Origin of the sequence: Fodinibacter luteus (assembly GCF_039541575.1) — a bacterium.
Lineage (GTDB): Bacteria > Actinomycetota > Actinomycetes > Actinomycetales > Dermatophilaceae > Fodinibacter > Fodinibacter luteus.
The window spans coordinates 111,415-167,923 of record NZ_BAABGM010000014.1; the positions used below are offsets into that span (position 1 = coordinate 111,415).

At 73.1% G+C, this 56,509-nt stretch carries 50 protein-coding genes and 1 tRNA gene (2 of these 51 running past the window's edge); 16 read left to right on the top strand and 35 right to left on the bottom strand.

The window, feature by feature from the left end:
* From ABD899_RS11590 to ABD899_RS11600, 3 genes are all read right to left on the bottom strand, one after another.
* Positions 1–511: the start of a DUF4153 domain-containing protein gene (locus ABD899_RS11590; RefSeq protein ID WP_345205996.1), read on the bottom strand. 2,102 nt of this gene lie to the left of the window's left edge; only the first 511 of its 2,613 coding nucleotides appear in the window; its start codon is at positions 509–511; the stop codon falls past the left edge of the window.
* Positions 508–1,212, bottom strand: coding sequence for a response regulator (locus ABD899_RS11595; protein ID WP_345205999.1), 705 nt, complete (start codon positions 1,210–1,212; stop codon positions 508–510). Before ABD899_RS11595 ends, ABD899_RS11590 begins: the two co-directional genes overlap by 4 nt.
* A 70-nt stretch (positions 1,213–1,282) precedes the next feature.
* Positions 1,283–2,236, bottom strand: a complete 954-nt coding sequence (locus ABD899_RS11600; RefSeq protein ID WP_345206001.1) for a GlxA family transcriptional regulator — start codon at positions 2,234–2,236, stop codon at positions 1,283–1,285.
* A gap of 94 nt (positions 2,237–2,330) precedes the next feature.
* Between ABD899_RS11600 and ABD899_RS11605 the strand changes: the two genes are divergently transcribed.
* Complete coding sequence (locus ABD899_RS11605; protein ID WP_345206004.1) at positions 2,331–2,540, top strand: hypothetical protein; 210 nt, start codon at positions 2,331–2,333, stop codon at positions 2,538–2,540.
* 74 nt (positions 2,541–2,614) lie between these two features.
* On the opposite strand, the gene ABD899_RS11610 is transcribed toward ABD899_RS11605, so the two are convergent.
* The 12 genes from ABD899_RS11610 to ABD899_RS11665 form a co-directional block, all read right to left on the bottom strand.
* A complete protein-coding gene (locus tag ABD899_RS11610; protein ID WP_345206006.1) occupies positions 2,615–3,325 on the bottom strand; it encodes an SRPBCC family protein in 711 nt (236 codons plus the stop codon).
* 6 nt (positions 3,326–3,331) lie between these two features.
* Positions 3,332–4,210 carry an FAD binding domain-containing protein gene (locus ABD899_RS11615; protein ID WP_345206009.1) on the bottom strand — a complete coding sequence of 293 codons (879 nt, stop codon included), beginning with the start codon at positions 4,208–4,210 and terminating at the stop codon, positions 3,332–3,334.
* Positions 4,207–6,681 (bottom strand): xanthine dehydrogenase family protein molybdopterin-binding subunit, encoded by a 2,475-nt coding sequence (locus tag ABD899_RS11620; RefSeq protein ID WP_345206011.1) that lies wholly within the window; start codon positions 6,679–6,681, stop codon positions 4,207–4,209. The genes ABD899_RS11615 and ABD899_RS11620 overlap by 4 nt, the downstream gene beginning before the upstream one ends.
* Positions 6,678–7,169: a (2Fe-2S)-binding protein gene (locus ABD899_RS11625; protein ID WP_345206013.1), complete on the bottom strand. Its 492-nt coding sequence runs from the start codon at positions 7,167–7,169 to the stop codon at positions 6,678–6,680. The genes ABD899_RS11620 and ABD899_RS11625 overlap by 4 nt, the downstream gene beginning before the upstream one ends.
* A 138-nt stretch (positions 7,170–7,307) precedes the next feature.
* Positions 7,308–8,468, bottom strand: coding sequence for an XdhC family protein (locus ABD899_RS11630; RefSeq protein WP_345206016.1), 1,161 nt, complete (start codon positions 8,466–8,468; stop codon positions 7,308–7,310).
* The gene (locus tag ABD899_RS11635; protein WP_345206017.1) at positions 8,461–9,573 is read right to left on the bottom strand and encodes a vWA domain-containing protein; all 1,113 of its coding nucleotides are present in this window, start codon (positions 9,571–9,573) and stop codon (positions 8,461–8,463) included. Before ABD899_RS11635 ends, ABD899_RS11630 begins: the two co-directional genes overlap by 8 nt.
* Complete coding sequence (locus ABD899_RS11640) at positions 9,570–10,460, bottom strand: AAA family ATPase (RefSeq protein WP_345206020.1); 891 nt, start codon at positions 10,458–10,460, stop codon at positions 9,570–9,572. Before ABD899_RS11640 ends, ABD899_RS11635 begins: the two co-directional genes overlap by 4 nt.
* Positions 10,461–10,571: 111 nt before the next feature.
* Complete coding sequence (locus ABD899_RS11645) at positions 10,572–10,931, bottom strand: DUF202 domain-containing protein (RefSeq protein WP_345206021.1); 360 nt, start codon at positions 10,929–10,931, stop codon at positions 10,572–10,574.
* The gene (locus ABD899_RS11650; RefSeq protein WP_345206023.1) at positions 10,924–11,295 is read right to left on the bottom strand and encodes a YidH family protein; all 372 of its coding nucleotides are present in this window, start codon (positions 11,293–11,295) and stop codon (positions 10,924–10,926) included. Before ABD899_RS11650 ends, ABD899_RS11645 begins: the two co-directional genes overlap by 8 nt.
* Before the next feature lie 7 nt (positions 11,296–11,302).
* Complete coding sequence (locus tag ABD899_RS11655) at positions 11,303–11,902, bottom strand: nucleotidyltransferase family protein (protein WP_345206026.1); 600 nt, start codon at positions 11,900–11,902, stop codon at positions 11,303–11,305.
* Positions 11,899–12,474 (bottom strand): TetR/AcrR family transcriptional regulator, encoded by a 576-nt coding sequence (locus tag ABD899_RS11660; protein ID WP_345206028.1) that lies wholly within the window; start codon positions 12,472–12,474, stop codon positions 11,899–11,901. The genes ABD899_RS11655 and ABD899_RS11660 overlap by 4 nt, the downstream gene beginning before the upstream one ends.
* 61 nt (positions 12,475–12,535) lie before the next feature.
* The gene (locus ABD899_RS11665) at positions 12,536–18,049 is read right to left on the bottom strand and encodes an ATP-binding protein (RefSeq protein ID WP_345206031.1); all 5,514 of its coding nucleotides are present in this window, start codon (positions 18,047–18,049) and stop codon (positions 12,536–12,538) included.
* Between the two features lie 173 nt (positions 18,050–18,222).
* On the opposite strand from ABD899_RS11665, the gene ABD899_RS11670 reads away from it, so the two are divergent.
* Positions 18,223–19,140, top strand: coding sequence for a YhjD/YihY/BrkB family envelope integrity protein (locus tag ABD899_RS11670; RefSeq protein WP_345206033.1), 918 nt, complete (start codon positions 18,223–18,225; stop codon positions 19,138–19,140).
* A 7-nt stretch (positions 19,141–19,147) separates the two neighbouring features.
* Here the strand turns inward: ABD899_RS11670 and ABD899_RS11675 are convergent, their stop codons facing one another.
* From ABD899_RS11675 to ABD899_RS11685, 3 genes are all read right to left on the bottom strand, one after another.
* Positions 19,148–20,407, bottom strand: coding sequence for an AI-2E family transporter (locus ABD899_RS11675; RefSeq protein WP_345206034.1), 1,260 nt, complete (start codon positions 20,405–20,407; stop codon positions 19,148–19,150).
* Positions 20,408–20,505: 98 nt separating this feature from the next.
* Positions 20,506–21,885: a wax ester/triacylglycerol synthase domain-containing protein gene (locus tag ABD899_RS11680; RefSeq protein ID WP_345206037.1), complete on the bottom strand. Its 1,380-nt coding sequence runs from the start codon at positions 21,883–21,885 to the stop codon at positions 20,506–20,508.
* A 210-nt stretch (positions 21,886–22,095) separates the two neighbouring features.
* Entirely contained in the window at positions 22,096–22,257 is a 162-nt protein-coding gene (locus ABD899_RS11685; RefSeq protein WP_345206039.1) for a hypothetical protein, read from the bottom strand.
* Positions 22,258–22,541: 284 nt separating this feature from the next.
* Between ABD899_RS11685 and ABD899_RS11690 the strand changes: the two genes are divergently transcribed.
* On the top strand, positions 22,542–23,219 hold the full coding sequence (locus ABD899_RS11690) for a Crp/Fnr family transcriptional regulator (RefSeq protein ID WP_345206042.1): 678 nt from the start codon (positions 22,542–22,544) through the stop codon (positions 23,217–23,219).
* Here the strand turns inward: ABD899_RS11690 and lepB are convergent.
* The 4 genes from lepB to ABD899_RS11710 form a co-directional block, all read right to left on the bottom strand.
* Positions 23,176–23,631, bottom strand: coding sequence for a signal peptidase I (gene lepB / locus ABD899_RS11695; protein ID WP_345206045.1), 456 nt, complete (start codon positions 23,629–23,631; stop codon positions 23,176–23,178). The two genes, ABD899_RS11690 and lepB, sit on opposite strands and share 44 nt — an antisense overlap.
* Positions 23,632–23,640: 9 nt before the next feature.
* Entirely contained in the window at positions 23,641–24,240 is a 600-nt protein-coding gene (locus ABD899_RS11700) for a DUF6448 family protein (RefSeq protein ID WP_345206047.1), read from the bottom strand.
* A 229-nt stretch (positions 24,241–24,469) separates the two neighbouring features.
* A complete protein-coding gene (locus ABD899_RS11705) occupies positions 24,470–24,961 on the bottom strand; it encodes a SixA phosphatase family protein (protein ID WP_345206050.1) in 492 nt (163 codons plus the stop codon).
* A gap of 93 nt (positions 24,962–25,054) precedes the next feature.
* Positions 25,055–25,615, bottom strand: coding sequence for a GrpB family protein (locus ABD899_RS11710; protein WP_345206053.1), 561 nt, complete (start codon positions 25,613–25,615; stop codon positions 25,055–25,057).
* A 337-nt stretch (positions 25,616–25,952) separates the two neighbouring features.
* On the opposite strand from ABD899_RS11710, the gene ABD899_RS11715 reads away from it, so the two are divergent.
* From ABD899_RS11715 to ABD899_RS11725, 3 genes are read left to right on the top strand one after another with little or no spacing between them, the layout of a single operon-like run.
* A complete protein-coding gene (locus ABD899_RS11715; protein ID WP_345206055.1) occupies positions 25,953–26,342 on the top strand; it encodes a hypothetical protein in 390 nt (129 codons plus the stop codon).
* 20 nt (positions 26,343–26,362) lie between these two features.
* A complete protein-coding gene (locus ABD899_RS11720) occupies positions 26,363–28,210 on the top strand; it encodes a sensor histidine kinase (RefSeq protein ID WP_345206057.1) in 1,848 nt (615 codons plus the stop codon).
* Positions 28,207–28,839 carry a response regulator gene (locus ABD899_RS11725; protein WP_345206060.1) on the top strand — a complete coding sequence of 211 codons (633 nt, stop codon included), beginning with the start codon at positions 28,207–28,209 and terminating at the stop codon, positions 28,837–28,839. Before ABD899_RS11720 ends, ABD899_RS11725 begins: the two co-directional genes overlap by 4 nt.
* A 438-nt stretch (positions 28,840–29,277) precedes the next feature.
* Here the strand turns inward: ABD899_RS11725 and ABD899_RS11730 are convergent.
* Positions 29,278–29,358 (bottom strand) — tRNA-Tyr (locus ABD899_RS11730).
* A gap of 60 nt (positions 29,359–29,418) precedes the next feature.
* Between ABD899_RS11730 and ABD899_RS11735 the strand changes: the two genes are divergently transcribed.
* Both ABD899_RS11735 and ABD899_RS11740 read left to right on the top strand, forming a co-directional pair.
* A complete protein-coding gene (locus tag ABD899_RS11735) occupies positions 29,419–29,913 on the top strand; it encodes a YajQ family cyclic di-GMP-binding protein (RefSeq protein WP_345206062.1) in 495 nt (164 codons plus the stop codon).
* 306 nt (positions 29,914–30,219) lie between these two features.
* Complete coding sequence (locus tag ABD899_RS11740; RefSeq protein WP_345206064.1) at positions 30,220–30,591, top strand: response regulator; 372 nt, start codon at positions 30,220–30,222, stop codon at positions 30,589–30,591.
* Here ABD899_RS11740 and ABD899_RS11745 read toward each other — a convergent pair.
* The 3 genes from ABD899_RS11745 to ABD899_RS11755 all read right to left on the bottom strand — a co-directional run bounded on the left by ABD899_RS11745 (position 30,580) and on the right by ABD899_RS11755 (position 34,802).
* The gene (locus tag ABD899_RS11745; RefSeq protein ID WP_345206066.1) at positions 30,580–32,175 is read right to left on the bottom strand and encodes a sensor histidine kinase; all 1,596 of its coding nucleotides are present in this window, start codon (positions 32,173–32,175) and stop codon (positions 30,580–30,582) included. The genes ABD899_RS11740 and ABD899_RS11745 overlap by 12 nt on opposite strands.
* Positions 32,176–32,660: 485 nt before the next feature.
* Positions 32,661–34,034: a GAF domain-containing sensor histidine kinase gene (locus tag ABD899_RS11750; RefSeq protein WP_345206068.1), complete on the bottom strand. Its 1,374-nt coding sequence runs from the start codon at positions 34,032–34,034 to the stop codon at positions 32,661–32,663.
* Positions 34,035–34,133: 99 nt separating this feature from the next.
* Positions 34,134–34,802, bottom strand: coding sequence for a response regulator (locus ABD899_RS11755; protein ID WP_345206070.1), 669 nt, complete (start codon positions 34,800–34,802; stop codon positions 34,134–34,136).
* Positions 34,803–34,970: 168 nt separating this feature from the next.
* On the opposite strand from ABD899_RS11755, the gene ABD899_RS11760 reads away from it, so the two are divergent.
* The 3 genes from ABD899_RS11760 (at position 34,971) to ABD899_RS11770 (ending at position 38,660) form a co-directional block, all read left to right on the top strand.
* Positions 34,971–36,008 carry an NAD(P)-dependent alcohol dehydrogenase gene (locus ABD899_RS11760; protein ID WP_345206073.1) on the top strand — a complete coding sequence of 346 codons (1,038 nt, stop codon included), beginning with the start codon at positions 34,971–34,973 and terminating at the stop codon, positions 36,006–36,008.
* 97 nt (positions 36,009–36,105) lie between these two features.
* Entirely contained in the window at positions 36,106–38,274 is a 2,169-nt protein-coding gene (locus ABD899_RS11765; protein ID WP_345206076.1) for an MMPL family transporter, read from the top strand.
* Between the two features lie 44 nt (positions 38,275–38,318).
* Complete coding sequence (locus tag ABD899_RS11770; protein ID WP_345206079.1) at positions 38,319–38,660, top strand: ATP-binding cassette domain-containing protein; 342 nt, start codon at positions 38,319–38,321, stop codon at positions 38,658–38,660.
* Between the two features lie 151 nt (positions 38,661–38,811).
* Here ABD899_RS11770 and ABD899_RS11775 read toward each other — a convergent pair whose 3' ends face one another.
* Entirely contained in the window at positions 38,812–40,611 is a 1,800-nt protein-coding gene (locus tag ABD899_RS11775; protein WP_345206082.1) for a GAF domain-containing SpoIIE family protein phosphatase, read from the bottom strand.
* 143 nt (positions 40,612–40,754) lie between these two features.
* On the opposite strand from ABD899_RS11775, the gene ABD899_RS11780 reads away from it, so the two are divergent.
* A complete protein-coding gene (locus ABD899_RS11780) occupies positions 40,755–40,982 on the top strand; it encodes an SHOCT domain-containing protein (RefSeq protein ID WP_345206085.1) in 228 nt (75 codons plus the stop codon).
* On the top strand, positions 40,972–42,474 hold the full coding sequence (locus tag ABD899_RS11785) for a multicopper oxidase family protein (RefSeq protein WP_345206087.1): 1,503 nt from the start codon (positions 40,972–40,974) through the stop codon (positions 42,472–42,474). The genes ABD899_RS11780 and ABD899_RS11785 overlap by 11 nt, the downstream gene beginning before the upstream one ends.
* A 33-nt stretch (positions 42,475–42,507) precedes the next feature.
* Here the strand turns inward: ABD899_RS11785 and ABD899_RS11790 are convergent, their stop codons facing one another.
* Positions 42,508–43,407: an SDR family oxidoreductase gene (locus ABD899_RS11790; RefSeq protein WP_345206090.1), complete on the bottom strand. Its 900-nt coding sequence runs from the start codon at positions 43,405–43,407 to the stop codon at positions 42,508–42,510.
* A 345-nt stretch (positions 43,408–43,752) separates the two neighbouring features.
* Here ABD899_RS11790 and ABD899_RS11795 point away from each other — a divergent pair, with 345 nt between their 5' ends.
* The 3 genes from ABD899_RS11795 to ABD899_RS11805 are packed head-to-tail and all read left to right on the top strand — an operon-like array spanning position 43,753 to position 47,905.
* Positions 43,753–44,433 carry a hypothetical protein gene (locus tag ABD899_RS11795; protein WP_345206093.1) on the top strand — a complete coding sequence of 227 codons (681 nt, stop codon included), beginning with the start codon at positions 43,753–43,755 and terminating at the stop codon, positions 44,431–44,433.
* A 48-nt stretch (positions 44,434–44,481) separates the two neighbouring features.
* Positions 44,482–45,870: a magnesium chelatase ATPase subunit I gene (locus tag ABD899_RS11800; RefSeq protein WP_345206095.1), complete on the top strand. Its 1,389-nt coding sequence runs from the start codon at positions 44,482–44,484 to the stop codon at positions 45,868–45,870.
* Between the two features lie 10 nt (positions 45,871–45,880).
* The gene (locus tag ABD899_RS11805; RefSeq protein ID WP_345206097.1) at positions 45,881–47,905 is read left to right on the top strand and encodes a vWA domain-containing protein; all 2,025 of its coding nucleotides are present in this window, start codon (positions 45,881–45,883) and stop codon (positions 47,903–47,905) included.
* Positions 47,906–47,981: 76 nt separating this feature from the next.
* Here ABD899_RS11805 and ABD899_RS11810 read toward each other — a convergent pair whose 3' ends face one another.
* From ABD899_RS11810 to ABD899_RS11840, 7 genes are all read right to left on the bottom strand, one after another.
* On the bottom strand, positions 47,982–48,470 hold the full coding sequence (locus ABD899_RS11810; protein WP_345206099.1) for an adenosine-specific kinase: 489 nt from the start codon (positions 48,468–48,470) through the stop codon (positions 47,982–47,984).
* Between the two features lie 23 nt (positions 48,471–48,493).
* Positions 48,494–49,591, bottom strand: a complete 1,098-nt coding sequence (locus ABD899_RS11815) for an endonuclease/exonuclease/phosphatase family protein (protein WP_345206101.1) — start codon at positions 49,589–49,591, stop codon at positions 48,494–48,496.
* A gap of 87 nt (positions 49,592–49,678) precedes the next feature.
* Entirely contained in the window at positions 49,679–52,159 is a 2,481-nt protein-coding gene (gene pepN, locus ABD899_RS11820; RefSeq protein ID WP_345206103.1) for an aminopeptidase N, read from the bottom strand.
* An 81-nt stretch (positions 52,160–52,240) separates the two neighbouring features.
* Positions 52,241–53,131, bottom strand: a complete 891-nt coding sequence (gene htpX, locus ABD899_RS11825) for a zinc metalloprotease HtpX (RefSeq protein WP_345206105.1) — start codon at positions 53,129–53,131, stop codon at positions 52,241–52,243.
* Positions 53,132–53,168: 37 nt separating this feature from the next.
* Positions 53,169–54,677: a proton-conducting transporter transmembrane domain-containing protein gene (locus ABD899_RS11830; protein WP_345206107.1), complete on the bottom strand. Its 1,509-nt coding sequence runs from the start codon at positions 54,675–54,677 to the stop codon at positions 53,169–53,171.
* Positions 54,674–56,164: a complex I subunit 4 family protein gene (locus tag ABD899_RS11835; protein ID WP_345206109.1), complete on the bottom strand. Its 1,491-nt coding sequence runs from the start codon at positions 56,162–56,164 to the stop codon at positions 54,674–54,676. Before ABD899_RS11835 ends, ABD899_RS11830 begins: the two co-directional genes overlap by 4 nt.
* Positions 56,155–56,509, bottom strand: partial view of an NADH-quinone oxidoreductase subunit 5 family protein gene (locus ABD899_RS11840; RefSeq protein ID WP_345206112.1) — the 3' end only. Its footprint extends 1,523 nt past the window's final position; the window shows 355 of its 1,878 coding nt (coding positions 1,524–1,878); the start codon falls outside the window, past its right edge; it ends in the stop codon at positions 56,155–56,157. The genes ABD899_RS11835 and ABD899_RS11840 overlap by 10 nt, the downstream gene beginning before the upstream one ends.

The following is a 56,509-nucleotide window of genomic DNA, read 5'->3' on the forward strand; positions in this document are numbered from 1 at the left end:
GCAGGTCGGCGACGAGGGCACTCAGCCGCTCACTCTGGTGGAGCGCGGCCCGCAGCGCGTCGTCGTCCGGGCGCACGACACCGTCGACGAGGTTCTCGAGCAGGGCCCGTTGGGCGGTGAGCGGGGTGCGCAGCTCGTGCGAGACGGTCGCGACGAGCTGCCGGCGCTGGGTGTCGGCGGTGGCGAGGTCGGCGGCCATCGCGTTGAAGGCGCGGGCCAGGTCGCCGACCTCGTCGCTCGAGGATGCCGTGACGCGCTGGCCGTAGTCGCCCGCGGCCATCCGCCGCGCGGCGAGCGTCATCTCGCGCAACGGCGAGGTCATCCCGCGCGCGAGCCACTGGGTCACCGCGAGGGCGGCGACCACGGTGACGGGCACGCTGATCCACAAGGGCACGCGCCCGGCATCCGCGACCTCGGCGACGACGGCCGTCGCGACGACGCTCACGGCGACGAGCAGACCGAGCTTGGCCTTGATCGACGCGATGCCGTCGAGCGGGCGGTCGGTGTTCACGGCCCAACCTCGAGGGCGTAGCCCACGCCGTGCACCGTGCGCACCCGGTCGGCGCCGACCTTCGCGCGCAGCGCCTTGACGTGGCTGTCGAGGGTGCGGGTGCCCGACGCGTCGGCCCACCCCCAGACCTCGCGCATGAGGTCGTCCCGGGGCCGGACCGTCCCCGGCTCGGCGGCGAGCGCGCAGAGCAGGTCGAACTCCAGGGGCGTGAGGTGGACCTCGCGGTCCTCCACCGTGACCCGCCGCGACGCCACGTCGATGTGCAGGCCGGCGACGTCGAGGTGCGCCGGGCGGCCGGCGGCGAGCTCGGCGGCCCGCTCGACGCGGCGGAGGAGCGCCCGGACCCGGGCGACGACCTCGCGCATCGAGAACGGCTTCGTGACGTAGTCGTCGGCGCCGACCCCGAGCCCGACGAGGAGGTCGGTCTCGTCGTCGCGCGCGGTGAGCATGAGCACGGGCACCGGACGGACCGCCTGGATGCGGCGGCAGACCTCGAGCCCGTCGAAGCCGGGCAGCATGAGGTCGAGGACGACGAGGTCGGGCTCGTGCGTCGTGAAGGCGGCCACGGCCGCCGGGCCGTCGTGGGCCTGGACCACCCGGAAGCCCTCCGCGACGAACCGGTCGGTGACGGCCTGGTTGATCGTCGGCTCGTCCTCGACGACGAGGACCAGCGCTCCCGCGTCGTTCGCAGCCTCGCTCATGCTCCGAGCGTAGGAGCCCGCTCCCACGGGCCGTGGGGGCGCCGTGTGGAGATCGTGTGAAGGTCCGGCCTCAGGCGGGCTGGCGGTGCTGGGTGCGGAAGGCCGTGGGGGTGATGCCGGTGCACCGGGTGAAGTGGTGGCGCAGCAGGGCCGCGGTGCCGAAGCCGGCGTCGCGGGCGACCGCCTCGACCGGCAGGTCGGTGTCCTCGAGCAGGCGGCGGGCCCGCAGCACCCGCTGGTCGGTGACCCACTGGTGCGGGGTCGTGCCCGTCTCGGCGACGAACCGGCGGGCGAAGGTGCGCGGCGACATCGCGGCGCGGCGGGCGAGGTCGTCGACGGTGACCGGCTCCTCGAGGTGCTCGAGCATCCACTCGAGCACGGGACCGAGGCTCTCGGCGGTCGTCGTGGGGACCGGCCGGTCGATGAACTGCCGCTGCCCGCCGTCGCGGTGGGGCGGGACGACCATCCGCCGCGCGATGGTCGTGGCGACCGCCGAGCCGAGCTCGAGGCGGACGAGGTGGAGGGCGGCGTCGATGCCGGCGGCCGTGCCCGCGCTCGTGATGACGGTGCCGTCGCGCACGTAGAGCACGTCGGGGTCGACCCTGGCCAGCGGGTGCAGCCGGGCGAGCTCTTCGGCGTGGCGCCAGTGCGTCGTGCAGTCGCGCCCGTCGAGGATGCCGGCCGCGCCGAGGGTGAACGCGCCCGAGCACACCGACATGACCCAGGCCCCGCGGGCGACCGCGGCCCGGAGCACGTCGACGACCGCGGTCGACGGGGCGCGGGCCTGCGAGGACGCCGGCACGGCGACGAGGTCGGCATCCGCCGCCGCCTCGAGCCCGAAGGCCGCGGTGACGGACGTGCCGTTCCGGGCGTCGAGCGGGCCCGGGCCCTCGGCGCAGACCCGGTAGTCGAAGGCGGGCACGCCCTCGTCGGTGCGGTCGAGCCCGAACACCTCGGCGAGCACGCCGTACTCGAAGAGCGAGACGGGCTCCTGGAGGAGCACGGCGATCGAGTGCAGGGCCATGCGCGCCAGTCTGGCACGAAGTTGGCAGAAAATCGACCTAGCCCGGCATACCTGCCACTCGTGGCAGGTATTGGCTGAACCTCAAACTCGTGCCATGGACACGAACAGCACCCTGGAGACCATCCTCACCCTCGCCGCCCTCGGCGGCCTCGTGGCCCCCGTGGCCTACCTCATGGAGCGGACCAACCGGCGCGTGCGGCGCGAGCACGGCGCCCGGACGAGCTGGGCGTGGACCGGCCACGACGCCGACAGCCGGCGCGTCGCGGACGAGATCCACGCCCTCGACGGCTCGGCACACCGCTGACCCCCCGGCTCCTCCCCGAACGTGGGTGAAGAACGTCGCCTGGGCGACGGTCTTCACCCACGTTGCGGATGGGGTCAGGTGCCCCGGCGACCGAGGAGCCAGCCCACGACGAGGCCGAGCAGGCCGGCGGCGGCGTAGGGCGCGTACGTGCGCACGAGCACGGGCAGCACCGTCGCGCCGAGGTCGATCGAGTCGTCGACCGGGGCCGAGGGCATCGGCCGGGGCACGGGCCGCACCGACGCGGCCGGCGAAGGCGCCACGGCCGGCTCGGGGACCGGCGCCCCGACCGGCTCGGGGGCCGGCGCCACCCCCGGCTCGGGCGCGGGCTCGGCGGCCGGCTCCGGTTCGCGGAACTGCCCCTCGATGCACGCGACGAACTGCTGGAGCAGCTTGTCCGAGACGTCCTGCATGACCCCTCGGCCGAACTGGGCGGGCTTGCCCGTCACGGACAGGTCGGTCGTGACGTCGACACGGGTGCCCTCGCCCGAGGGGGCCAGCTGGATCGTGACCGTCGCCCCGGCCGTGCCGTTGCCGCGCCGGTCCTTGCCCTTGGCCTCGATGACCGCCCGGTGGGCGGCGTCGTCGCGGTCGAGGAACTGCCCGGCACCGGCGTACTGGAGGGCGATCGGGCCGAGCTTGACCTTGACCGTCCCGGCGAAACCGGACTCGTCCACGGACGTCACCGTCGCGCCCGGGAAGCAGCCGCCCACCCGCTCGAGGTCCATGAACGTCGCCCAGGCCTGGTCGACCGTCGCCGGGACGACGAAGTCGTGCGTCAGCTCCATGCGCGCTCAGCCTCCGAGGGCGGTCGCCACGGCGCGCCGGGTGAGCACCCTCGCGAGGTGGCGCCGGTAGTCGGCGTCGCCGTTGAGGTCGCTCGGCGGGTTCGTGCCGTCCGCGGCGCCGTCGCACGCGTCACCGAGGTCGGATGCCGTGCGCCCGACGAGTGCCTGCTCCACGCCGTGGGCCCGCAGCGGCGTGGAGCCCATGTTCGTCAGCCCGACGCGTGCCTCCCTGATCGTCCCGCCGTCGACCTTGAGGGCCACGGCCACCGCGACGATCGACCACTGGTGCGAGACCCGGACGAACTTCTCGTAGTGCGACGCCCACCCCGTGTGCTTGGGCACCCGGATGGCGGTCAGGAGCTCGCCCTCGCCGACGGCTGTCTCGAACAGGTCGACGAAGAACTCGCCGACCGGCACGGTCCGGTCGCGCCTGGGCCCGCGGACGAGGGTGCGCTCGTGCTTCGGCCCGCGGATCACGAGCTCGCAGTCGAGCGCGAGGACCGGGGCGCCGACGTCACCCGCGGGGTCGGCGTGCACGAGCGCCCCCCCGATGGTTCCCCGGTGACGGATCTGCGGGTCGGCGACCTCCTCGACGGCCTGCGCGAGCAGGGCCGCGTGCTGCCGGACGAGGGGGCTGGCGATGACGTCGGCATAGGTCGTCATCGCACCGATGACGAGGTGGTCGCCCTCGTCGCGGATGCCGCGGAGCTCCTCGATGCGCCCGAGGTCGACGATCTGGTCGGGTGCGTTGAGCCGCATCCGCAGGATGGGCAGGAGGGACTGGCCCCCGCCGAGGACCTTCACGTCGTCGCCGGCCGCGGCGAGCGCGTCGAGGGCCTCGTCGACGGTCGCGGGGGCGAGGTAGTCGAATGCCGCGGGGATCACTGTGCCGCTCCGTCCGTCGTGCCTGCGCCCGGATCCTGGTTGGGGGCGTCCTCCGCGAAGTGCGGCTGGGCCTCGCTCGTCGTCGAGGTGCCGGAACCGGCGCCCTGGATGGCCTTCCACACCCGCTCGGGCGTGCACGGCATCCGGACGTCGGTGACGCCGAGGTGGCGCACCGCGTCGACGATGGCGTTGACGACAGCCGGCGTGGAGGCGATCGTGCCGGCCTCGCCGACACCCTTGGTGCCGAGCGAGTTGTACGTCGACGGGGACGTCGTGTGGTCGGTGACGAAGCTGATCGTGTCGGCCGCGGTCGGCAGGGTGTAGTCGACGAACGAGCCGGTGACGAGGGTGCCCTGCTCGTCGTACTCCGCTCCCTCCCACAGGGCCTGCGCGATGCCCTGGACGAGGCCGCCGTGCACCTGGCCCTCGACGATGAGCGGGTTGATGATCGTGCCGATGTCGTCGACGCAGACGTAGCTGCGCATCGTCACCGCCCCGGTCTCGGTGTCGACCTCCATGGCGCACAGGTGGGTGCCGTGCGGGAAGGAGAAGTTCACCGGGTCGTAGGTGGCGTCGGCGTCGAGCGAGAGCTCCATGCCCTCCGGGTAGTCGTGGCCGGTCCACGTGGAGAGCGCGATGTCGGTGATCCCGACGCCCTTGTCCGTGCCCCTGACGGTGAACCTGCCGCCGCTGAACTCGAGGTCGTCGGGGCTGGCCTCGAGCAGGTGCGCCGCGAGGGGCCTCGCCTTCTCGATGACCTTGTCGGCGGCGAGCACGAGGGCCTCGCCGCCCACGACGAGCGACCGCGAGCCGTAGGTGTCCATGCCCTTGGGGGCGATCTGCGTGTCGCCGTGGAGGACCTCGATGTTCTCGAAGGGGACGCCGAGCCGGTCGGCGACGATCTGGCTCCAGGCCGTCTCGTGCCCCTGACCGTGCGCGGACGTCCCGGTGATGACCTCGACGGTGCCGGTCGTGAGCATCCGGATCGTGGCGTGCTCCCAGCCGCCCGCGCCGTAGTTGAGGGCGCCGAGCACGCGGGACGGGGCCAGACCGCACATCTCGGTGAACGTCGACACCCCGATGCCGAGCTGCACCGGGTCACCGCTCTCGCGGCGTCGACGCTGCTCGGCCCGCAGCTCGTCGTAGCCGAAGAGCTCGCGGGCCCTGGCCGTCGCCGCCTCGTAGTTGCCCGAGTCGTACGTCATCCCGGCGACCGTCGTGAACGGGAACTCGTCGTGCCGGATCCAGTTCTTCTCGCGGATCTCGAGCGGGTCGACCCCGACCTCGCTGGCCAGCTCGTCCATGAGCCGCTCGATGGCGTACGTGGCCTCGGGTCGCCCGGCACCGCGGTAGGCGTCGACCCAGGTCTTGTTCGTGTAGTAGTTCGTCGTCGTGAAGCGGTAGGCGGGGAACTTGTAGATCGAGTTGAACATCCACGCCCCGAGCACCGGCACACCCCCACCGACGAGGGCGGCGTAGGCCCCGAGGTCGGCGAGCAGCTCGACCTTGAGCCCGGTGACCGTGCCGTCCCGCTCCGCGACGAGCGTGAGCCGCTGCCACTGGTCGCGACCGTGGTGGCCGGACACCATCGTCTCCGACCGGGTCTCGGTGAACTTGCACGGCTTGCCGAGCTTGCGGGCGACGGCGAGCGTGATGAACTCCTCGGGCGTCGTCTGCAGCTTCCCGCCGAACCCACCGCCGACGTCGGGCGCGATGACCCGGATCTTCGACTCGGGCAGCCCGGTCGTGGCGGCGATGCAGAACCGCAGGATGTGCGGGACCTGGGTGGCCGACCACATCGTCACCTGCTCACCCGTCGGGTCGACGACGGTGGACCGGGGCTCCATGAAGGCAGGGATGAGGCGCTGCTGCCGGTACTCGCGCTCGATGACGATGCCGCCCTCGCGCGCCCGGGCGATCGCCTCGTCGACGTCGCCGCCCGTGCCGCCCTCCTGGGAGTCGAGCTGCCAGACGGCCGACCTGTTCGTCCCCAGGCCCGGGTGGGCCAGCACCGCGTCGGTCGCGGCCTCCTTGAGGTCGAGCACGGCGGGCAGCTCGTCGTAGTCGACGTCGACGAGCTCGGCCGCGTCCCGCGCGGCCGCCGCGGACCGGGCGGCGACGACGGCGACGATCTCACCGGCGTGAGCGACGCGGTCGCTCGGCATCGGGAGGTGGTCGGGGGTCTTCTGCTCCGCGTTGAGCGGCCACGCGGTGATGTTGACGCCCTGGATGTCCGCGATGTCCGCCCCCGTGAACACCGCGACGACCCCGGTCGCCGCCCGAGCGGCCCCGGTGTCGATCCCGGTGATCGTCGCGTGGGCGAACGGGCTGCGCACCATCGCGAGGTGCAGCATGCCGGGCAGCGAGATGTTGTCGGTCCAGCGGGTGCGGCCGGTGATGAGTCGTTGGTCCTCCTTGCGCTTGCGCGCGTGCCCGATCTCGGCCGTGGGGCGGTCGTCGACGGCGGTCATCGGGCCTCGCTCCCCTCGGCGACGGGAGCCGCGCTGCTCGCGCAGGCCGCCACCGCCTTGACGATGTTGTGGTAGCCGGTACAGCGGCACAGGTTGCCCTCGAGCCCGACCCGGATCTCCTCCTCGGAGGGGTTCGGGTTCTCGCGGAGCACGTCGAGGGCCTGCATGATCATCCCCGGTGTGCAGTACCCGCACTGGAGGGCGTGGTGGTCGTGGAACGCCTGCTGCATCGGGTGCAGCTCACCCATGGGGGCGATGCCCTCGATCGTCGTGACCTCGTGCCCGTCGGCCTGGACCGCGAGGACGTTGCACGACTTGACGCTGCGCCCGTCGAGGTGGACCGTGCAGGCGCCGCAGTTGCTCGTGTCGCACCCGACGACGGTGCCCACCTTGCCGACGACTTCTCGCAGGTAGTGGACCAGCAGCATGCGCGGCTCGACGTCGTCGGAGCACTGGACTCCGTCGACGGTGACGTTGACCCGAGTCATCGTTGACTCCTTCAGCAGGTGTGGGGACCGTGACGTGCTCGTGATCCTCACCCGAAGTGACCGCCGCCACAAGGGGTCGGGCGGATATCCGTGCCGAAAGGTTCCCCCGGGCGGCCTTCCCCGAGGGAAGGAGCCCGGTCAGGACAGGTGGTGGTGGATGGCACCGTCGGTGTCCTGGAGCCGCCGGCCACCACCGCCCCACTGGAGGGCGACGATCTCGGCCGCGATGCTCACGGCCGTCTCCTCCGGGGTGCGCGCCCCGAGGTCGAGGCCGATCGGCGAGGAGAGCCGGGCGAGCTCGTCGTCGGTCAGCCCCACGTCGCGCAGCCGGGCGAGCCGGTCCTCGTGGGTGCGCCGTGACCCCATCGCCCCGACGTACGCCACCTCGGGCAGCCGCAGCGCCACCTCGAGCACGGGTACGTCGAACTTCGGGTCGTGGGTCAGCACGCAGACGACGGTGCGCGGGTCGATGCGCCCGGCCTCGAGCTCCGCCGAGAGGTAGCGGTGCGGCCACTCGACGACGACCTCGTCGGCCGCCGGGAAGCGTGAGGCCGTCGCGAACACCGGTCGCGCGTCGCACACCGTGACGCGGTAGCCGAGGAACGCGCCGACGTGCGCCACGGCGGCCGCGAAGTCGATCGCCCCGAAGACGAGCATCCGCGGGCGGGGCGCGTAGGCGGCGACGAAGACCCGCATCCCCTCCCCGCGACGCTCGCCGTCCGGGCCGTACGTCAGGGTCTCGGTGCGGCCGAGGGCGAGCAGCCCCCGGGCGTCGTCGGTGACGGCGGCATCGGCACGCTCGCTCCCGAGCGAGCCGGTCGGCGGGGATGCCGGTGCCGCGGCATCCGCTGCACCCTCCGCCTCGGGACGCACGACGAGGCGGCGGCCGACCCACGACGGGTCGGGGTGGTCGATGACGGTGGCGACGGCGACCGGCCGGCCGGCCTCGACGTCGTCGGCGACCGAGCCGAGCTCGGGGAAGGTCTCCTGCGAGACCGTCTCGACGAAGACGTCGAGGATGCCGCCGCACGTGAGGCCGACCGCGAACGCGTCGTCGTCGGACACCCCGTAGCGCTGGAGGACCGGCACCCCCGAGGCCATGACCTCCTGGCCGAGCTCGTAGACGGCGCCCTCGACGCAGCCGCCGGACACCGACCCGACGGCCTCGCCGCCCGGGCCGACGAGCATCGACGCCCCGGCCGGGCGCGGCGCCGACCGGAACGTCGCGACGACGGTGCCGACCCCGACCGGTTCACCGGCCCGCCACCACTGCATCAGCTCGGGGAGCACGTCACGCACGTGCGACCACCTCCGTCAGCTCCTGGAACGCCGCCATCGAGTGCCCCGCGACGAAGTCGTCGACATGGGGCAGCACCGCCATGATGCCTCCCTGGAGCGGTGCGTAGCCCGCCCTCCCCCGGTGCGGGTTGACCCAGACGACCCGGTGCGCGACCGCGGCGAGCCGTCGCACCTGCTCCCCGAGGACCTCCGGGCGGTCCCGCTCCCACCCGTCGCTGAAGACGACGACGACCGCGCCACGGGCCATGCCGCGGCGGCCCCAGCGGTCGAGGAAGACCTTGACGCCCTCCGCGAGCCGGGTGCCGCCCGACCAGTCCGGGATCGCCTGCCCGGCGGCGATGATCGCGCGGTCGGGGTCGCGCTGGTGCAGCGGGCGCGTCACGTGGGTGAGCCGGGTGCCGAGGGTGAACACCTCGACCGGCATCCCGGACACGCAGTAGGTGTGGGCGAGCCGGATGAGGGCGTCGGCGTAGGCGCTCATCGACCCTGACACGTCGACGAGCAGCACGACCCGGCGGGGCCGGGAGCCGCGGCGCCGCCAGCGAACCTCGCCCGGCTCCCCCATCCGGCGCAGCGTCGAGCGCAGGGTGGCGCGGGCGTCCACCTGGCCGCGCCGCGAGGCCGTCCAGCGGTGGGCCCGCCGGCGCGGCGGACGGGGGTGCAGGGTGGCGAAGAGCGCGGCGAGCCGCTCGCGGTCGCGGCGGTTCAGGGTCGCCACGTCGCGGTGCCGGAGCACCTCGGTCGCGCTCGCCCGCGCGTGCACGGCATCCGGGTCCTCGGCCCCCTCCCCGGACGGCTCCTCGCCGACGCCGAGCCCGGCGTGGCTGACGACCTGCGGCGCCGACCGCCGGTCCTTCGTGCCGGCGCGCTGGCCGCTGAACCACGCCGTGAACACGTGGTCGTAGCGTTCGAGGTCGGCCGGTGAGGCGCACAGCGTCGCGCGGCCCGCGTGGTAGACCCCGAGCTGGTGCTCGATCCCGACCGCGGCGACCGCCTCGAGGTAGGTGCGCTCGCGGTCGGCGGTCACGCCGACGCCGGCGGCCCGCAGCGCGCGGGCGAACCCGAGGAGCACCTCCTCGGGCGGGCGCTGCGGCGCGGTCGTCATCGCGTGAGCATGGCATCGAGCGCGTGCCGGACGCGCTCGATGTCCTCGCGGTACTTCACGGCCACGCCGAGGGTCGCGGCCGCCGTCTCGGTGTCGAGCTCGCGGGTCCCGAGCTCGTGGAGGGCCCGGGCCCAGTCGAGGGTCTCGGCGACGCCGGGCGGTTTGACGAGCTCGCGGTCGGAGCGGATGCCGTGCACCGCCCGCACGACCTGCTCGGCAAGGGCTTCGGAGACCTCGGGGGCCCGGCGGGCGACGATGGCGAGCTCGCGCTCGATGCCGGGGTGCTCGAGCCAGTGGTAGAGGCAACGGCGCTTGAGCGCGTCGTGCAGCTCGCGGGTGCGGTTCGAGGTGAGGACGACGACGGGCGGCACCGAGGCGGCGACGGTGCCGAGCTCGGGGATCGTCACCTGCCACGTCGAGAGCACCTCGAGGAGGAACGCCTCGAACTCGTCGTCGGCGCGGTCGACCTCGTCGACGAGCAGCACCGCCGGGGCGTCGCGCAGCGCCCGCAGGACGGGGCGGGCGAGGAGGAAGCGCTCGTCGAACAGGCCCTCCTCGACGTCGCGGACGTCGCGGGCCGCACCCTCGACGGCCTCGAGCGCGCGGACGTGGAGGATCTGGCGGGGGAAGTCCCAGTCGTAGAGCGCCTGGGTGGCGTCGATGCCCTCGTAGCACTGGAGCCGGATGAGCGGCAGGTCCATCGCCTCGGCGAGGGCCTCGGCCAGGGCCGTCTTGCCCGTGCCCGGCTCCCCCTCCATGAGCAGCGGCCGGCCGAGGCGCAGCGCGAGCCACGTGACGGTGGCCAGGGCGTCGTCGGCGAGGTAGCCGGTCGCGGCCAGCGCCGCCTCGAGGTCGGGGGCCGATCCGAACGTCGTCCGCGGGTCCATGGCGCCAGCATCCCTGACGCGGCGCCCGTTCGGTAGGGCAACGACGCGCAGTCGGGTGCTGAGGTGGTCGTCCGGGCAGCCACCTCGGCACCCGGCTCGGGCGGTGGCGCGTCAGAGCAGTCGGACCAGGGCCGCGAGCAGCTCGCCGAGGGCCAGGGCTGCGACGAGGGCGGCGACGACGGCCGGGAGCCGGCCGTCGGCGAGCACCGAGAAGGTCGGCTCGCCCGGGTGGGCCCGCGCGAGGCGCCGCGACCGCAGGGCGACGAGGAGCACCCAGCCGGCGAGGGCCGCCCCGAGCACCGTCGGCACGACGACGGCCGGACCGAGGCGGTCGAGGGTGAGGCGGCCGATCGTCAGGGAGCCGACAAGGAGCGCGAGGCCGGTGCGCCGCCACGCGAGCGAGGTCCGTTCCTGGGGCGCCGCGGGGTCGGGTGCCGGCGGACGGCCGGCCAGCGGCGGCCGGTCAGCCACCGGTGAGGCTCGCGACGCCGAGGACGACCGCCGCCACGGCGACGGTGACGAGGACGACGGGCATCGCGGGGTTCGCGGGCAGGGGCGCGCCCTCGCGCATCGCCCGCTCGGTGCGGGCCCACCCGCGCCACGCCGCGAGCGCGGTGAGCAGGGCGGCGAGCGCGAGGCCGGCGGCGAGCGCGCGCTGCACGGCATCCGGGAGGGGGAGCGGCAGCGCGTCGACCGCTGCGGCACCGGCCACGAGGGCGAGCCCGGTGCGGATCCACGCGAGGAAGGTGCGCTCGTTGGCGAGCGAGAAGCGCGGGTCCGGGTCGCTCCCGTGGTCGTAGACGCTGCCGGGCCAGCGGTGCTCTCGTGCGCTCACGGGGCCATCATCCCCGCTCGGGCAGGTCGGCCTCGGTGTCGACGTCGCGGCCGGTGGCGAGGTCGCCGCACTCGACGAGCCGGTGGGGGGTGGCACGCAGGTGGTCGCGGGCGCCGCGGTCGCCGCGCGCGGTGGCGCGCACGGCGGCCCAGTGGTCGCGTCCGAGCACGACGGGGTGGCCGGGGACCCCGTCGTACGCCGCCCGCACGAGGGCGGCAGCACCCTCGGGCGCAGCGGCGGCGAGCACCCGCGCGACGACCTCGGCCGACACGTCCGGGAGGTCGACGAGGGTCACGACGGCGACGACCGGCGAAGGCGTGGGTGCTCCGGCCTCGAGGTGGGCGAGCCCGGCACGCAGGGACGCGCCCATCCCCTCGTCCCAGTCGGTGGCCACGACGACCTCGGCCCCGGTGCCGGAGACGGCATCCGCCGCGTCGCCGGCCTCGGCACCCACGACGACGACGACGCGGTCGCACCCGGCGGCGCGGACGCGGCCGACCGCGGTCTCGACGAGCGTCGGTCCGCCCGGGGTCAGGCGGACGAGCGCCTTCGGCCGGCCCATCCGGCGCCCCGCGCCCGCTGCGAGCACGAGTCCGACGGTGCTCACGCCACCGCCCGGCCGAGCGCGGCGTCGACGAGCACCCGCGCCGACCTCCGGGCCTGCGCCGGGGCGTCCGGGTCGGCGTCGAGGGCGCCGCTCGCAAGGCCACCGTCGAGGAGGATGGTGAGCGAACGGGCCAGGGCGGGCGGGTCGTGCGCCCCGGCGTCCGCGGCGAGACCGGTGAGCCACTCGAGCACCGCCGCCTTGTGCTCGACCGTGCGGTCGTGCACCGGGGTGCCCGGCACCGCCTCGGCGGCCGCGTTGATGAAGGCGCACCCGCGGTAGCCGTCGCGCCGGCACGCCGAGCCGAGGGCGTCGAACAGGCCCACGAGCTGGTCGGCCGGGGCGGGGCCGGCGGCCTGCGCGGCGGCGTGCAGCTGGCCGCTCCAGATGCCGTCGACCTTGGCGAGGTACGCGAGCACGAGGTCGTCCTTGGCGGGGAACCACTTGTAGAACGTCGCCTTCGCCACGCCCGACTCGGCGATGATCCGGTCGACACCGACCGCCCGGATGCCGTGGGCGTAGAAGAGCCGAAACGCCGTGTCGAGGATGCGGTCGCGGGCGGGCTGTGGGGCCATGGGTTCGATAGTAGACAGGTCTGTCTGCTGCGTCCACACGGCTCGCGTCCGTCGTGGTCGGTCAGGGGGTGGCGGTGGCCTCGATCGCCGCGATGATCCGGGGGCGCACCTCCTCCGGCGCGATGACGGCATCCACCGAACCGACCTGCACGGCGCGGTGGATGTCGTGCACCCGGTCGAACTCGGCCGCCACCCTGCCGAGCATCTCGGCCCGCACGGCCTGGCGCACGGTCGCGAGCTCCGTGGCGACCTTCGCCCGGTCGGCGCCACTCGCCTCGGCGAGCCGCGCCTCGAGGGAGGCGACCCGCTCGTCGGACGCCGTGCGCTGGTCGACGTCGCGCGCGAAGACGACGGCCGCGGCCGGCGCCCCGCCGATGACAGACGCGAACGAGCCCTCGACGGCGAGCACCGTCATCCGCGGGTTGAGTGCCCTGGAGAACACGACGAACGCTCCGCCGTGGTAGCGCGAGACGACGACGAAGACGATCGGCCCGTCGAAGTTGACGACCGCGCGCCCGATCTCGGCCCCGTACTCGAGCTGGAGCGCGCGCATCGAGTCGGGTGACCCGTCGAACCCGGACAGGTTCGCGAGCACGACGAGCGGCCGGTTCCCGCTCGCCGCGTTGATGGCCCGGGCCGCCTTCTTCGACGACCGGGGGAAGAGCGTCCCGGCGGTGTAGACGTCCGGCCCGTCGGTCGGCGGCACACCACGCCTGGGGACCGACTTGGACTCGATCCCGAGCAGGCACACCGGGATCCCGCCGACCCGCGCGTCGAGCACGACCGCGGTCTCGGCGTCGGCCATGCCCGCCCAGCGCTCGAGCGTTGCGTGGTCCTGGTCGGCCACGGCCCGCATGAGGGTGCGGATGTCGAAGGGCTTCTTGCGGTCGGGGTTGGTCTGCGCCGAGAAGATGTCGCCGACGCGGGTGAACTCGCTCCCCGCGACCTCGTGCGGGTAGGTGGTGATGTCGCGGTCGTGGGGGTCGGTCGTCGGCGCCCGCCGCGGGCCCGCCTCGCCCGGTGCGACCCACGTGTTCTCGTAGTGCGCGAGCAGGATGCCGTACGCGTCGACGAGGTCCTTGGCCCAGTACTGGGCCTGGCCGTTGGGACCCATGACCCGGTCGTAGCCGCCGATGCCGAAGTTGTCCTCGGCCGAGACCCCGCCGGAGAAGTCGAGCGACTGCTTGCCGGTGAGCACCATCGCCGAGTCGGGGGTCATGACGAGGATGCCCTTGGTGTGCATGAGCATCGTGGCCTCCGCGTTCCAGTACGGCTGCGCACCGACGTTGATGCCGGCGACGACGACGTTGACCTCGTGCCCGGCCTGGGTGAACTCGATGATCCGCTTGAGGGCCCTGGCGACCCAGTCCATGTTCTCGGTCCCCGAGTCCATGGAGATGCGGGCCCCGGCCGAGAGCGCGAACCACTCGACGGGCAGCCCGCGCTCCTCCGCGAGGTCGAGGGCGGCGATGACGCGGGCGCACTCCGGCTCGGCGACCGCGCCGAGGGCACGCAGCGGGTCCCCGCACAGCAGGACGCGGCTCACCCCCTCGGGGTGGAGCGGGGTCGGCGTCGTGACGAGGCCGCAGATCAGGCCCGCGGTGTTCTTGCCGTAGGGGCGGTCGACGGGCACGAGGCGCCCCGAGTCGTCGAGGTCGAGCTCCTGCACCGAGCCCCCGCTGCCGGCGACCATCGCGACGAGCTCGTAGGGGTAGACGAGCCCGCGGCGCCGGGCGCGCACGACCTTCTCGGCGTACCCGTCGAGCGGCGCGACGCGCGTCGTCGGAGGGTCCTCGACGGTGAAGGTCACCCCGGAGCCGGGCTGGTAGGAGAACCGGGCGCAGAGCGGGACGGTGCTGCCGCCCTCGCCGGCGATCGCGCCCTGGACGCGGACCTCCTCGATGCCGGCCCCGGCGGTCATCGGCGCGACCTTGTCCTGGAGGGCGGTGAGCTGGTCGAGGTCGGCCTCGACCGTCGGCCAGATGTGCAGCCAGACGTGGTTGGTGTCGAGGCGGGCACCCGCCCCGAGCGTCGCGCGGGCCCGGCGGACCGCCTCGAGGCAGTTGGCGAGGGCGCGCTCGACGTGGGGCAGGGCGGTGACCCGCCCCGACTCGTCGCGCACGACGACGAGCTGGCGCACCTGCGCGAGGGCGACGAGCCGCTGGTCCTGCGGGTTGCCCGCCGCGACGGCGTGGAGGAGCAGGACGTCCTCGGGCGCGTCGAGCCGGGTCAGCTCGAAGTCACGCAGCCGCCACAGGTTGAGCCGCCGACCGACCATGGGGTGCACGTCGCGGACCGGCCGGTCCTCGCCCATCGTCCCGTCGGGCCGCGGCCGGAAGGTGAAGTAGCCGACCTCGCGGTCGTCGTCGGGCACGACACCCACGGCGACCCGGCGCACCCGGGCCGCGAACGGCATCCCGGCGAGGTGCTCGGCCAGCACCGCGGAGGCCGCCTCCTTGTCGCTCGGCAGGTGCCCCCAGTGGACGTAGAGGTCGACGACCGCCTCGTGCCCCTCGGGCCGCGCGTCGACGAGGTGCCCGAGCGTGCGGGAGAGCTCGCTGTGCGGCGACAGCTCGGCGAAGGTGCCCGTCGTGCTCACGAGGTGGGAGTCGCGGTCGTCGAGGCGGTAGTCCGCGGTCGCCACCGCGCGGCCGTCGACGGTCGACTCGTGGAGGCCGGCAAGGGCGTGCTCGCGGTAGTGGCGCTTGATGAGGACGGCCAGCATCGGCTCGCGGGCGGGCACACCGGAGCGCAGCCGCTCGCCGAGGAATCGCACGATCCGCTCGGGGATCGCGGCGAGGGCGTCGATCCGGGCGGTGCGCTCTGGGCCGTCGGGCAGCCCGTCGATCTCGTCGAGCTCGTCGCCGACCGACCCGAGTACCGAGGCCCGGTCGGCGTCGACGAGGGGCTGGTCGAACCACCGGAACCGGACGCTGCGGGCGAGGTCGCCGACGATCGGGAAGCGCAGCTGGGTGGCGCTGACGAGCCGGTCGAGCAGCTCGTGGGCGGCGGCGTCGGCGGGCGGCTCGGGTGCGGGCTCGGAGAGCCACCGCTGGAGGATCGAGGTGGCCATGGCGACCTCGGGGGCGGAGCGCTGCTGGGCGAGGAAGACCCGGAACACCGCGCCCTCGAGGTCGGCGGTGCGCTCCAGGCCGGCGACGCCGTAGTGGTGGAGCACCCGTTCGAGCCGGCTCACGAAGTCGGCGGGCAGGCCGCCCCGTTCGGGGTCGAGGGTCTGCAGGTAGGTGTGGAAGTGCTCGCGGGGGCTGTGCACCCGGTTCTCGACGTGGGCCTCCTCGCCGACCGGCCGGTTGCGGCTCAGCTCGGCGAAGTCGGCGAGGACGCCGAGCAGCGCGACCTCGTCGCACACGGGCGAGCGCCCCTCGCGGGCGAGCGCGTCGCGCGCCTCGAGGTAGCCCGCGAGGGTGCGCTGCTCGTGTCCGGGGTCGAGGTCGTAGCCGAGGAGCATCGCGGCGAGGTCGGCGCGCCCACGCGCCGCGCGCTGCGCCACGTCGCCGTCGGCCAGCTCCTCGGGCAGGTCGAGGTCGGGGGCCTCGGCGGCCGACTCCGTCGCCCCGTCGCCCGGCTCCCCCGTCGGCTCGAGGCGGACGAGCGCCGCCCCGGTCTCGACCTGGCTGCCCGCCGCGACGAGCAGCTCCTTGACCCGGCCCGCGAAGGGCGCCGGGAGCACGGTCTCCATCTTCATCGACTCGAGGACGAGCACGGGAGCCCCGGCCGCGACCTCACCCCCCACAGCCACGGGCGTCGCCACGACGAGTGCCGGTGCAGGAGAGCGCATCACGCCACCCTCGTCGCGGCTGACCCGGTGGGTGACCCCGTCGACCTCGACGAGCTGGACCGGCCCGTGCGCGGCGGTGACGAGGCGGTGCGAGCGCCCGCCCACGACGACCCTGCTCGCGTACGGGCCGACCCGCTCGAGGTCGGCGACGACCCAGGCGACGTGGCCGCTCGGGTCGGCCACGCCGACCCGGAAGCGCGACGGCCCGGTGCGGTAGACGGTGACCTTGTAGGCCGCGCCGCGCAGCTTGAGGTCGACCGCCCGCCCCACGTCGTGCTGGACCTGCGGTCGGCCACCGCGCGAGGTCTCGAGGAGGCGGGTGCGCTCGAACGCCTCGGCCTCCTCGTAGGCCTCGATGCCGGCGACGACGAGCGCGACGCCGGAGTGCTCCCGGGCGACGAGGCGGCCCTCGGCGCGCACCCGGTCGATCCACCCGGTGTCGGCCGAGCCGTCGACGACCTCGGGCTGGTCGAGCAGGTCGAGGATGAACGACTTGTTCGTCGCGCCGCCCTCGATGACGACCGTCGTCTCGCGCATCGCGCGGCGCAGCCGGGCGAGCGCCTCGGTGCGGTCGCGGCCGTGGGCGATGATCTTCGCGATCATCGAGTCGAAGTCGGCCGGGATGGTGTCGCCCTCGGCCACGCCGGTGTCGACCCGGATGCCGGGGCCGGCCGGCAGCTCGAGGTGGGCGATGCGCCCCGGGGCGGGTGCGAAGTCGCGGTCGGGGTCCTCGGCGTTGAGCCGTGCCTCGACGGCGTGGCCGACCTCGGTGGGGCGCTCGCCCTCGAGGCGCCCCCCGGCCGCGACATGCAGCTGGAGGCGCACGAGGTCGGTGCTCGTCACGACCTCGGTGATCGGGTGCTCCACCTGGAGGCGGGTGTTGACCTCGAGGAACGCGAAGAAGCGCTCCCCCGGGTGGTAGAGGAACTCGACCGTGCCGGCGCCGGAGTAGCCGACGGCGACGGCCAGCCGCTCGGCCGACTCGCGCAGCTCGCGGGCCTGGGCCTCGTCGAGCACCGGCGACGCCGACTCCTCGATGACCTTCTGGTTGCGGCGCTGCACCGAGCAGTCGCGCACGCCGATCGCCCACGCGCTGCCCCGGCCGTCGGCGATGACCTGCACCTCGACGTGCCGCGCCCCCGTGACGAGCTTCTCGAGGAAGACCACGCCCGACCCGAAGGCCCGCTGCGCCTCGTCACGGGTGCGCGCGTAGGCGTCGGCGAGCTCGGCGTCGGAGGCGACCTTGCGGATGCCGCGCCCGCCGCCGCCCGCGGTGGCCTTGAGCATGAGCGGGTAGCCGATCCGGGCCGCGGCCGCGGTGGCGTCCTCGAGGGTGTCGACACCCCCGCGGCTCCACGGGGCGACGGGCACCCCGACCTCCTCCGCGATGAGCTTGGAGCCGATCTTGTCGCCGAGCCGGCGCATCGCCTCGGGGCTCGGGCCGATGAAGGTGACCCCGGCGCGCTCGCAGACCTCGGCGAAGGCGGGGTCCTCGGCGACGAACCCCCAGCCCACCCACGCGGCATCCGCCCCGGTCTCGCGCAGTGCTCGCTCGAGGACGGCGTGGTCGAGGTAGGGGCGCAGCGCCGCAGGGCCCAGGTCGTACGCCGCGTCGGCCTCGCGGACGAACATCGCCGAGCGCTCGGCCTCGGTGTGCAGGGCCACCGTCTCGATCCGGTGGCCCCCCGGCCCGGACTGCGCGTTGAGGTCGCGCACGGCGTGGATGAGCCGCATCGCGGCCTCCCCGCGGTTGACGATGGCGATCCGCTGGAACATCGGTGGTCCTCCCGGGGGTCCGGTGTGTGCGCGTCGTCTCGGCGGAGCCGGTCCCGCCGTCTGCCGAGCCTGTCACCATCTCGCGGTGACGCGCGAGTAACGAGCGCGCCCGGTCGCCGGCGAAGGCACCCGCGACGAGCACGTCCACCGGCGCCGGCACTATCGTGACCGGCATGACGGGCAGCGAGCGCACCCACGATCGGGTGGCCGGCCTCGTCGCCTGGGCCGACCGGAACCCGGTCCCGGGCACCATCCTGCGCATCGCCCGCGAGCTGCTGGCCGTCGACGTCCGCGACCGGATCTTCGGGATGGCCGGCCAGTCCTTCCTCGCCGTCGTGCCGCTGCTCATCATCGCCTCGACGTGGCTGTCCGAGAGCGACGGGGAGTCGATCGCGCTCGTCGTCAACGAGCGGCTCGGCCTCACCGGCCCGACCGCGACCACGGTGGTGCTGCTCTTCACCAAGCCCGAGGGGGCCGCGGAGGTGGCGACCGCGTCCGGCCTGAGCATCGTGCTGCTCTTCTTCTCGGTCAACAGCTACACCCGGACCCTGCGCCGGAGCATGGAGCGCCCGTGGGGCCTGCCCGCCGTCGGCTGGCGGGGCCAGCTCACCGGGCTGCTCGGCGTCGGCCTGCTCATCCTCATGCAGTCGACCCTGTCCGTCATCGCGACCGGGTGGATCAGCGAGACCCCGGCCCTCGTGGCGCTCGAGTCGTTGGCCCGCACCCTCGTCGCCATGGCGTTCTGGCTCGCGATCGGCCGCGCCCTGACGCACGGCCGGCTCCCCGTGCGGCACCTGTGGCCCGGCGCCCTCATCGGGGCGATCGGCACCTCGGCGATCGCCCTGTGGTCGGTGACCTTCCTCCCGACGATCTTCGAGCGGGATGCCGCGCGCTACGGCGTCATCGGCGTGGCCCTCGCGCTCGTCACGTGGCTGCTCGCGATCGCCGGGCTCTTCGTCGTCGTCGGTGTGGCGGGGGCCCAGATCGCCCGGGCCACCGGGTGGATCGAGCAGCGGCCGGACCCACTCGTGCAGCCCCTCCTCGAGCAGCCGGAGGCGCCGGTGGCGGAGGCGCGACCGCCCGCGCCGTAGGGGTCGGTCAAGAGGTGGGGTCCCCCTGCGACCGGTCCCCCGACGACGCGTCGGGGAGGTCGGTGGCACCCGGTGCGCGGACGGCATCCGGTGCGCGGACGGCATCCTTCGCGGCGACGGCAATCGGAACGTCGGACGGGTCACCCCGGCGCTCGGCGCGGGGGGCGACGAGGGCGGCCACCTGCTCCTCGGTGGCGGGCGTCAGCTCGTAGCGCCGCTTGTAGATCTCGAGCATCGCCATCGTCGTCGCCGCGACCGGCACGCCGAGCAGCGCCCCGGACAGGCCGAAGAGCTGGGCCCCGAGCAGGGCGGCGCCGAACGAGACCGCGGGGTGGAGGTTGACCGCCCGGGCCGAGATGCGCGGCTCGATGGTGAGGTTCTCGACCTGCTGGTAGGCGATGCCCCAGACGAGCACCCACACGCCGACGATCGGGTCCCCGGACGTGAGCCCGACGACGACCGGGAGCGCGATGGAGATGTAGGTGCCGATGTTCGGGATGAACTGCGCGACGAGACCGGTCCACAGGGCGAGCGGCAGCCAGTAGGGCAGCCCGACGACGAAGAAGACGATGCCGCTCAGCACCGAGTTGATGGCGGCCAGCACGATGCGCGCGGCGATGTAGCCGCCGACCTTGATGCGGGTGAGGTCCCACGCGGCGAGGAAGGGCACCTGCACGTCGGGGCGCATCCGGCGGGCCAGCCAGGAGCGCAGGACCGGCATCCCGGCGGAGACGTAGTAGACGAAGAAGACGAGGACGAAGAGCCCGAAGAACCCCGAGAGCACCGAGGCGAGCACCCCGAGCACGCCGAACGCGACGTCGTCGGCGTAGGCCGCGATGTCGGAGGGCGTCAGGCCGACGCTCTCGAGGAGGGTGTCGAAGGTGAAGCTCGACCCGGTGACCCGGTTGAACCAGGCGAGCGCGTCGGCGGCGATGTCGGGGACGGCGGCGATGAGGCTCGCCAGCTGCTCGACGAACAGGCTCCCGAACACCCAGAGGAACCCGGCGAGCAAGAGGGCCGCGAGCAACATGACGAGTCCGGTGGCGAGGCCGCGCCGCATCCGTCGGGAGAGTGCGCTGACGGCCGGCTCCATCGCGAGCGCGACGAACCAGGCCATGAGGACGTAGTAGAGGGTCGACGCCCCGCGCCACGCGAAGAAGGCGAGGAAGGCGGTGAGGGCGAGCACCCCGACGACGAGCCACGTCCGGTTCCAGAGCGGCCGGTTGCCGTCGGTCACGTCGACGGCGGGCGGGGAGGTCGCCTCCATGGTGCCCAATCTAGGCCCCGGCGGCCGATCCCCTTCGCGCGGCGGGCGTTCTGGAGCCTCGTCAAGCCCCGGTCGGTGACGACGAGATCGTGCGGGGCTCAGGTGGCTGCGTCGGCGGAGTGACCTTCCCTGGCCCGGTCCGCCAGTGAGGCTGCGATGCCGTCGCGGAGGGTGTCGAGGTCGCGGATCGTGCCGTCGGCGTTGACGGCCACGGCCAGCCGGCCGTTGTAGGACAGGGCGGCGACGGTGAGGCCGACCAGTGGCACCAACGGAGCGACCGGAAAGGCCTGGACCAGCTGAGCCCCGGCGAACCACAGCGGGTGCGCCGGACCGGGGATGTTGGTCACCGAGAGGTGGATCCTGGCGCTGCCGCGTCGCCGCGCCCAGGGGATGATCAGTCGCGCGACCGGGACGGGGAGGGCCAGCAGGTCCTGCCCGGTGCCTCCGGTGGCCCGAAGTCGCGCTTTCCGGGCCGAGGTTCGCCCGGTGATGCTCGCGAGCCGGCGTGCCGGGTCGGGCTCGCCCACCGGCAGGTCCACCACCATCATGCTGGTGGCCTGCCCGGAGGGATCGAGGGACACCGGGATGATCGTTCGGACGAACAGCGACTCGCGGCACTCCCCTCGCGCGCTGAGGAGGTCACGAAGTCCCTGCGCCACGGCGGCCAGGAGCAGGTCGTTGACCGTCGCTCCCCGAGCGTGTGCGCCCGCCCGCAGCGGGCCGAGGGGCGCGGTGGTCACGCTCATCCGTCGGGTCGGACCCACCACCCGTGGCAGCGAGGTCCGGGGCAGCGGACCGGAGAAGTCCGACATGGCGTCGCGGTACTGGGCCAGAGCTCGGCATGCCCGGGCCAGGGACGGTGCACGCGGCCGGTGCTGCCCGTCGCGCGCGGGTCTCCACCGACGCAGGTGGTCTGCGACGAGGTCCCGGTGGGACGGCAGCGGAGGCGCGGGCACGGGTGCGGTGCGCGGGGGACCGTACTCGTGCACGGCATCAGGGGCCTCATCCAGCAGTGACGCCAGCAACCGCAACCCGCCGATCCCGTCGGCCAGCACGTGGTGCACGACCAGCAGGACGGCGAACCGGCCACCGGGAAGGCCGTGCACGACGTCAGCGCGCCACAGGGCGCGGTCGCGGTGCAGCGGTGTTGCGGCCCGGTTCGCCGACCACGTCGCCAGGTCAGCGTCCGGCCCGAGCGTGCGGACCTCGACGTGGCGCGCGAGGTCATCATCGGGGTCCTCGACCCACACCGGGCGCCCCTCACCCCAGCGGGTCCACAGCACCCGGCGACCCAGCTCCGGCACGCCACGCGCCCGCCTGGACAGCTCGTCGGCGACCGGGCCGGTGTCCACGACACCGTCCGGCCCGGCGAACGGGCCCGGGTCGAAGACCGCCAGCAGTCCCAGGTGGAACGGGGTGTCGTCGTCGCCGACCCACGCGTTGACCAGCTCGTCCATCCGCAGCCGAGTCAGGGGCATGACGACACCTCGTGACCACCGCCGCCCTGAGCGGCGACCGGGACCGGTGCGTCGGGGGCGGCGGCCAGCTCCCAGTCTGGTCCGGACCGGCCCCCGCAACGGGCGGTCGAGAACAAGATCACGATGGTCGGACCGCGCACGTGCCGTACGAGGCGGAGGGCGTCGGGCCTCGGGATCGGCACGGTCCACCTGCTGTTCCTCCGCGGCGGCTCAGAACCCGGCGGCGACGCCCGTGGACGGTGGCTTGCCGTAGCCCTTCCTCTCCTTGCCGCGGCGAGTACAGAGGTCAAAGCCGGCGTTCGGGCCGCCCATCTCCTTGTTCACGTGGTGCTGCCACGTGTGCCGCCCCAGCAGGCAACGGACGTTGATCACAGGTACCACCTCCCGCGAACGCCATTGTCCGGCGCCGGCAACCTCAGGGTCAACGGGCCATCGCGGACCCGTGCACCGCGAGGTTTGACGCACGCTGCAGTGCCTCCTCGCCCGCCGGGTGGCGAGCCGCGATCAGGAACCGGCGCAGGACGGGGTTGGCATGCAGGACCGCCGCAGGCTCACGCGAAGGGGCCCGCTCGGGGAGCTCGGCGACCTCTTGTGCCTCCAACAGGAAGAGGTCCTCCAGTACCGACCGGGCGTTCGCTGGTTCCTAGACTCAAGCCATGGGCGACACCTGCGTCTCGCGTGTTCCGGTCTTCGCAGGGCTCTCGACGGAGGATCAAGGACGTGTGGCGGGACTGGCGCGTCCGATGCACCTGGCGGCTGGCGAGGTGGCGTACTCGGCCGGTGATTCCCCGTCGCGACTCATCGTGGTGCACACGGGACATCTGAAGATCTCGCGCGTCTCGGCTGATGGCTCCGAACAGCTCATCCGCGTGTTGGGGCCGGGTGAGTTCGTCGGGGAGGCGTCGGTGTTCGCGGACCGGTCACCTGAGGACTACGCCATCGCCCTGGATGACTGCCAGGCCTGCGTGTTCCGACACGACGACCTCCGGGCCCTGGTCAGCAGGCACCCCCAGATCGCCCTGCGGATGCTGGCCACGGTCAGCGCGCGACTGTCCGACACCGAGCGCCGGCTCAGCTCCCTGACCGCGCACGACGTCGAGGCTCGAGTGGCTGACTACCTCCTCGGCCTACCGGGCTCATGGCAGGGCGGCATCGTCACGGTGACCCTGCCGTTGGCCAAGAAGCACGTGGCCGCCCTGCTCGACACCACACCGGAGAGCCTGAGCCGGTCCCTGCGCAGCCTGTCCGACAAGGGGCTGATCGCGATCGGTCCGGGACGGGCGGTCGTGCTCACCCAGCCGGATCGGCTGCAGCAGGAAGCTCACCGGGTTTGAGGTCGGTGCGGCGGCGCGCACGGGCCAGCCATCGGATGACCACCGCCTCGAGGTGGTCCAGCGGGACGAATGGCTCGTCCCACACCCGGGAGTCGTCCGAGACTGCCGGGTTGTCACCGGCCACGAAGTAGCTGCCGGTCGGGACCCGCCACGCCGCGGTGACGGCACCCGGCACCCGCCCTCGCCCGTCGACGGATTCGCCGTTGACGAAGAGGCGGCCAGCCTCCACCTCCACCTGGTCATCGGGAACCCCCACCACCCGCTTGAGCATCCGGGTCCCCCCGCGCCGCAAGACCACGACCTGGCCGCGTCGCGGCAGCCCGCCCCTGCCGATGCCTCGCGTGAGGAGCAGGTCACCCGAGCGGTAGGTGGGGGCCATGGACGCACCGGCCACCTTGACCACGCGCTTCACACCTGCGTCCTAGTGGGCGTGGGCGTGGCTGTGGTGCTCGGTGGGTGCGTGGCCGGAGCGCTCGTGGTGCTCGTGCTCCTCGCCTTCGGCGTACTTGAAGAAGCTGACGTACCCGCCCACGTAGCGCCGAGCAGCTGCCAGGTCGTCCACGTCGAAGTCCTTGAGGGCCAGCGCGGCCTGGAACCTGCGGTGGAGCTCGGTACGGCGATCCGGCGCCACCATGGGCAGCAGGTCGGCGTCCGACTCCTGGGCGATGGCCTCGTCCGCGGCCTGGACCAGCGGGTCGATCTGGGCGCCGGTGGGCTGGATGCCGGTGAAGCCCACACCCTCGGCCATCCGGTGGACCCGGACCAGCGTCTCAAGGAAGAGCCGATCCGCCACCTCGGCAGCCTCCGGCCCCAGGACGCGAACCTTCAGCGCCTTGTCGAAGACGTCGCGCACCTCGGCCTCGCCGGCGGCAGGGACCCACTTCAGGGCGTAGTGGACGTTGCCCGTCTCCAACGCCTTGCGTGCGTCGGTGACGGCCGGGCCTTCGGCGGTGTCGCAGTGGGCCTGCACGGTGGCGGGCCTCATCGCGGCCAACCAGCTGATGATGCGGTTCATGAACATCGGAGGGGCTCCTTCGTTTGGTAGCCCCAAGCTAGGCCGGGCGGAGCTGACTCGTCCTTGACGAGGATCAACTCACACGCAGCCGCAGCCACACTCACGCCGCTTCGGTCGCGATGGGCATGGTTGGCAAGCCGAAACGCGGCGCTCTGACGCGGGTGGACATGCCATGCGCCACGCTGGTGCACTGCGTGCACCACTTGGGTCGCGCGAGTCGTGTTCGCGATCCGGCCTATTCCGCCGAGGTCGGTGGGCGTCCGGCGGCGCGCAGCCGTCCGCGAACGCGACCAGCGGCATCCCACGTGCTCGTGAGCTCGATGACCGCGAGTGCCGAGGTCGGCATGGGGACTCGGTCGCCGGTGAGGGTCTCGGCGAAATCCTCGATCCCGGGATTGTGGCCAACGAGCACGACCGTTCTCAGTGCCTCATCGAGGTGTCGGACGATGTCGAGTAGCTCACCACCGGAGGCCGCGTAAGCGTCGTCGTCGTGTCGAGTCTTGGGTGGCTGTTCGAGTTCGTCCGACACCAGAGCCCAGGTGGTCCGGGCGCGTTTCGCGGTGGACACGACGGCCAGGTCGATCGCGTCGATGTTGGCAGCCAGCCACCGGCCGGCGTCGGGGGCCTGGCGCCTCCCTCGCTTGGCGAGCGGGCGGTCGTGGTCACCCTCGTGGCCCGACCAGTCCGACTTGGCGTGTCTGAGGAGGATCAGCGTGTGCTCGGCCACCAGCCCAGTGTGCTCCCACGAGAGGGTGCCTGCAGTCGCGACGAGACCTGAACAGGCCGAGCCCTCGTCCGGTGTGAGCATGACGGAACAGACTCAAGCACGTTGGAGGATCTGTTCCACCACCTCGGACTTGGCCTGGGCGTAATGCTGGACGTGCCTCCACTGCTGTTGCGCCAGTCGCCGTTTGGTGCGGGCGTACAGCTCCCGGTCACCCGCGTCGGTTCGTAGCCAGTCACGGAAGCGGAGCATGCGATCGACCTCGTCCTCGCCCGCGCTGAAGACGTGCATGTTGATGTCGGCGTCGGGGCCCTTGAACAGGCGGTGCTCGAGCCAGTCCGGCTCGCGGATCACCAGCCGGTAGCCGACCGCAGCCAGGGCCGGTACGTAGCTGGCCTCGTCGGCCGAGTCGCGGACCACCAGGAGGATGTCGATGATCGGCTTGGCGACCAGGCCCGGCACGGAGGTCGACCCCACGTGCTCCAGCTGCACCACCGCCGGGCCCAGTGCGCCGCGCACGCGGACGGCCTCCCGGTCGAACAGCACCGGCCAGTTCGGGTCCGACTCCACCAAGGTGATGGTGCCGTTGTGCGGGATCAGGGGCTCCAGGCGCACCTGTTGCATGTACTCGTCACTGACCGGATCAATGTCATCCATGCCCCCTCCCATCTGCACCAGGGATTCTCGCCCACCCGGTGAAGAGCGACAGCGAACACCCACGTTGATCCGTTGGAGGCATCTCGGCGCCCGGTGGCAGTTGAGAGGACTCGCGGCGCAGTGAGGCACCCCCGCGGCCATGGACCGTTGACCCGCCGCTCCCCGAGGGCGATGTCCTTCAGCGGCCGAGCGGTTTGGGTCGTGGACGTCCTCGGCAGGTTCCCGAGGGCCTTCCTGGCCGTTCGGGACGCTGGCCCTGGCTCCCGGGTTGTGGTGTCGGCGATGGTGCTGCGGTCAGGAGGCACTCAGCCTCCGAATTGCTCCTTGGGAGGGTCACATGTCCACGTCTGTCACACCTGTCGGGGAACGTACGAACGCGTGGTCGGCTGCGCCGGCGTTCCCCCTGGTCGTCTCGAGCGCGGCCCTTGCCGTGGTCACGCTGACCGCCTGGGCTGTCGAGGGTGCTTGGGCGATGGCCTGGGTGCTGGGGGTTCCGCTGGTCGTTGCCTCGCACCTCGCACATCGCCAGAGCAGGGCTGCCGCCGTCATCTCCGGGCTCTTGGCGGTGGCGCTTGTGGTCGTGTGGTTCGTCGTGGGCCGGGCCAATGGGTGGTCGTCCGGGCTGAGCTCTCAGGAGCTGTACGTGGGCGTGGTCTTCCTGGCTTTGGGGCCCGTCGCGATGCTCACGCTGGTGATCGCGGTGCGTGACCTATTCCGTCGGCCCTGACCCCGCCCTAGCCTCGGCTCATGGTGGAGGTCGTCGCCGTGGGGCTGGCGATGTCGCTGTGCTCGGCGGCTCTGGCCCTGCTGGTGCGTCGGCCCACGCATCCGGTCAGCCTCGTCATCGCGGTGATGGCCGCGTCCAGCGTGCTGGGCGTCAGCCAGCCCGACGGGCGGGTCACGGATGCGCTGTGGGCGCTCAGCCACCTTCCGTTGTCGATGCTTCTGGTCGTCTTTCCGGACGGCCCGCGGGGGCGCCGGTGGGCCCGGGTCCTGGGGTACCAGGTGGTGGCGCTGGGGTGCGTGGTCGGTGGTTCGGTGCTGTGGCCGGATGGAAGCGCTCCACCTGTGGCGCGGGTCGTGCTCTGGGTACTGGCAGTGTCGTTCGTGCCGATCGCGGCGGCGGCCGTGGTCTCTCTTGTCCGGCTGTGGAGGGTTTCTGTCGGGGGGCGCCGCTCGCGGATCGGCTTGGTCCTTGCGGCGGGGACCTTCCTGCTCGTTCCGAACGTGTTCCTGGCGCCACCGGTGCTGGCGTTGGAGTCGATGGGCGTGTCCACCGAGCCGTTCAGCGCGGTCGCGGGCAGCACGTCCGGGCTGGCGTTCGCAGCCGTGCCGCTCGCGGTCGCCGTCGCGGCCCTGGCCGAACCGGGTGGCCGCCGCCTCCGGGTCGTTGAGTGGGTGTGGCGGGTTGGCCTCGTGGCCGCCGGCGGCCTCGTGCTGGGTGGGACGGTCGCGTTGACCATTGAGGCGTGGAGCGGTGGGATGCCGTTCCCGCCCGGGGCGGCCGCGGCGGCGTTCGTCGTGGTCGCCTTGGGGACGGCGGCGGGGGTGAGCCTGTCGCATCGGGCGGCGGGGTGGGTGCCGCTGGCCGGGGAGCGCACCCGGCTCGGGGTCGCCGACCTGGCAGATCGGCTCTCGTCGGCGCCGACAGCCGATGAGGTCCCGGCCCTGGTCGCGCGGACCGTCGGCGAGGCGCTCGAGCTGCGCGGGGCGGCGGTGGTGATGAGCCTTCACGGTGGCGAGGAGCGGCTGGCCACGTGGGGCGACCTCGACGGCGGCGCAGCACCGGTGACGCGGCCGCTGACCCACGCCGGCACCATCGTGGGGCGAATCGTCCTGGCACCGCACCGCGACGGTGTCCCGCTGGACCTGGCTGCCCTCGACGCCCTCGCGACGCCCGTCGCGGCCACGGTCGCTGCTGGGCTGTTGACCCGCGAACTGCAGCAGGCTCGGGACCGGGTGCTGCAGATTCGGGACGACGAAAGAGCCCGACTGCGCGATGACCTGCACGACGAGCTGAGTCCGTCCCTGGCGGGGCTGCGCCTCACCGCCACAGCGGCCCGAGATCGGCTCGCTGACGACGACCTTGCCGGTGCCGACGCGCTCTTGGCGCGCATCGATACCGAGGCGGCGCGCACCGCGAAGGTCGTGCGCGGCATCCTCGAGGGCCTGCATCCCGACGACCTCGCCCGAGGGGGCCTGCTGGACGCGCTGCGAGACCGGGCCGCAGCCCTGGACCGCTCGGCCGCCTTCACCATCACCGTCGAGGCGCCGACCCAGCTGCCCGCCGTGGCCCCGCAGACCGAGGCCGCGGTCTTCCGCACGGCCGTCGAGGCGATGGCCAACGCCGCGCGGCACGCCAACGGCAGCCGCTGCACCGTGCGTCTGAGCGCCGACAGCCAGCACCTGCACCTCGACGTCGCCGACGACGGGACGGGTCTGCCGTCGCCGCCGCGGCCGGGACTGGGGCTGCCCTCGATGGCGGCACGCACCGAAGCGGTGGGCGGCGAGCTGCAGCTCGTGACCGCCGACGCAGGGGGGACCATCGTGCGGGCTCGCTTTCCCCTGCCGGCATCGACGCAGGCCGCGCGATGAGCATCCGGGTGCTGCTGGCCGACGACCACCCGCTCTTCCGCGACGGGCTGCGCGCGATGTTGGATGGACGGGCAGCGTTCGACGTCGTCGCCGTCGCCGGGAACGGCACCGACGCTGTCCGCCTCGCCAAGGAGCATCTGCCCGATGTGGCCGTTCTCGACCTGCGGATGCCGAACGGCGATGGGGTGGCAGCCACCACGGGAATCCACCACGCCTGCCCGGAGACCAGGATCCTCGTCCTCAGCTCCTTCGACGACGAGCACTATGTCGCCCAGGCCCTGGCGGCGGGCGCGAACGGCTACATTCTCAAGGCCGCTGCCCCGGACGAGATCGCCGACGCGATCAGCGCGGTCGCCTCCGGAACCTCCGTCCTCTCCGACACGATCCTTGCCGACATTGCCCTGCGGACAGCGGCACGTCGCGGACGGCCCTTCCCCCAGCTGACCGAACGCGAGTTCGACGTCCTCGAGGCGATGGCGCGAGGGAAGAACTCCGACGAAATCGCCCGGCGGCTCGGACTGAGCGTGAAGACCGTGCGCAACAACATTTCAAACATCCTGGTCAAGCTCGGTGTCCGAGACCGCGCCGCAGCGGTCGTCGTCGCCCACCAACACGGGGTCGGCGCCTGACGGCCTCCCAACGTGAACGCTCCCCTCGTGGCGACGCGCCGGACTTCTGGCGGCTACCTGACACTGGTCGTAGGCCGGTCTGCACCTCTTCCCTACGCAAATGAGCCCGCCCTTGGGGGCCACTTGCGGGCACTGCAGTTCCATCGACTCGACTCGGTGAGGAGCGTTGTTCATCTCTTGCCTGCAGCCCTCGTCGGGTGTGTGGGCCTCGATGACGCAGACCAGAGGCTGAGTCAAAGCGGTCGTTCTCGACAACCCGCTTCCGCCACCGCGCCCGGCATCCGCTCGGCTTGGGTTGCGACGAGGGGGCATCCAGCGAAGGCCTTACGGTCCGCACCTTCTGCGCAGGCTCTCGATCTCACACGCATCTGGCAGGAGACACAGTCGAAGGGCCCCTCGAATCTACGTTTCCGCAGTTCAAGGGGCCCTTCGCACGGGTGGCAGGTGAAGGATTCGAACCTTCGAAGCTTTCGCGACGGATTTACAGTCCGCTCCCATTGGCCGCTCGGGCAACCTGCCGTGGTGCGCATGGAAGGATAGCAAGCCGCATCCGGCAGACCGAATCGACCAGGAGGACCCGTGGCGGACAGCTCGTTCGACATCGTCAGCAAGTACGACAAGCAGGAGGTCGCCAACGCCGTGAACACCGCGGCGAAGGAGATCGCGAACCGCTACGACTTCAAGAACGTCGGCGCGAAAGTCGAGCTCGCAGGCGAGGTCGTGAAGATCGAGGCGAACAGCGAGGAGCGATGCAAGGCGGCCCTCGACGTCGTGCAGACCTGGCTCGTCAAGCGGGGGGTGTCGCTCAAGCACCTCGAGGTCCCCGAGGCGGGGCCGCGCCTGTCGGGCAAGGAGTACAAGCTCGACTGCGCGCTCAAGGAGGGCATCTCCTCCGAGAACGCCAAGAAGATCTCGAAGATCATCCGCGACGAGGGGCCGAAGTCCGTCAAGAGCCAGATCCAGGGCGACGAGCTCCGCGTGCAGAGCAAGTCGCGCGACGACCTCCAGGCCGTGCAGCGGCTGCTCAAGGACAAGGACCTCGACGTCGCCCTGCAGTTCACCAACTACCGTTAGCCGCCCTGAAACCACAGTTCAGAGCCCTGGTCGACCCCCTCGGTCCGCACCGGGTCCGCACCAAGTCCGCAGACGGGGCCTGTCTGAGGTCGGGGCCGGGTGTACGAGCGAGCCCGGGGACTGCGCCTCCCCAGGCCGCAGACCAACGGCGCCACCTCCAACCCCTGGGTGAGTATCGCGTCCACGTCGGGGGTCCCGACGACCGGTGGCCCACGTCGAGTGGTAGCCCCCTGTCAGCGTGCGGCCTGCCCCCTCCAGCCCACGGCTCTCGCTGGGGCACACTCAGGGCTGGAGGTGGGTCGACAGGTGTTCCAGGTCCGGGTGTTGCTGGTCGATGACCAGGAGGCCTTCATGCGCGCACTGGTGGCCGTCGTCGGTGCCACACCGAACTTCGACGTGGTGGGGCGGGCGCGCACCGGCGAGGAGTCGCTGGTCCTGGCGAGCGAGGTGAACCCCGACCTGGTGCTCATGGATGTGAACCTGCCGGGGATCGACGGGCTGGAGGCGACGCGGCGGTTGCGCGCACGCAGCTCGCCGCCGGTGGTCGTGCTGCTGTCCACTCACGACGAGGACGCGGGCGAGCAGTACCTCGCGGAGTCCGGCGCTCACGAGTACGTCACCAAGTCGGCATTCGGCCCGCAACGGCTGGCGGAGTGCTGGTCCCGGTCACAGGGCTGACAAAGCGCCCGACCCCGGCGGTGGAGCGACGCCGGCCACGACGGCATCCGGCTGCGTGGTGAGGGGGAAGCGAACGTCGACCGCGGTGTCTCCCTCAGCTGCCCGGACGGTGATGGCCCCGCCCACCGCTTCCACCCGGTCTCGCATGTGCGGCACGGACAGACTGGGTTTCCCGGTGCTGCCGGTGAGGCCCACGTGCAGCGACCCATCGACCACGCCGAGCCGCACGACCACGGGATGCCGGAGCTCGCGTGCTGCTTCGGCGATGCAGTAGTACGCCGCCGCCTCGATGCTCGGCTCGAAGCGACGGCCGGCGACATCGTCCCCGAGGTGCAGGGTTCCAGGGGTGCTGGTCCGCGCGAGCAAGGAGCTCACGGCTGAGGGGAGGCCGGAGCGGGTGAGCTGCGCGGGAAAGATCCCGCGCGTGATCTCCCTGAGCCCTTCGAGCGCGGCGGTCAGTGACTGCAGCAGCGGTGCGAGCCGGACCGCGAGTGGGGGCTCACCGTTTCGCGGGGCGTCGGGCAGCTGCCGCAGCCGACCCGGCAGCGGCACGAGGTGGACGAGCACCTGGGCAGAGATCGCGCGCTCGAGTCGGCGGCGCTCCGCGTCGCCAGCGGTGATCAGTCGTTGCCGGGACTCGGCGAGGTGCACCGTGTGTCGCCGCAGCTCCTCGACCTGCGCCGACAGCTGCGTGGTCAGGTGGGCGTTGCGGAACGCCAGGCCGGCCTGGTCTGCCAGATCGGCGAGGAGGCGATGCTCCCGCGCCCGCAGGGGATGCCCGGCCGGCATCACCACGGTGAGGCTGCCGAGGTGCTGGCCACGATGGACGATCGGCACCTCGGTGGAGAGGCCATCGCCGTCGGCTCGGGCGGGTGCCCAGCGCGCGCCCCGATCGGGTCCATGGTCGACCTGGAGAAGCACGGTCGTGTGGTGCGCGTTGACCGCGCCTCCCGCGGCCTGCGCCAGCGCGGGGAGCAGAGCGTCGGGGTCGGGACGTTCACCCAACCGGCGACTGAAGTCGGCCAGGGCTTCATACGGTGCTGCCGCGTCACCGAAGGCCAGCCGGTCGGCAATCCTCACGATCCTTCTCCGCAGTGGCTGGAAGGCCACCGCGACCACCGCGGTGGCCACCACCGACGGCCAGAAGCCTGCCGCTCCCCCGGTCACCGTGAGGCCCGCGGCGACCACGACGCCGACGTATCCGGCAGCCACGACCGCCGTCGCAAGGGTCAGCACGAGAGCACGGTTGACGACGAGATCGATCTGCACGAGACGGTGTCGGAGCACCGCGACCGCGACGCACACCGGCACCGCCACCTGCGCCAGCCGCAGCGGAAGCGCTGCCAGCCAGGTGCCCTCCTCGCCCTGCAGCCGTGGGACAGCCAGGATCACGACGACGCCGACGGCCAACATGCTCGCCGCGGTGGCGATCCACAGCAGCTGCCTACGCACGTCGTCGTGCGACCGCCTGAGGCGAACCACCAGCGAGGCTACGGAGGCGACCAGCCCTGCTGCGATGAGGAGGTACCCGACGGTCAGCAGTGCCGTGACCGCCGTGCTACCGCCGTCCTGCTTGCCGTCCACGACCCCGTCGGGAGGGGTCATGAGCGAGCCGAGGGTGTGCAGCACCAGGCCCGCCACGGTGCCCCACACGACCCAGCGCCATCGTGGCGACGGCAGGCGGCCATCCGGGGCGAGGAGGAACACCAGGACCAGTGCCGTGAATGCCGGCCACCCGAGGAACGGTGCGGCCCAGCCGATTCGCTGCGCCCACTCCGTACTCCCCGGACCATCACCCTCGATCACCCACCCGGTGTACGCCTCTGCGGCCAGGGTGACGGAGAGGAGGCTCGCCACGGACAGCAGCCAGCCCAGGGGGTGCCTGGGATGCCGCGACACGATGAGCGCCCCCATCACCGCGCACCCGGCACTGGCCAAGGGGGCCAGCGGCCAGCCGTGGTCGGCCCAGGTCGCCTCACTCATCAACGGACGGTGGGCGGCGGTGAACACCGTGTCCAGGGCGATCGCCACCGCGGTCAGGGCCACGACGACCCACGCGACGCGCGCCCTCACGTCACTGCACCGGAAGCGACGGTGCGCGACCAGCGCGCAGGTGGTGGAGCCCCGCGGGCGACCACCGCTGTCACGGTCGTCCCCGTCCCCCGCTCGGAGGTCACGCTCACGCTCCCACCGACGGCACTCAGCCGGTCGCTCATGTTGAGCAGCCCACCGCCCGACCCGGTGTCACGGATGCCGTCATGGTCGAAGCCGATGCCGTCGTCACGGACCCGCAGCCACCAGACGTCGGTGTCCTGGCCAAGGTCCACCCTCACCCGGCCGGCGCCGGCGTGCTTGGTCGCGTTCTGCACCGCCTCGAGCGCGCAGAAGTAGAGTGCGGCCTCCACCGCTGTCGGCAGGCGTCCGAGATCCCCCGCCCCCAGGGTGACCGGCACCGAGCTGGTCACCACGGCGGAGCGCAGCGCCGGAACCAGCCCGTCGTCGGCGAGCAGCCGAGGATAGATGCCGCGAGACATCGCGGAGAGCGTGCTGATCGCCTCGACGGCGGCGGCAGCCTGCGAGGCGACAACCTCAGCGGCGCGATCCGGGGAGTGGCCGGCCAGTGCCTGTGCCAGCCGTAGGTTGACCGCGAGGGCGACGAGGTGCTGCTGCGCACCGTCATGCATGTCACGCTCCAGGCGACGCCGCTCGGCATCCTGGGTCCTGATGAGCCGCTCGCGCGATGCCCGCAGCTCACCGGCCTGCTCCACCAGCTCGTCATGACGCACCTCGAGCTCCCGCTGGAGCCCTGCCTGTCGCAACGCCAGCCCGGCCTGCGCGGCCAGCCCTTCGAACAGCCGCTGCTCGACCGTGGTCAGCGCCTGCCCGGGGCGTTCCTGCAGCCGCAGGACCCCGAGGATCTCCGCCCCGTGCCGGACCGCGAGCGTTCGTTGCCCACTGGCGGATGCCGTCCCCACCCCGGGCGGCAGGGAGGGCGCGCCGAGGTCCCGGGCCACCCCTTGGGGCCAGGCCGCCCCCAGCACGAGCGCGTCGTCGACGACCAGCCAGACCTGCGCCCACAGCGCCCCTGTCCCCTCGGCCAGGACCTTCGCCATGCGCTCCGTCATCTCAGCCGTGGAAGGACTGCCCGTCACCGTCTCCGAGAACTGGCTCAGCACGTCGTACGGCGTCTGTGCACCGCCCAGCCCCAGCGTCGCGGCCACCCGCTCCAGAGCGGACTGCACCCGCGCGAACGACAGGGCCACGACCACCGTGGCGAGGATGGACAGGGGCAGGCTCGGTGAGTCGGCGACCCCGAGCAGAGCACCCCCACCGAGGACGACGACCGTGTAGACGGTGGCCACGAACCCCAGGAGCCCGAACGTCACCGCCAGCCGCCCCCGCCAACCGCGGTGCAGGACGAGCCGCCCGGGACGTTTGCTCATGCTGCGAGTGTGTTCCCCATCGCGGGAGATGGGTAGGGGCCGAGCCGAACCCGGGGGGTGGGGCTGGCCCCACCCCGCTCCGAGCGCCCGCATCGGGGCTCACCGAGCCGAGCCGCTCGCCTCCAGGTAGGCGAGGACTGCGCTGACTCGCCGGTTGACCGCATGCTCGTCGACCAGGCCCAGCTTCTGGAACACCGACCCGATGTGCTTCTCGACCGCGCGGTCACTCATGAACAGCGTCGTGGCGATGGCGGCGTTGTTGCGGCCCGTGGCCATCTCGCGCAGGACCTCGCGCTCACGGTCGGTCAGGCCGAGAAGTGGGGTTTCCGCGGCCCTGCGGGCGAGCAGGGCCTCGACCACCAGCGGGTCCAGCACGGACCCGCCCCCAGCCACCTCTCGCAGCGCCCTGCCCAGCTCTGCGAGGTCGGTGACACGCTCCTTGAGCAGGTATCCCCGTCCCGCGACGCCGTCGGCGAGCAGCTCGAAGGCGTAGTCCTCCTCGACGTACTGGGACAGCACGACGACTCCGACCTGCGGATGACGCGAGCGGATGAGCCGGGCCGCGTCGATGCCTTCCTTCGTGTGGGTCGGAGGCATCCGGATGTCCGTGAGCACGGCGTCAGGGGCCAGCTCGTCGACCAGCGCGAGGAGGGTGGCCGCATCCGTGGCCGTGCCCACGAGGTCGATGCCGTCGACCTCGGCCAGCAACGCCGTCATCCCCTCGCGCATCAGGAAGTTGTCGTCGGCGAAGACCACGCGAAGCGGCATGCGCACGACTGTACGGGGGCTGGCCCCCACCGACACCGTGCCGAACCCCCTCCAGCCGTGCTGCCAGCCCCATCGTCACCCGCCCGGCCTGTTCGTAGCGTCGACGTCACGACCACGAGAGGTGGTCAGCGAGAACGGCACCCGGTGCCACGAGGCGAGGAATCCCTGATGACGAGCACACACACACCCACCGGCGCACTGACCCCGGCCGGCAGCGAAGGCACGATGATGCGGGCGATCCTGCACACGGGCTACGGAACGGTGGCCGAGGACGTCCTGCGGTGCACGACGGTCAGTCGGCCCACACCCGAGGACGACAGCGTCCTCGTGCGAGTTCGGGCCTCCAGCGTCGACCGCGGGACCTGGCACATCATGGCCGGCCTGCCCTACCCCATCCGGCTGGCCGGCTTCGGTGTCCGGAACCCCAAACACCTCAACCCCGGCCGATGCCTCGCGGGCACGGTGACGGCCACCGGTCCCGACGTGAGCTCGTTCCAGGTGGGCGACGAGGTGTTCGGGACGTGCGACGGGGCGTTCGCGGAGTACGTCACCGCTCGGCCGGACAAGCTGTCACCGGCCCCCTCAGGCCTCTCCCCCGAACAGGCCGCAAGCATGCCGGTCTCCGGCGTCACCGCCCTGCAGGCGGTGCGCGACCACGGGCGGGTGCAGGCTGGTGACCACGTCCTGGTCGTGGGCGCCTCGGGCGGTGTCGGCACCTTCGCCGTCCAGATCGCGAAGGCCTTCGGGGCGCAGGTGACCGGAGTGTGCAGCACGGCCAAGACCGGCCTGGTCCGCAGCCTCGGTGCCGACCACGTGATCGACCACACCAGCACCGACTTCGCCCGCGGGTCGACGCACTACGACGTGATCCTGGACATCGGCGGCAACAGCTCGTTGACCCGGCTCCGTCGGGCCCTGACCCCCACCGGAACGCTCGTGATCGTGGGCGGGGAGACCGACGGGCGCCTCCTGGGTGGGTTCGACCGCACCCTTCGCGCCCTGCTTCTCTCCCCCTTCGTCAGGCAGGACCTGCGCAACTTCGTGGCCTCCGAGAACGGAGCCGATCTCAGGGTCCTGGGCGACCTCGTCGAGGCCGGTCGGCTGAGGCCGGTCATCGACCGCACGTACCCGCTGAGCGAGGTCGCTGACGCTGTGGCCCACGTCATCGGGGGCCGTGCCCGCGGCAAGACCGTCATCACCATCTGATCCAGCGAGACCGACGTCGCCGAACCATCGGCGGCACCGCCCACCACGAACACGAGGAGTCGACATGTTGGTCCGAGTAGCTGACTGGTGCCATCGCATGCGCCGTCTGGTCGTCGCCGGCTGGGTTGCCGCCCTGATCGGCACCTTCTTCCTGGCCGGCGCCGTCGGCGGAGAGTTCCGGCAGGACTACCTCCAGCCCAGTTCGGAGTCCCAGGAAGCGGTGGAGACGCTGCGCACCTCGTTCCCCGAGCGAGCCGGTGACAGCATCCAGATCGCCATCCAGTCACGAGATGGCGTCACAGCACCGCCGATACAGGCCCGGGCGGAACGGGTGTTCGACGCCGTGGCCCGCGCCGAGCACGTCGTGGACGTCCTCAGCCCCTACAGTGCCCCGGATGCCGGGCGGATCTCCGCTGACGGCACCACGGCCTTCGCCACCGTCACGCTGGACAGGACGGTCAACGAGTTCACACCCGAGGAGGCTGCCGACCTCGTCGAACCCGTCCTGGCAGCCGCAGGCGACGACATGCAGGTCGAGGTCGCCGGACCCGTCGCAGCGCTGTCGCAGACCGCCCCCATCGGATCCGAGGCGATCGGGCTCCTCGCCGCAGCGGTCATCCTGCTCTTCACCTTCGGGTCCGCCGTCGCCATGGGGCTGCCGCTGGTCACAGCCCTCCTCGGGCTGGGCATCGCCATGTCCCTCGGTGAGGTGCTGCGCAGGGTGGTCGACGTGCCGGACTGGGCGCCCGCCACGGCCGCGATGGTCGGCCTCGGGGTCGGCATCGACTACGCCCTGCTCATCGTCACCCGGTTCCGCGGGGCCCTGGCCGACGGGCAGGAACCCCGTGAGGCCACCGGCACCGCCATCGGCACGGCAGGTCGCGCAGTGGTGTTCGCCGGGCTGACCGTCGTCGTCTCGATGCTCGGCATCCTGCTCATGGGACAGGCGTCGATGACGGGCTTCGCGTTCTCCGTGGTGCTCACCGTGCTCGTCGTCATGGCGGCATCGGTCACCCTGCTCCCCGCTACCCTCGGCTTCACCGGCCGCAGCATCGAACGCCTCCACGTGCCGTTCGTCCGCAGGGTCGCACGACCGCTCGACGCCTCCCGCTGGTACCGGTGGAGCCGGTTCATCCAGCGAAGCCCCTGGATCGCCGCCACCGGCGCGCTCGGGGTGCTCCTCGCGCTGGCCGCTCCGTTCCTCGGCATCCGCTTCGGCATGCCGGACGCGACGAACGACCCTGCGACGTCCACCACCCGCCAGGCCCACGAACTGCTCGCCGATGGGTTCGGGCCCGGCTTCTCCGCCCCCCTGGTGCTCACCGTGCAGGGTCGCACCGGGCCCGACCTCACGACCGCGACCGACGCGCTCGGAGCGACGCTCCGCAGCACGGCGGGGGTGGCATCGGTCGAACCCGCGGTGGTCAACGCCGCCGCCGACACCGCGGTGCTGACCCTCTTCGCCAGCACGTCCGCCCAGGACCCCGCCACCGACGACCTGGTCGACAGGCTCCGTGACGAGAGCATCCCCGGCGCCATCACCGGCACCGGCCTCAGCGTGGACGTCGGCGGCATGGTCGCGGCCAACCTCGACACCACCCGCGGAGCTGCCGAGCGACTCCCCCTGTTCTTCGGCGGGGTGCTGCTCATGTCGTTCGTCCTGCTGATGATGGTGTTCCGCTCGGTCGCCGTGCCGCTCAAGGCCGTGCTGATGAACCTCCTCGCCAGTGCCGCCGCGTTCGGGGTGCTCGCACTGGCGGTCGGCGGAGGAGTGCTCGGAGGGCTCGTGGGCATCCCGGAGGGCACCCCCGTGCCCATCCAGCTGCCCATCGGAATCTTCGCCATCCTCTTCGGCCTGTCCATGGACTACGAGGTGTTCCTGCTCTCCCGCATCAAGGAGGAGTACGACCGCACCGGCGACAACGCGATGGCAGTCGCGGACGGCCTGGCGAAGTCCGCCCGGGTGATCACCGCCAGCGCCGCGATCATGGTCACCGTCTTCTTCTCGTTCGTCCTCGGCGACGCGGTCCTGAGCAAGCTGTTCGGCTTGGGCCTGGCCGCCGCCATCCTCATCGACGCCACGGTCATCCGGATGGTGCTGGTCCCCGCCACGATGGAGCTTCTCGGAGAGCGCAACTGGTGGCTCCCCGCATGGCTGGACCGGCTGCTCCCCCACCTCACCGTCGACGGCACCGTCCCGCCCACGACGAGGGCGCCCGCTGCCGACGCCGCGCCGGAGCCGGCGCTGATCGGAGGCAACGCATGATCTCCATCGAAGGACTCACGCGAAGGTACGGTCACACCCTGGCCGTGGACGACGTGACGTTCACCGCGGCATCCGGCCGGGTGACCGGCTTCCTCTGCCCCAACGGAGCCGGCAGGTCGACCACCATGCGGATCCTGGTCGGACTGACCCGTGCGACCTCCGGAACCCCTGTCATCTCCGGGCGCCGGCTCGCCGACCTGCCGAACCCGGGCACCGAGGTCGGGGTGCTCCTCGACGCCTCCGCCCAACACGCCGGACGCACCGGCCGGGAGATCCTCACCCTCGCCCAGCGCCTCATGGGGCTGCCACGTGACCGAGTCGAGCAGAGATGCTCGATCTCGTCGGCAGCTGGTCACCACCAGGACCCGACACCGGCGGCGGACTGATGGGGACAGCCGTGGACATGCCGCCCCCCTACCCCGCGGCGCCGACGCCAACCATCACCATCGCCCCGTCAGCCGGGACCGTGGGATGCCGGCAGACGGCCGGCATCCCACGTCGCCCTGCCGGTCGGCGCGACGCGGACCCTGGTCGGGCTCAGGTGGTCGGCGGCAGGCGGCGCAGCGCGAGGGCGGCGACGTCGTCGTCGTAGGTGTCGTCCCGCATCGCGTCGACGACGCGCAGCAGCCCGGCATCCAGCGCGGGGTCGTCCAGCGCCGGCAGCGCCTGGGCGAGCCGGGCGAGTCCGTCGTCGATGCTCTCGCCGCGGCGCTCGATGAGGCCGTCGGTGAACATGAGGAGGGTGTCGCCCATCGCCAGCGGGACCACGGTCTGGCGCCGCGGGGCCTGGGGCAGGCCGACCGGCGGCCCGTCGGCGAACGGCAGCTGGTGGACCGTGCCGTCGTGGTGCGCGACGAGCGGCGGCGGATGTCCGGCATTGGTCAGCGCCAGCGCGCCCGTGGCCGTGTCGGCCACGCCGTAGACCATGGTGACCAGCTGCTCGGCGCCGTAGCTCACCGCCATGTGGTCGAGGCGGCTGACCACGGATGCCGGTTCAGGGTCGACGGACGCGAACGCCCTGGTTGCTGCCCGGATCTGCGCCATCGCGGCCGCTGCGGCCACGCCACGCCCCATGACGTCGCCCATGACCACGACGTAGCGCCCACCGCCGATGGCGAACCCGTCATAGAAGTCGCCCCCGACCTCGGTGCGACCCGAGGGCTCGTAGTGGCATGCCACGGCCCATCCCGGCGAGGGGACGACGACCTCGGGGTGCACCGCCCGCTGCAGCTGCTGCGCGGCATCCCGGGTCTGGCTGTGCAGCTCCGAGTTGTCGATGGCGGTCGCGGCGCGCCGGGCCAGGTGCTCCGCGAAGCGCAGGTCGTCGTCGCCGTAGAGGCGCTCGTCGTCGGTCGACACCCAGGTGAGCACCCCGATGACCCGCCCCCGCACGACGAGGGGCACGAGCAGCGCACTGCGCAGGTGCAGCTCGCGCGCCATGCGCAGCTGCTCGTCGTCGAGCGCCCCCGCCGCCAGCACGTCGTCGGTGATCTCGCGGACCAGCTCGGCCCGGCCGCTTCGCACCACGGCCCACGGCCCGGTGAGCGAAGAGGGCTCGGCCGGCCACCGCTCGTGCAGCGCCCACGCCAGCTCGACCTTCTCCGGGTCGACGTGGGCGACCGCCAGCCGACGCAGGGCGCCGTCACGCACGACGTCGATGGCGCACCAGTCCGCGAAGGTCGGTACGACCAGGCGGGTCACCCTCGCGATGGTCACGTCGAGGTCGAGGCTGCTGGCGAGCGTGATCGAGGCCTCGGCGAGGAAGGCCAGCCGTGCCGTCTGCTGGCGCGCCACGGCCGAGGCCTCGATGCGCTCCAGCGCCTGGGCGCAGGTGTCGGCCATGATCTCGAGCAGCTCCACCTCCGTCGGGTGGATGCCGTCGGGTCCGGGGATGGACATCGCGATCGAGCCGGTCACGACCCCCGCCACCCGAAGGGGCAGCGCGACCAGGGTGCGCTCCCCGCGGTCCATCTCCGGACGGTCGGGGTAGCGCTCGGCGATGGCCGCGGCCCCTGCCAGGACGAGGGTCCGACCGGAGCGGATGACGTCGGTGGCGGGGGTCTCCAGCACCAGCGGGAACGTCTCCCACCGCTGCGCCTCCTCGACGGGCAGGCCGCGCAGCCCGACGAGCCGCACGAGCTCGCCCTCGCGGATCGCGAGCGCCGCGATCGAGGCGCGGACGGCATCCGCGATGTGGTGGGTGACGATCTTCGTCACGGTGTCGACGGTGTCCGCCCCCGACAGCTCGTAGGTCACCCGAGCCAGGCGGGTCACGCTCTCCCGGGCACGACGCGCGGTGGAGCGCTTCCTGACACGCGCCGTCCCGGGCTGCTCCACCCACCCATGCTCGCAGGTCAGCGCTCCGATGTCTGTGCCCCGGCTCGGTCATCCCGGGACCGCCCGCCCTGCCACGGTCATGGATGCCGGGACCGGCAGACAGTCATACCCCTGGGGGTAGGATGCCGACGAGGGTGGTCGCCATGATGGACGGGTTGTCGATGGGGTTCGTGTGGGTCTGGCCCGTGCTGCTCGTCGCCGGGGTCGCCGTCCTCGTCTGGGGGCTGTCGCGGGCCACCACGACCGGCAGTGGGAGCCGTGCACCGAGCAGGGACGAGCCGGCGCGACAGATCCTGCGGGAGCGCTTCGCTCGCGGAGAGATCACCGAGCAGGAGTACCGCGAACGGATGCGCGTCCTGGATGAGCACTGAGATCAGGCGTCGCCGCGCCCTGCAGGTCGCTGCCCTCGGTGCGGCCTCGGCGGTCGTCGGAGGGGTGGGGACGTGGAGGTCGCTCGTCGCGCCGAGGCTCACCGGCCTCGACCCGCAGGCGGGCCGACCCCTGCGCGAACCTCAGGTCCTCACCAGCCGAGGCGGGCTCCTCGAGGTGGGTCTGACGGCGACCGGGGGCGTCGTGCTGGCCGGGCGGCGAACCCGCGCCCTCGGCTACAACGGCACGAGCCCCGGGCCGACCCTCCGGGTGGCCCCTGGGGACGTGCTGCGGCTGACCCTGACGAACAACCTCCACGACACCACGAACCTGCACACCCACGGACTCCACGTGTCCCCGGAGGGTGAGAGCGACGACGTCTTCCGCATGGTCGAACCCGGACAGAGCGCGCGCTACGAGTACGCCATCCCCGCCAGCCACCCCACCGGCACGTTCTGGTACCACCCGCACCACCACGGCACCGTCGCGGACCAGGTGTTCGGCGGACTGTTCGGGGCCCTCGTCGTCGCCGCCGCCCCGAAGGACCCCGGGGCGGTCCGGGAGCGGGTGCTGGTGGTCAGTGACACCACGCTGACCACCGACGGAGAGGTCGCAGCGGTCAGCCGGCAGCAGGTCATGCAGGGGCGAGAGGGCGAGCTCGTGCTCGTCAACGGTCAGCTGCGCCCGCGCATCGACCTCAGCGCCGGATCTCCCGAACGCTGGCGCGTCGTCAACGCCTGCACGTCGAGGTTCCTCGAGCTCGTGCTGGACGAGCACGCCTGGGGGTTTCTCGGCTACGACGGGCAGGCGCTGCACGAGCCCGACGAACTGGCCGCCGTCGTCCTGGCGCCGGGCAACCGCGCCGACATGCTCGTGCGACCGACCGGGACCGGTACGTTCGCCCTGCGAACCCTCGACCACGACCGGGGCCGCATGGGGATGATGGCCGGCGGTGCATCGCTCACCTCGGTGGGGACGACGCTGGCCACGGTGCGCGTCACGGCGACGGAGTCTCCGGCTGCCGCCGACGCGGGCAGCACGCCCGCGCACGGCAGCGGCATCCTGCCCGAGGTCGCCGACCTTCGTGGCCAGGTGCCAGACGCTCGCCGCACCCTCACCTTCACGATGGGCATGGGCATGGGCATGGGAGGTGGCGGTGGCGGGATGTCGTTCGGCTTCGACGGCCAGGAGTTCGACCCCGAGCGCGTCGACCAGTCCGTGGCCCTCGGAACGGTCGAGGAGTGGACGATCGCCAATGCCTCGCCGATGGACCATCCCTTCCATCTGCACGTGTGGCCGATGCAGGTGGTTGCTGCCCCCGACGCGGCCCCCGGGGGACGCCCGGACTGGCGTGACGTCGTCGTCGTACCCGCCCGCGGACAGGTGACGGTCCGGGTCCGGTTCACGGACTTCGGTGGGCGCACCGTCTACCATTGCCACGTCCTCGACCACGAGGACCTGGGGATGATGGGCGTCATCGAGGCCAGGCCCTGAACCGCGGCGACCGACCGGCAGGCGGTCCGGGGCTCACGTGGCTCGATCCGCCTGGAGTGCCGCGACCACGCGCGACGCCGGCGTGCGGGGCAGCTCGGGGAACTCGGTGCGCAGCTCGGTGTCGTCCGTGGTGGGGAGCTCGTCCATGGCCAGCGCTGCCCGGGCCTGCCGCGCCATGTCGGGCTTCAGCAGGCCGACCGTGTTCGCCATGACGTGCAGGACGGGGCGCGGGACGTGCCGCGGACGTCCGCTCCAGCCGTGCTGGGCCATGATCATCTCCGCCAGGCCCGTCAAGGTCACCGCCTCCGGACCGCAGATCTCGAGGACCCGCCCGCGCAACGTGTCGTCGACGACGGCACGCTCCACCAGGGCCGCCACGTCGGCGACGCTGACCCAGGTGATCGGGTTGTCCCCGCGACCGAACACCAGGGGGCGGTGCGACGAGCCGGCAGTGCTCTCGATGAGCCGGGCCCAGGTCTCGGTGTAGGCCTCCGGTCGCAGGATCGTCCAGGCGGGCCGACTCGATCGCAGCCGCTCCTCGGCGGCGTACTTGGCTCGCATGAGCTCCATCGGGCTGTCGGGCGAGGCCCCGACGACGGAGACGAGCACGATGTCCGCCCCGACCCGTTCGGCGGCCTCGATGAGGTGGATGTTGCCGTCGCGGTCGACCGACTGCGGGGTGACTCCCCCGGGCCCCATGAATCCCTGCACCGCGCACACGACGACGTCGACGCCCTCCATCGGCGAGCCGAGGCTGGCCGGTTCGCGGACGTCGGCGCGCACGACCTCCACGTCGGGGTCGATCGTGCCGGGATCCGGCGCCAGCCCGCGGCTGAGGACACGGACCCCAACCCCTCGTCGGTGCAGCCCGTTCGCGACGACGCTCCCGAGGCATCCGGTGCCGCCGGCGATGAGGACTCGGGTGGGTGACATCGACATCTCGTGCTCCATTCCCCCGCCCGGGAGTGGCCACGGTGCCCATGGTCAGGCTCCTCGCGGTGCCCTCCCACGCTATGGCCGCCGACGGTCCGACGCGTCGGGAGGTGACGAACGGAGCAGCCGGCCGTCGAGCACAGCGCGCCGACGGACAGGCAGTGCACCCGCCCGCGTCGCGCGGCACGCTCGACCAGCCACGTCCAGCCGCCCGACTGCCTGTTCGTGGACGCGCCGCAGAAGGTCAGCGCGAACGCTGTCCCGTGGGTCACCGAGGAGGCCCCTCCCGAGGGCGCCCGGCGTAGCCTTGAGGTGCACGGACACGCTCCCGAAGGAGTGATGACGATGTCGACACCGACACGGTTCCTGTCCCGAGAGCGCCGCACCCTGCTGGCCGACGCCCTCCTCTTCGCCGCCGCCTTCGGCGGTGCCGCCCTCGCCCTGATCACCCTGGTCTCCGAACTGGTGACCGACACCGGGTGGTACGAGCCGGCATCCATCGCCCTCATGGCCGCGGCGGTGCTCGTCTGCCCCTGGGTGGCCTGGCGGCTGCACGGTCGCAGGGCGACCCGCACGACCGCCCTCGGCGCGACGGTCGGGGCGCTCACGAGCGGCATCGCCGTCATGGCGGTCATGTGGAGCGTGGCGCTCGTCGCCCTCGCGGTGAACTGGGTGACCGGGGATGCCGTGTCGATGGGCGTCGTCGCCCTCGTCGTCTCCGGCTCCGCGGTCGTCGCGCTGCTCGCCTGGCTCGACACCGACGCGGTCCGGGACCTCGTGCGCGAGCACCGGCACGTCGGGCTCGACATCGGGCGCATCGCCGCGACCGCGGTCGCCCTCGCCACGCTCGGCGGCACGCTGTGGTGGGCGGCGCTGCACCCGGGTGAGGCACCGGCGGAGATGCTCGAGTTCTCGTTGCTCTTCGGTGTCTCCGCGGCGGCCGTCGCCCTCGGGGCCGACATCGCTGCCGGTCTCGCCACCCCGGCGACACCGGCGACGCCGGCGACGCCGGCGCCACCCAGCTGACCCTCGACGAACGGTCCGTCACGCCGCCGACGGGGGTAGCGTGAGGCGATGAGCGACCGCCCCGCTGCGACCACCGTCGGCGCGCTGCGTGCCACCGGCCACGAGGCGCGCAGCGTGCGCGCCGAGATCCGCGCCAACCTGCTCGCCGCCCTAGCCGGCGGGCGCGACCCGTGGCCCGGGCTGCACGGCTTCGGCCAGAGCGTCATCCCCCAGCTCGAGCGGGCCCTGCTCGCCGGGCACGACGTCGTGCTCCTCGGCGAGCGCGGCCAGGGCAAGACCCGCCTGCTGCGCAGCCTCGTCGGGCTGCTCGACGAGTGGTCGCCGGTCATCGCGGGGTCCGAGCTCGGCGAGCACCCGTTCGAGCCGGTCACCGCCGAGTCGCGGCGCCGGGCCGCCGAGCTCGGAGACGACCTGCCCGTGGAGTGGCGCCACCGCGACGAGCGGTACGCGGAGAAGCTCGCGACCCCGGACACGAGCGTCGCCGACCTCATCGGCGACGTCGACCCGATGCGCGTCGCCGAGGGTCGCCGGCTCGGTGACCCCGAGACGATCCACTTCGGGCTCATCCCCCGCAGCCACCGGGGCATCGTCGCGATCAACGAGCTGCCCGACCTCGCCGAGCGCATCCAGGTCGCGATGCTCAACGTCATGGAGGAGCGCGACATCCAGATCCGCGGGTACGTCCTCCGGCTGCCGCTCGACGTGCTCGTCGTCGCGAGCGCCAACCCCGAGGACTACACGAACCGCGGCCGGATCATCACCCCGCTCAAGGACCGCTTCGGCGCCGAGATCCGCACCCACTACCCGCGCGAGCTCGCCGACGAGGTGGCCGTCATCCGGCAGGAGGCCCACCTCGTCGCCACCGTGCCGGACGCGCTGCTCGAGGTCATCGCCCGCTTCACGCGCGCGCTGCGCGCCTCGCCCGCGGTCGACCAGCGCTCCGGGGTGTCGGCACGCTTCGCCATCGCCGCGGCCGAGACGGTCGCCGCCGCCGCCCTGCACCGGGCGACGGTCGTCGGCGAGGACGACCCGGTCGCCCGGGTCGTCGACCTCGACGCCGCCCTCGACGTCCTGCGCGGCAAGGTCGAGTTCGAGTCGGGCGAGGAGGGCCGCGAGCGCGAGGTCCTCGCCCACCTCCTGCGCACCTCGACCGCCGAGACCTGCCGCCACCTGCTCGGCGGCATCGACCTCGCGCTGCTCGTCGAGGCGATCCAGGACGGCGCCCTCGTGACGACCGGGGAGCGGGTCGGCGCCCGCGAGTTCCTCGAGGGGCTCCCCGTGCTCGGCGAGTCCGAGGTCTACGACGCGGTGTGCGACCGGCTCGGCGCCCGGACCGACGGTGAGCGGGCGAGCGCGGTCGAGCTCGCGCTCGAGGGCCTCTACCTCGCCCGCCGGATCGCCAAGGACAGCGCCGACGGCGCGACGGTCTACGGATGAGGACGCCACGGTGAGCGGCAGCGGGCGCACGTCGAGGTACTCCCGGTACGCCGGGGGGCCCGACCCGCTCGCGCCCCCCGTCGACCTGCGCGAGGCCCTCGACGTCCTCGGCGAGGACGTCATGGCCGGCACCTCCCCCGAACGGGCGCTGCGCGAGCTGCTGCGGCAGGGCACCGCGTCCCGGGTCGGCCTCGACGAGCTCGCGCGGCAGGTGGCGCAGCGCCGCCGCGAGCTGCTCCGGGAGCACTCCCTCGACGGCACCCTCGACGAGGTGCGGCGGCTCCTCGACGAGGCGGTGCTCGCCGAGCGAAAGCAGCTGGCCCGCGACCTCGACGACGACGCCCGGTTCGCCGAGATGCGGATCGAGGGGCTCCCGGCATCCCCCGCCGCTGCCGTCACCGAGCTGGCCGATTACCCGTGGCGCAGCACCGAGGCGCGCGAGAAGTACGAGCAGATCAAGGACCTCCTCGGCCGCGAGCTGCTCGACCAGCGCTTCGCCGGCATGAAGCAGGCGCTCGAGAACGCCACGCCCGAGGACCGCGAGCGGGTCGAGGAGATGCTGAGCGACCTCGGTGACCTGCTCTCCGCCCACGCCCGCGGCGACGACACGAGCGAGCGGTTCCGCGACTTCATGGACCGGCACGGCGAGTTCTTCCCCGAGAACCCCCAGGACGTCGACGAGCTCATCGACGCCCTTGCCACCCGGGCCGCCGCCGCCCAGCGGATGCTCGCGTCGATGACGCCCGAGCAGCGCGCCGAGCTCGCGGCGCTGTCCCAGCAGGCGTTCGGGTCACCCGGGCTGATGCAGCAGCTCGACCGGCTCGACGACCTGCTGCGCGGGCTCCGCCCCGGGGAGGACTGGGACGGCTCCGAGCAGTTCGGCGGCCAGCAAGGGCTCGGCCTCGGCGACGGCACGGGGGTGCTCCAGGACATCGCCGAGCTCGACACGCTCGCCGACCAGCTCGCCCAGGTCCACCCGGGCGCCCGGCTCGACGACGTCGACCTCGACGCCCTCACCCGCCAGCTCGGCGACGAGGCCGCCGTCGACGCCCGGGCCCTCACCGCCCTCGAGAAGGCCCTGCGCGACAGCGGCTACCTCACCCGCGCCGCCGACGGCACGCTGCGCCTGTCCCCCCGGGCGATGCGCGAGCTCGGACGCTCCCTGCTGCGCGACGTCGCCGGCCGGCTGTCGAACCGGCAGGGCGCCCGCGACGTGCGCGCCGCCGGGGCCGCGGGCGAGCCGAGCGGCGCGAGCCGCTCGTGGGAGTTCGGCGACACCGAGCCGTGGGACGTCACCCGCACGATGACCAACGCCCTGACCCGGTCCGCGGCCGACGGCGAGGCGGGGCGCGACGGCATCCGGCTCGACATCCGCGACGTCGAGGTGAGCGAGACCGAGGCCCGCACCCGCGCGGCGGTGGCGCTGCTCGTCGACACCTCGTTCTCGATGGCGATGGACGGGCGATGGGTGCCGATGAAGCGCACCGCACTCGCACTGCACCAGCTCGTCTCGACGCGCTTCCGCGGCGACCACCTCGAGCTCATCGGCTTCGGGCGGCACGCTGAGGTCATGCAGATCGAGCAGCTCACCGCGCTCGACGCGATGTGGCAGAAGGGCACCAACCTCCACCACGCGCTGCTCCTCGCCAACCGGCACTTCCGGCGGCACCCGCACGAGCAGCCGGTGCTCCTCGTCGTCACCGACGGCGAGCCGACGTCCCACCTCGAGCCCGGCGGCGAGGTGTTCTTCGACTACCCGCCGCACCCGCGGACCATCGCGCTCGCCGTGCGCGAGCTGGATGCCGCGGCGCGCCTCGGCGCCCAGACGACGTTCTTCCGGCTCGGCGAGGATGCCGGCCTCGCGCGGTTCGTCGAGTCGATGGCCCGGCGGGCGGGTGGTCGCGTCGTCGCCCCCGAGCTCGGCGACCTCGGCGCCGCGGTGGTCGGCTCCTACCTCGGGTCGCGTTCTCCCGACTCCCCGTTCGGCGGGTCGTACCGCGACCTGTTCGGCGAGCGCGGCTTCTGGGCGGAGTGAGTCCCTGTCAGCCCGAGTGCTCTCGCGGGCAGGTGACGGCGGCAGTCAGGTCGAGGCAGAGCACCTACGCCTCCCGTCATCCGAGCTTGTAGCCGATGCTCCGCAGGAGGGCGCGCCGCTCGGCGACGTCGGCGTCGGTCTCGACGCCCACCGGTGGCTCCCCGTCGACGACGCCGACGATGCCCCGCCCGAGTCCGGTGACGGCGACGAGGACCTCGACCGGGTTGGCCGTCGCGCAGAAGATCGTGCAGACCTCGGGCACGGCCTTCAGGGGGTTGAGGACGTTGACGGGGAAGCCGTCGCGGAGCATGACGACGAACGAGTGGCCGGCGCCGACCTCCGAGGCGGCACGGGTCGCCAGCTCGACGAGCTGCGCGTCGTTGCCCGAGTGCCGGACGAGCCGTGGCCCCGACGCCTCGCAGAAGGCGACCCCGAAGCGCAGCGCGGGACTCACCCCCACGAGCGCCTCGTGGAGGTCGTCGACCGTCTTGATGAAGTGCGCCTGGCCGATGACGACGTTGACGTCATCGGGCGTGGTGACGGGCACGACGTCCCAGGACGGCATCCCGCTCACCACGCCCGCACCGGTCAGTGCACCCGGACCGTCGCGACGACCCCGGCGTGGTCGGACGCCCACAGCGGCGGCGTCGCCGAGAACGGGGTGTCACCGACGACCTCGGCGGACACCGGTCGCACCGCACCGTGCGTCAGCACGAGGTCGATCCGGCTGCGCAGCTGCGACGTCGGGTTGGTGAGGGTCGAGTTCTGGCAGCAGGTGAGCCCCGCCTCCCCGGGGTTGACCGACCACGCGTCCCGGAACCAGGACTTCGTCAGGTCGGCGTAGGACGTCGTCGTGCTGCCGTCGGCCGCGGAGTTGAAGTCGCCGGTCGCGATGACCGCCGGGCCGCGCCCCGGGCCGGCGAGGAACTCGGCAGCCTGGGCCTCCTGGATGTCCGCCGAGTCCTCGACCTCGAGGTGGGTGTTGACGAAGGCGAACTTCTTGCCCTGGTAGACGGCGTCGACCGAGGCCCAGCCGCGGTCGAAGGAGACGGGGGCGGGCACACCCGGGGGCTGGAACGTCTGCTGCTCCTCGAAGCTACCGCTATTCGGGTTGGACCAGCTCAGGCCCTGGGTGTCGGCGTTGACGAGGATGACGTCCCGGTCCTGCAGCGTCACGTCGCACACGAATACTGGGGGCACTGCCGGCGGAGGTGGAGCACAGCCGAAGGCCGGGGCCACGAGCGGGGCCGGGCCGATGTTCGCGTTGTCCGAGACCGCGGCCACCTCATAGTCCAGCCCCCGCGCAACGAGCTCTGCCTGGAGGAGCTCGAGGAAGTCGTAGCTCGGCGGGTTGGCCCCGGGGGCGCCACGGGCGATCCAGGTCGAGACCTCCTGCAGCCCGATGAGGTCGGGCTCCTCCGCCTCGATCGTGTCGGCGATCGCGCCAGCACGCTTCGGGAAGTCGGTGAAGACCATCGTCCCGTAGATCTGGGCGACCGCGGCCACGAACTGCTCGCCGGTCGTGGCCCCGAGCGCTGGAGTCAGGCTCGAACCGAGGTAGAGGTTCTGCGTCATGACGGTGAGCTCGCGCTTGTCCTTGGCCTGCGCGCCGGTGGATCCGGCGAGGGGGAGGGCGAGCGCCAGCGCCGCCGCGAGTCCGAGTCGTACACCACTGCGAAGCCTCATCGAAGTCCTCGTTTCCGGGACGGCGTCGTGCCTGCCACGACGGCCACCACCTGCAGTATTGCGCCAGGCGGCCCCCGATGTGGGAGATCAGCCGAACCGGCGCCGGCTCGCGAGCGCCTCGCGGAGCTCGTGGTCGGCGTCGACGACGGCGCGGCGCACCCCGGGGGTCAGGTCGGCCCTCGCGAGGATCGCCCCCGACGCCGTCGCCGTGGCCTCCTCGACGAGCCGCGTCGGGTGCATCGCGGTGACGACCCGCGACAGGGCGTCGTCCCCCATCCGGGCGGACATGCCGACGAGCAGGTCGCCGACCCGATCGACGTACGGCCGCACGAGCTCGGGGTCGGGCGCCACCCAGAACCCTCCGCCGACGGCGAGCGCGGCGTGGTTCGACAGCTCGGTGTCGTCACGCAGCCGCCCCCACGCCCACTCCTTCGCCGCACTCGTCGGCCGCACCGCCCGCACCCCGAGGGCGGCGAGTGACCCGGCGAGCGAGCGGTCGGCCGCCTCCGCCGCCTCGATCTCGTCGTCCGCGAGCCGCCCGAGGGTCGCGAGCCGGCGCAGCACGCCCCACCGGAAGTCGTCGTCGCCCTCGAGGACGTCGGGGATGCCGTCGCCGGCCGCCCAGCGCCGCAGCCGGTCGGTGTCCGAGCCGGTTCGGGCCCACACCCGGGCCGCGAGCACGGCGAGCGCGCTCCCGGCATCCCCGCGGATGCCGGCGGCGCGGGCCAGCAGCTCGTCGGCCGCGTCCGCGACCCGGGCGAGGGCCGGCTCCTGCTCTGCCGGAGGGAGGAAGAGCGGCACGACCTGGGTCGTCACGAGGAGCGCCACCCTGGAGAGCACCGCCGACGAGGTCTCGCGGGGCCACGCCGCGGCGAAGACCGCGAGCGCCGTGCGGGGGTCGACCTCGGCGCGGTGCACCGCCCCGAGGAGGGCCACCCACACGACGGCCCGGGCGTCGGCGTCCGGGACGTCGGCGAGCCCCTCGACGAGCGCGTCGGTCGTCGCGGCGTCGAGCGACACCTCGGCCCAGGTGAGGTCGGACGCGTTCGGCACGACGATCGCGCCGGGCGGCACGGCATCCAGGCCCGGGACGGGGGTCCGGTCGCACTCGGCGACGACGTCGACCCGGGCCAGCTCGCGTCCCCCCGCGAAGGCGGCGACGTCGAGGGTGTGCGGCCGGTCGGCCGGATGGTCGGCGGGGGGCGTGCGGAGGAGCACCCCGTGCTCGACGGCGAGCCGGTCGGCGCCGGCCGTCTCGAGCCACGCGGCGCTCCACGCGGCGAGCGAGCGCCCGGATGCCACCTCCATCGCCGCGCGGAACTCGGCGAGCTCGCCGTTGCCGAACGCGTGCGAGCGCAGGTACTCGGTGACGCCGGCCGTGAAGGCCTCGTCGCCGACGTGCGCGATGAGCTGGCGCAGCACCGAGGCGCCCTTGGCGTACGAGATGCCGTCGAAGTTGCCGAGCGCCGACAGCGCATCGGGAGCCGGTGACCCGGCCACGGGGTGGGTGCTCGGGGCGCGCTCCGCGGCGTACCCCCACATCTTGCTGACGACGCCGAACTCGACCCAGGCATCGGCGAACTCGGTGACCTCGGTGACGGCGCGGTAGGCCATGTACTCGGCGAACGACTCGTTGAGCCACAGGTCGTCCCACCACCGCATCGTCACGAGGTCGCCGAACCACATGTGCGCCATCTCGTGGGCGATCGTGTTGCTGCGCTGGAGCACCTGGTCGGGAGTGGCGGCCCCGCGGAAGACCATCGTGTCGCGGAAGGTGACGCACCCCGGGTTCTCCATGGCGCCGGCGTTGAACTCGGGGACGAAGACCTGGTGGTACTCGCCGAACGGGTACCGGATGCCGAACAGCCGGTGGTAGTGGTCGAAGCAGGCACGGGTGGTCTCGAGCACGTGTCCGGCCTGCTCGCGCAGGTGGGTGCCGAGCGACCGGCGGGCGTGGATGCCGAGCGGGATGCCGTCGTGCTCGTCGCGCACGGACGCCCACGGCCCGGCGCACACGGTGACGAAGTACGTCGCGAGCGGCGGGGTCGTCGCGAGCTCGGTGCGACCCGGTGCGGTGACCGTGGCGCCACCGTTGCCGAGCACGGTCCACCCCTCGGGTGCCGTGACGGCGACGGTGTACGGCGCCTTGAGGTCGGGTTGGTCGAAGCAGGCGAACACCGTCGGCGCGGCATCGAGGAAGAGGTGGCCGTAGACGTAGTCCTCGTCGTCGGCCGGGTCGGTGCTGCGGTGCAGGCCCTGCCCGTCGTGGCTGAAGCCCATCGTCGCCTCGACCTCGAGGACGTTCTGCGCCGCGAGGCCGGTGAGGACCAGCCGACCCTCGGCGAGCGACGCCGGGTCGAGGGCCGCCCCGTTGAGCGAGACGGCGTGGAGCGCGCGCGGCCGCAGGTCGACGAAGGTCCGGCCCCCGGGGTCGTGGCACGTGAAGCGGATCGTCGTGCGCGACCCGAAGACCTCCGGCCCGCGGTCGAGGTCGAGGTCGACCTCCATGGCGTCGACCGTGAGCAGGGCGGCGCGGGCGGTGGCCTCGGCACGGGTGAGGGACGGCATGGCGCACAGCCAACCAGACGGTGGTGGATCGGCGGGCGGGGACGGCGTGCGGATGCCGTGCGCTCGCCCCCGCGCCCCGCGTCAGGGGATGATGCGGTGGCCGTACGCCATCTGCTCGAGCCGCGCGATGCGCTCGGCCATCGGGGGGTGGGTGGCCATGAGGCGCGAGACGTCCTGGGCGCGGAACGGGTTGGCGATCATCATGTGGCTCGCGTTGACGACCTGCTGGGTCGGCGCGAGGGGCGCCCGGGCGACCCCGAGCTCGAGCTTGCGCAGTGCGGAGGCGAGGGCCAGCGGGTCGTTCGTCAGGCGGGCGCCGTCCTCGTCGGCGTCGTACTCGCGGGTGCGCGAGATGGCGAGCTGGACGACCATCGCCGCGAAGGGCGCGAGGATGGCGAGCGCGAGGCCGGCGACGGGGTTGCGGTTCTCGTCGCTCGAGCCGCCCCCGCCGAAGATCATCCCGAAGGACAGGAACTGCCCGATCGTCGAGATGACACCGGCGATGGCGGCCGCGACCGAGCTCGTGAGGATGTCGCGGTTGTAGACGTGCATGAGCTCGTGCCCGAGGACCCCCCGCAGCTCGCGCTCGTCGAGCAGGCCGAGGATGCCCTGCGTGCAGCAGACGGCGGCGTTCTCGGGGTTGCGCCCGGTGGCGAAGGCGTTGGGGGCCTGGGTCGGCGAGATGTACAGGCGTGGCATCGGCTTGCCCGCCTTCGTCGAGAGCTCGCGCACGATGCGGTACATCCCCGGGGCCTCGGCCTCGCTCACCGGGTAGGCGTGCATGGCGCGGATGGCCAGCTTGTCGGAGTTCCAGTAGCCGTAGAACGTCGTCGCGACGCCGATGAGGGCGAAGACGAGGAGGAACACGCTGCTGCCGGTGTACTGCGCGACCATCCAGCCGATCGCGAGCAGGATGGCCCACATGCCGCCGAAGAGGGCGGCGGTCTTCAGGCCGTTGTTGTGGCTGTGCATGTCTCCTCCAACGCTGCGAGGTGGCCGCTTCGTTCCGTCACGACAGGAGGCCGAGGAGCAGCCCAGGCAGGACGCTGAGCAGGACGAGGAGGCCTGTGCCGACGACGAGGACGACCCGCGCGGCCCGAGGCGCCGGCCCGCTCGCCGCGGTACCGGTCGTCGGGTCCCCAGGGCCCGCGACGAGGAGGGCGAACCAGCGCAGGTAGACGGCGATGCCGAGCACGACGGCGACGACGGCCACGAGCGCGAGCGGCCACAGCCCCTCGTCGACGACCGGCCGCAGCGCGACGACCTTCGCGACGAGCCCGACGACGCCCGGCGGCAGGCCGGCGAGCACGAGGAGGGCGAAGGCGAGCGCCCCACCGGTGAGCGGGTCGCGGCGCAGCAGCCCCCGGGTGCTCGCGAGCGACCCGGCCCCGACGACCCGGACGGCGGCGAACGCCACGAGCGTCGCGACGGCATAGGTGAGGACGTACATGGCGGACGCGCGCAACCCCTCGTCGGTGAGCGCGGCGACCGGGAGCACGACCCACCCCGCCTGGGCGACGGTCGACCAGGCGAGGAGGCGGGTCGTGTCGTCCTGGCGCAGGGCCATGACGTTGCCGAGCAGCATCGACGCCGCGACGACGGCTCCCACGACGACGGTGACCGGCCGCAGGTCGGGGATCCCGGCCCCGGCGAGTGCCTGGCCGACGACGAGCAGGGCCGCGGCGGCCGAGGTCTTCGAGGCGGCCGCGAGGGCGGCGGCGGTGCCGACGTCGGCGGTGGAGTAGGCCTGCGGTGTCCAGGCGTGGAAGGGCACGAGCGAGAGCTTGAAGCCGAGGCCGCTGAGCAGGACGGTGACCGCGAGCACGAGCACCGAACGCCGATCGGGGTCGGCCCAGGCCCGGGACACCGTGTCGGCGGCGAACGACGCGTCGCCCGTGGCCGTGAGCCACAGGGCACTGCCGAGCACGAGCAGGGCGAACGACGCCAGCGAGGTGACGAGCAGCGTGAGCGCACCGTGCGCCGCGGTGCGCGTGCCCCGCAGCGCGACGAGCGCGACGAGCGGGATGGTCGCGAGCTCGAGGCAGACGAGCCACGTGCCGAGGTCCCGGGCGGCGGCGACACCGGCACCACCCGTGGCGGCGGCGAGGAGCAGGGCGGTCGTCACCGCGGTGTCGTGCGGGCCGGTGGCGCGCGGGCCGGTGGCGCGTGGGCCACCCCCCGACCCGTGGAGGAGCGCGAGCGCGGCGGCCGTCGAGAGCAGGATGCCGGCCTGCAGCGCGCCGGACGCGGGTCCGGCGGTCCACAGGCAGGCGCCGTCGGGCGCGGGGAGGCACAGCGTGCGCACCGGGTCGGAGGCCGGGCGCAGGGCGGTGGCGAGGGCGGCGCCGGCCCCGACGACGAGGACCGCGACGCCGGCGACCGGGGGCCAGGCACGACGCCCGGGCACGACGGCGTCGCCGACGAGGACGAGCAGCGCACCGAGCGCGGGGAGCAGCGCCGGTGACAGGGCGACGACGTCGACGCTCACCACCGTGGCGGTGACCACGGCGGCCGTCATCGCGCACCCGCGACGAGCTGCGCGACGGCATCCGCCGTGAGCCCGAGGAGGGGCCCCGGGACGACCCCGAGGGCGACGGTCACCGCGGCGAGCACGCCCAGGACGGCCAGCTCGACCCCGCGGGTGTCCGGGGTCGGGACCGCGCCGTCCCCGGGGTCGACCGCCTCCCCGACCCACACGGTGCGCGCCACCCGCAGGGCGTACGCGGCGGCGAGGGCGGCGCCGACGGCGGCGGCGACCGCGCAGGCGACGAACAGGCCGCGCGGGCGGTCGGCGGCCGGCATCCACGCGGCGTACACGGCGAGGAACTCGCCCCAGAACCCGGCGAGCCCCGGCAGGCCCAGGCTCGCGGCGAGCCCGACGACGAGGACGAACCCGAGCCGCGGGGAGGTCTCGCGCAGGGCGGGGCGGGGTAGCGCGAGGTCGACGCTCCCCCAGCGCTGCTTGAGGCCGCCGACGAGGACGAAGAGCAGGGCCGAGACGACGCCGTGGGCGATGTTGGCGAACAGTGCGGCCTGCAGACCGGTCTCGGATCCGGCGGCGAGGGCGAGGACCACGAACCCCATGTGCGCGACGGACGAGTACGCGATGAGCCGCTTGAGGTCACGCTCGACGAGGCAGACGAGCGCCCCCCACACGATGCCGACGACGCCCACGACGCCGAGCACGGGGCTGAGCGTGGCGAACCCGTCGGGCACGGTCGACACAGGGAGGCGGACCAGTCCGTAGGTGCCCATCTTGAGCAGGACGGCGGCGAGCAGCACCGACCCCGCGGTCGGGGCCGTCGTGTGGGCCGGGGGCAGCCAGGTGTGGAGCGGGAAGACCGGCACCTTGACGCCGAGGCCGGTCACGAGGAGGGCGGCGACGAGCAGCTGGCGCTCGGGCGGCAGGGCGGCCCCCGCGCCGTCGGCGAGCGCCTCGAGGTCGGAGGTGCCGGCCGAGGTGACGAGCGCGAGGATGCCGACGAGCATGAGCGTCGAGCCGACAGCGGTGTAGAGGATGAACCGGTGACCGGCGTCCGCCCTGGCCCGCTCGTCGTGCCGGTCGCCGTAGCGGCTGATGAGCACCCACATCGGCACGAGGACGAGCTCGAACGCGACGAAGAAGAGCACGGCATCCCGGGCGGTGAAGGTGGCGAGCGCGCCCGCCTCGACGAGCACGAGGCAGCCGAGGAAGGTGGCCGGAGCGCCCCCGGCGGGCACCTCGACCCAGGCGTGTGCCGCGACGAGCACCCCGACGGATGCCGTGAGCAGCACGAGCGGCACGGCGATCCCGTCGACCCCGAAGGACCAGCGCACCCCGATCTCGGGCAGCCAGGACCGGTCGACCCCGGTGCGGGTCACGGCGAGGACGACGGCCAGGACGAGCGTCGCGCCGGCCGCGGCGGCGGCCGCGGTCCGGGCGGTGGCGACCGGCAGCGCCCGGCCGCCCGTGACGAGCCAGAGGCCGACGACGGCGGGGACCGCGAGGAGGAGGCTCACGACCACGCGACCACCCCCGCGAGCCCGAGCACGACGACGGCGGCGAGCACGAGGCCGACCGCCGAGCTGGGCCGCTCCCCGTGGTGGGCGCGGGCCCCGAGCCAGCCGGCGGCCCGGGTGGCTGCGGCCGTGCCGCGCACGTAGAAGTCGACGACCTCGGTGTCGAGGAAGGCGACGAGCCGGGCGAGCGCGAGCACCGGGGTGGCGACGACGCGCACGTAGAGGCCGTCGGCCCCGAGCCCGCGGTCCGCATGGGGGACGAAGCGGCGGGCGAGGACGTCGGCCGGGTCGCGGTCGAGGCCGCCGCGCAGGGCCGCCCCGACGCCGACCGCGATGAGAAGCAGGGTGATG

What these genes read in the sequence shown, in the direction of transcription:
- ABD899_RS11595 (WP_345205999.1), bottom strand. Translation starts at nt 1,212, where the DNA reads ATGAGCGAGGCTGCGAACGACGCGGGAGCGCTGGTCCTCGTCGTCGAG.
- ABD899_RS11600 (WP_345206001.1), bottom strand. Translation starts at nt 2,236, where the DNA reads ATGGCCCTGCACTCGATCGCCGTGCTCCTCCAGGAGCCCGTCTCGCTC.
- ABD899_RS11605 (WP_345206004.1), top strand. Translation starts at nt 2,331, where the DNA reads ATGGACACGAACAGCACCCTGGAGACCATCCTCACCCTCGCCGCCCTC.
- ABD899_RS11610 (WP_345206006.1), bottom strand. Translation starts at nt 3,325, where the DNA reads ATGGAGCTGACGCACGACTTCGTCGTCCCGGCGACGGTCGACCAGGCC.
- ABD899_RS11620 (WP_345206011.1), bottom strand. Translation starts at nt 6,681, where the DNA reads ATGACCGCCGTCGACGACCGCCCCACGGCCGAGATCGGGCACGCGCGC.
- ABD899_RS11625 (WP_345206013.1), bottom strand. Translation starts at nt 7,169, where the DNA reads ATGACTCGGGTCAACGTCACCGTCGACGGAGTCCAGTGCTCCGACGAC.
- ABD899_RS11635 (WP_345206017.1), bottom strand. Translation starts at nt 9,573, where the DNA reads ATGACGACCGCGCCGCAGCGCCCGCCCGAGGAGGTGCTCCTCGGGTTC.
- ABD899_RS11640 (WP_345206020.1), bottom strand. Translation starts at nt 10,460, where the DNA reads ATGGACCCGCGGACGACGTTCGGATCGGCCCCCGACCTCGAGGCGGCG.
- ABD899_RS11660 (WP_345206028.1), bottom strand. Translation starts at nt 12,474, where the DNA reads ATGGCCCCACAGCCCGCCCGCGACCGCATCCTCGACACGGCGTTTCGG.
- ABD899_RS11665 (WP_345206031.1), bottom strand. Translation starts at nt 18,049, where the DNA reads ATGTTCCAGCGGATCGCCATCGTCAACCGCGGGGAGGCCGCGATGCGG.
- ABD899_RS11670 (WP_345206033.1), top strand. Translation starts at nt 18,223, where the DNA reads ATGACGGGCAGCGAGCGCACCCACGATCGGGTGGCCGGCCTCGTCGCC.
- ABD899_RS11675 (WP_345206034.1), bottom strand. Translation starts at nt 20,407, where the DNA reads ATGGAGGCGACCTCCCCGCCCGCCGTCGACGTGACCGACGGCAACCGG.
- ABD899_RS11680 (WP_345206037.1), bottom strand. Translation starts at nt 21,885, where the DNA reads ATGCCCCTGACTCGGCTGCGGATGGACGAGCTGGTCAACGCGTGGGTC.
- ABD899_RS11690 (WP_345206042.1), top strand. Translation starts at nt 22,542, where the DNA reads ATGGGCGACACCTGCGTCTCGCGTGTTCCGGTCTTCGCAGGGCTCTCG.
- ABD899_RS11700 (WP_345206047.1), bottom strand. Translation starts at nt 24,240, where the DNA reads ATGTTCATGAACCGCATCATCAGCTGGTTGGCCGCGATGAGGCCCGCC.
- ABD899_RS11710 (WP_345206053.1), bottom strand. Translation starts at nt 25,615, where the DNA reads ATGGATGACATTGATCCGGTCAGTGACGAGTACATGCAACAGGTGCGC.
- ABD899_RS11715 (WP_345206055.1), top strand. Translation starts at nt 25,953, where the DNA reads ATGTCCACGTCTGTCACACCTGTCGGGGAACGTACGAACGCGTGGTCG.
- ABD899_RS11720 (WP_345206057.1), top strand. Translation starts at nt 26,363, where the DNA reads ATGGTGGAGGTCGTCGCCGTGGGGCTGGCGATGTCGCTGTGCTCGGCG.
- ABD899_RS11725 (WP_345206060.1), top strand. Translation starts at nt 28,207, where the DNA reads ATGAGCATCCGGGTGCTGCTGGCCGACGACCACCCGCTCTTCCGCGAC.
- ABD899_RS11750 (WP_345206068.1), bottom strand. Translation starts at nt 34,034, where the DNA reads ATGAGCAAACGTCCCGGGCGGCTCGTCCTGCACCGCGGTTGGCGGGGG.
- ABD899_RS11755 (WP_345206070.1), bottom strand. Translation starts at nt 34,802, where the DNA reads ATGCCGCTTCGCGTGGTCTTCGCCGACGACAACTTCCTGATGCGCGAG.
- ABD899_RS11760 (WP_345206073.1), top strand. Translation starts at nt 34,971, where the DNA reads ATGACGAGCACACACACACCCACCGGCGCACTGACCCCGGCCGGCAGC.
- ABD899_RS11765 (WP_345206076.1), top strand. Translation starts at nt 36,106, where the DNA reads ATGCGCCGTCTGGTCGTCGCCGGCTGGGTTGCCGCCCTGATCGGCACC.
- ABD899_RS11780 (WP_345206085.1), top strand. Translation starts at nt 40,755, where the DNA reads ATGATGGACGGGTTGTCGATGGGGTTCGTGTGGGTCTGGCCCGTGCTG.
- ABD899_RS11785 (WP_345206087.1), top strand. Translation starts at nt 40,972, where the DNA reads ATGAGCACTGAGATCAGGCGTCGCCGCGCCCTGCAGGTCGCTGCCCTC.
- ABD899_RS11790 (WP_345206090.1), bottom strand. Translation starts at nt 43,407, where the DNA reads ATGTCACCCACCCGAGTCCTCATCGCCGGCGGCACCGGATGCCTCGGG.
- ABD899_RS11795 (WP_345206093.1), top strand. Translation starts at nt 43,753, where the DNA reads ATGTCGACACCGACACGGTTCCTGTCCCGAGAGCGCCGCACCCTGCTG.
- ABD899_RS11800 (WP_345206095.1), top strand. Translation starts at nt 44,482, where the DNA reads ATGAGCGACCGCCCCGCTGCGACCACCGTCGGCGCGCTGCGTGCCACC.
- ABD899_RS11810 (WP_345206099.1), bottom strand. Translation starts at nt 48,470, where the DNA reads ATGCCGTCCTGGGACGTCGTGCCCGTCACCACGCCCGATGACGTCAAC.
- ABD899_RS11815 (WP_345206101.1), bottom strand. Translation starts at nt 49,591, where the DNA reads ATGAGGCTTCGCAGTGGTGTACGACTCGGACTCGCGGCGGCGCTGGCG.
- pepN (WP_345206103.1), bottom strand. Translation starts at nt 52,159, where the DNA reads ATGCCGTCCCTCACCCGTGCCGAGGCCACCGCCCGCGCCGCCCTGCTC.
- htpX (WP_345206105.1), bottom strand. Translation starts at nt 53,131, where the DNA reads ATGCACAGCCACAACAACGGCCTGAAGACCGCCGCCCTCTTCGGCGGC.
- ABD899_RS11830 (WP_345206107.1), bottom strand. Translation starts at nt 54,677, where the DNA reads ATGACGGCCGCCGTGGTCACCGCCACGGTGGTGAGCGTCGACGTCGTC.